At 60.4% G+C, this 55,969-nt stretch carries 57 protein-coding genes (2 of these 57 cut by a window edge); 35 read left to right on the top strand and 22 right to left on the bottom strand.

The genetic code is table 11. The features are described from left to right. Both ACR3FC_RS08240 and ACR3FC_RS08235 read left to right on the top strand, forming a co-directional pair. On the top strand, positions 1-1,391 hold the 3' portion of the coding sequence (locus ACR3FC_RS08240; protein ID WP_480474258.1) for an adenylate/guanylate cyclase domain-containing protein. Its footprint begins 322 nt before the window's first position; the window shows 1,391 of its 1,713 coding nt (coding positions 323-1,713); the start codon falls outside the window, past its left edge; its stop codon occupies positions 1,389-1,391. 176 nt (positions 1,392-1,567) lie between these two features. After that, complete coding sequence (locus ACR3FC_RS08235; protein WP_480474257.1) at positions 1,568-2,467, top strand: hypothetical protein; 900 nt, start codon at positions 1,568-1,570, stop codon at positions 2,465-2,467. Between the two features lie 69 nt (positions 2,468-2,536). On the opposite strand, the gene ACR3FC_RS08230 is transcribed toward ACR3FC_RS08235, so the two are convergent. From ACR3FC_RS08230 to rbfA, 7 genes are all read right to left on the bottom strand, one after another. Continuing rightward, positions 2,537-3,712 carry a S41 family peptidase gene (locus ACR3FC_RS08230; RefSeq protein ID WP_480474256.1) on the bottom strand — a complete coding sequence of 392 codons (1,176 nt, stop codon included), beginning with the start codon at positions 3,710-3,712 and terminating at the stop codon, positions 2,537-2,539. Positions 3,713-3,908: 196 nt separating this feature from the next. Then, complete coding sequence (rpsO, locus tag ACR3FC_RS08225; protein WP_480474255.1) at positions 3,909-4,178, bottom strand: 30S ribosomal protein S15; 270 nt, start codon at positions 4,176-4,178, stop codon at positions 3,909-3,911. A 143-nt stretch (positions 4,179-4,321) separates the two neighbouring features. Beyond that, positions 4,322-5,356 (bottom strand): calcium-binding protein, encoded by a 1,035-nt coding sequence (locus tag ACR3FC_RS08220; protein WP_480474253.1) that lies wholly within the window; start codon positions 5,354-5,356, stop codon positions 4,322-4,324. A gap of 95 nt (positions 5,357-5,451) precedes the next feature. Then, entirely contained in the window at positions 5,452-5,955 is a 504-nt protein-coding gene (locus tag ACR3FC_RS08215) for a DUF1643 domain-containing protein (RefSeq protein ID WP_480474251.1), read from the bottom strand. A gap of 21 nt (positions 5,956-5,976) precedes the next feature. Then, entirely contained in the window at positions 5,977-6,882 is a 906-nt protein-coding gene (gene truB, locus ACR3FC_RS08210; protein ID WP_480476846.1) for a tRNA pseudouridine(55) synthase TruB, read from the bottom strand. Between the two features lie 54 nt (positions 6,883-6,936). Continuing rightward, the gene (locus tag ACR3FC_RS08205; RefSeq protein WP_480474249.1) at positions 6,937-7,680 is read right to left on the bottom strand and encodes a phosphodiester glycosidase family protein; all 744 of its coding nucleotides are present in this window, start codon (positions 7,678-7,680) and stop codon (positions 6,937-6,939) included. Next, entirely contained in the window at positions 7,677-8,072 is a 396-nt protein-coding gene (gene rbfA, locus ACR3FC_RS08200; RefSeq protein ID WP_480474247.1) for a 30S ribosome-binding factor RbfA, read from the bottom strand. Before rbfA ends, ACR3FC_RS08205 begins: the two co-directional genes overlap by 4 nt. Before the next feature lie 101 nt (positions 8,073-8,173). On the opposite strand from rbfA, the gene dapB reads away from it, so the two are divergent. Next, positions 8,174-8,983: a 4-hydroxy-tetrahydrodipicolinate reductase gene (gene dapB / locus ACR3FC_RS08195; protein WP_480474245.1), complete on the top strand. Its 810-nt coding sequence runs from the start codon at positions 8,174-8,176 to the stop codon at positions 8,981-8,983. An 86-nt stretch (positions 8,984-9,069) separates the two neighbouring features. On the opposite strand, the gene ACR3FC_RS08190 is transcribed toward dapB, so the two are convergent. Genes ACR3FC_RS08190 through tmpA form a run of 3 tightly spaced genes read right to left on the bottom strand, consistent with a single transcriptional unit; the run spans position 9,070 to position 11,458 of the window. Further along, entirely contained in the window at positions 9,070-9,738 is a 669-nt protein-coding gene (locus ACR3FC_RS08190) for an ureidoglycolate lyase (protein ID WP_480474243.1), read from the bottom strand. Next, the gene (gene tmpB, locus ACR3FC_RS08185) at positions 9,735-10,325 is read right to left on the bottom strand and encodes a (R)-1-hydroxy-2-trimethylaminoethylphosphonate oxygenase (protein WP_267363507.1); all 591 of its coding nucleotides are present in this window, start codon (positions 10,323-10,325) and stop codon (positions 9,735-9,737) included. Before tmpB ends, ACR3FC_RS08190 begins: the two co-directional genes overlap by 4 nt. Then, positions 10,322-11,458 (bottom strand): 2-trimethylaminoethylphosphonate dioxygenase, encoded by a 1,137-nt coding sequence (gene tmpA, locus ACR3FC_RS08180; RefSeq protein ID WP_480474241.1) that lies wholly within the window; start codon positions 11,456-11,458, stop codon positions 10,322-10,324. The genes tmpB and tmpA overlap by 4 nt, the downstream gene beginning before the upstream one ends. A 99-nt stretch (positions 11,459-11,557) precedes the next feature. Here tmpA and ACR3FC_RS08175 point away from each other — a divergent pair, with 99 nt between their 5' ends. Beyond that, on the top strand, positions 11,558-12,412 hold the full coding sequence (locus tag ACR3FC_RS08175) for a LysR family transcriptional regulator (protein WP_480474239.1): 855 nt from the start codon (positions 11,558-11,560) through the stop codon (positions 12,410-12,412). A 4-nt stretch (positions 12,413-12,416) separates the two neighbouring features. On the opposite strand, the gene ACR3FC_RS08170 is transcribed toward ACR3FC_RS08175, so the two are convergent. Continuing rightward, complete coding sequence (locus tag ACR3FC_RS08170; protein ID WP_480474237.1) at positions 12,417-12,599, bottom strand: DUF1674 domain-containing protein; 183 nt, start codon at positions 12,597-12,599, stop codon at positions 12,417-12,419. A gap of 88 nt (positions 12,600-12,687) precedes the next feature. On the opposite strand from ACR3FC_RS08170, the gene ACR3FC_RS08165 reads away from it, so the two are divergent. From ACR3FC_RS08165 to ACR3FC_RS08135, 7 genes are all read left to right on the top strand, one after another. Further along, on the top strand, positions 12,688-13,947 hold the full coding sequence (locus tag ACR3FC_RS08165; protein ID WP_480474236.1) for an RsmB/NOP family class I SAM-dependent RNA methyltransferase: 1,260 nt from the start codon (positions 12,688-12,690) through the stop codon (positions 13,945-13,947). A gap of 89 nt (positions 13,948-14,036) precedes the next feature. Beyond that, positions 14,037-15,776, top strand: coding sequence for a heparinase II/III family protein (locus tag ACR3FC_RS08160; RefSeq protein ID WP_480474235.1), 1,740 nt, complete (start codon positions 14,037-14,039; stop codon positions 15,774-15,776). A gap of 22 nt (positions 15,777-15,798) precedes the next feature. Continuing rightward, a complete protein-coding gene (gene purH / locus ACR3FC_RS08155; protein ID WP_480474234.1) occupies positions 15,799-17,388 on the top strand; it encodes a bifunctional phosphoribosylaminoimidazolecarboxamide formyltransferase/IMP cyclohydrolase in 1,590 nt (529 codons plus the stop codon). Further along, on the top strand, positions 17,388-17,864 hold the full coding sequence (gene lspA / locus ACR3FC_RS08150; RefSeq protein WP_480474233.1) for a signal peptidase II: 477 nt from the start codon (positions 17,388-17,390) through the stop codon (positions 17,862-17,864). The genes purH and lspA overlap by 1 nt, the downstream gene beginning before the upstream one ends. A gap of 50 nt (positions 17,865-17,914) precedes the next feature. Then, complete coding sequence (locus ACR3FC_RS08145; protein WP_480474232.1) at positions 17,915-18,430, top strand: DUF3035 domain-containing protein; 516 nt, start codon at positions 17,915-17,917, stop codon at positions 18,428-18,430. An 81-nt stretch (positions 18,431-18,511) separates the two neighbouring features. Next, positions 18,512-19,852 (top strand): M16 family metallopeptidase, encoded by a 1,341-nt coding sequence (locus tag ACR3FC_RS08140; RefSeq protein ID WP_480474231.1) that lies wholly within the window; start codon positions 18,512-18,514, stop codon positions 19,850-19,852. Then, entirely contained in the window at positions 19,849-21,159 is a 1,311-nt protein-coding gene (locus tag ACR3FC_RS08135) for a M16 family metallopeptidase (RefSeq protein WP_480474230.1), read from the top strand. Before ACR3FC_RS08140 ends, ACR3FC_RS08135 begins: the two co-directional genes overlap by 4 nt. 22 nt (positions 21,160-21,181) lie before the next feature. Here ACR3FC_RS08135 and ACR3FC_RS08130 read toward each other — a convergent pair whose 3' ends face one another. From ACR3FC_RS08130 to deoC, 3 genes are all read right to left on the bottom strand, one after another. Next, entirely contained in the window at positions 21,182-21,991 is an 810-nt protein-coding gene (locus tag ACR3FC_RS08130) for an SDR family oxidoreductase (RefSeq protein ID WP_480474229.1), read from the bottom strand. A 224-nt stretch (positions 21,992-22,215) separates the two neighbouring features. Then, positions 22,216-24,549: an aldehyde dehydrogenase family protein gene (locus ACR3FC_RS08125; RefSeq protein WP_480474228.1), complete on the bottom strand. Its 2,334-nt coding sequence runs from the start codon at positions 24,547-24,549 to the stop codon at positions 22,216-22,218. Positions 24,550-24,596: 47 nt separating this feature from the next. After that, positions 24,597-25,595: a deoxyribose-phosphate aldolase gene (gene deoC, locus ACR3FC_RS08120; protein ID WP_480474226.1), complete on the bottom strand. Its 999-nt coding sequence runs from the start codon at positions 25,593-25,595 to the stop codon at positions 24,597-24,599. A 198-nt stretch (positions 25,596-25,793) separates the two neighbouring features. Between deoC and ACR3FC_RS08115 the strand changes: the two genes are divergently transcribed. The 6 genes from ACR3FC_RS08115 (at position 25,794) to ACR3FC_RS08090 (ending at position 33,095) form a co-directional block, all read left to right on the top strand. Then, on the top strand, positions 25,794-26,747 hold the full coding sequence (locus tag ACR3FC_RS08115; protein ID WP_480474225.1) for a metal ABC transporter solute-binding protein, Zn/Mn family: 954 nt from the start codon (positions 25,794-25,796) through the stop codon (positions 26,745-26,747). A gap of 3 nt (positions 26,748-26,750) precedes the next feature. Continuing rightward, positions 26,751-27,554 (top strand): metal ABC transporter ATP-binding protein, encoded by an 804-nt coding sequence (locus ACR3FC_RS08110; RefSeq protein ID WP_480474224.1) that lies wholly within the window; start codon positions 26,751-26,753, stop codon positions 27,552-27,554. Between the two features lie 3 nt (positions 27,555-27,557). Then, positions 27,558-28,763: a metal ABC transporter permease gene (locus ACR3FC_RS08105; protein ID WP_480474223.1), complete on the top strand. Its 1,206-nt coding sequence runs from the start codon at positions 27,558-27,560 to the stop codon at positions 28,761-28,763. Continuing rightward, the gene (locus ACR3FC_RS08100; protein ID WP_480474222.1) at positions 28,760-29,689 is read left to right on the top strand and encodes a metal ABC transporter permease; all 930 of its coding nucleotides are present in this window, start codon (positions 28,760-28,762) and stop codon (positions 29,687-29,689) included. Before ACR3FC_RS08105 ends, ACR3FC_RS08100 begins: the two co-directional genes overlap by 4 nt. A 261-nt stretch (positions 29,690-29,950) precedes the next feature. Then, positions 29,951-31,813 (top strand): DNA mismatch repair endonuclease MutL, encoded by a 1,863-nt coding sequence (mutL, locus tag ACR3FC_RS08095; RefSeq protein ID WP_480474221.1) that lies wholly within the window; start codon positions 29,951-29,953, stop codon positions 31,811-31,813. 52 nt (positions 31,814-31,865) lie between these two features. Continuing rightward, complete coding sequence (locus ACR3FC_RS08090; RefSeq protein ID WP_480474220.1) at positions 31,866-33,095, top strand: DNA recombination protein RmuC; 1,230 nt, start codon at positions 31,866-31,868, stop codon at positions 33,093-33,095. 63 nt (positions 33,096-33,158) lie between these two features. Here the strand turns inward: ACR3FC_RS08090 and ACR3FC_RS08085 are convergent, their stop codons facing one another. Then, the gene (locus ACR3FC_RS08085; protein ID WP_480474219.1) at positions 33,159-33,809 is read right to left on the bottom strand and encodes a ChrR family anti-sigma-E factor; all 651 of its coding nucleotides are present in this window, start codon (positions 33,807-33,809) and stop codon (positions 33,159-33,161) included. A 10-nt stretch (positions 33,810-33,819) separates the two neighbouring features. Next, complete coding sequence (locus tag ACR3FC_RS08080; protein WP_480474218.1) at positions 33,820-34,476, bottom strand: sigma-70 family RNA polymerase sigma factor; 657 nt, start codon at positions 34,474-34,476, stop codon at positions 33,820-33,822. Between the two features lie 151 nt (positions 34,477-34,627). Between ACR3FC_RS08080 and ACR3FC_RS08075 the strand changes: the two genes are divergently transcribed. The 3 genes from ACR3FC_RS08075 to ACR3FC_RS08065 all read left to right on the top strand — a co-directional run bounded on the left by ACR3FC_RS08075 (position 34,628) and on the right by ACR3FC_RS08065 (position 35,659). Further along, positions 34,628-34,945 (top strand): DUF3775 domain-containing protein, encoded by a 318-nt coding sequence (locus ACR3FC_RS08075; protein ID WP_209505065.1) that lies wholly within the window; start codon positions 34,628-34,630, stop codon positions 34,943-34,945. A 245-nt stretch (positions 34,946-35,190) separates the two neighbouring features. Beyond that, positions 35,191-35,418 carry a DUF1127 domain-containing protein gene (locus ACR3FC_RS08070; protein WP_480474217.1) on the top strand — a complete coding sequence of 76 codons (228 nt, stop codon included), beginning with the start codon at positions 35,191-35,193 and terminating at the stop codon, positions 35,416-35,418. 37 nt (positions 35,419-35,455) lie between these two features. Next, positions 35,456-35,659, top strand: coding sequence for a DUF1127 domain-containing protein (locus tag ACR3FC_RS08065; protein WP_480474216.1), 204 nt, complete (start codon positions 35,456-35,458; stop codon positions 35,657-35,659). A 94-nt stretch (positions 35,660-35,753) separates the two neighbouring features. Here ACR3FC_RS08065 and ACR3FC_RS08060 read toward each other — a convergent pair whose 3' ends face one another. Genes ACR3FC_RS08060 through ACR3FC_RS08045 form a run of 4 tightly spaced genes read right to left on the bottom strand, consistent with a single transcriptional unit; the run spans position 35,754 to position 39,256 of the window. Continuing rightward, on the bottom strand, positions 35,754-36,896 hold the full coding sequence (locus tag ACR3FC_RS08060; protein WP_480474215.1) for a saccharopine dehydrogenase family protein: 1,143 nt from the start codon (positions 36,894-36,896) through the stop codon (positions 35,754-35,756). 3 nt (positions 36,897-36,899) lie between these two features. After that, positions 36,900-37,955: a saccharopine dehydrogenase gene (locus tag ACR3FC_RS08055; RefSeq protein WP_480474214.1), complete on the bottom strand. Its 1,056-nt coding sequence runs from the start codon at positions 37,953-37,955 to the stop codon at positions 36,900-36,902. A gap of 14 nt (positions 37,956-37,969) precedes the next feature. Further along, positions 37,970-38,584 carry a glutathione S-transferase family protein gene (locus ACR3FC_RS08050; RefSeq protein ID WP_480474213.1) on the bottom strand — a complete coding sequence of 205 codons (615 nt, stop codon included), beginning with the start codon at positions 38,582-38,584 and terminating at the stop codon, positions 37,970-37,972. Positions 38,585-38,605: 21 nt separating this feature from the next. After that, a complete protein-coding gene (locus tag ACR3FC_RS08045; RefSeq protein WP_209505059.1) occupies positions 38,606-39,256 on the bottom strand; it encodes a histidine phosphatase family protein in 651 nt (216 codons plus the stop codon). Positions 39,257-39,395: 139 nt separating this feature from the next. On the opposite strand from ACR3FC_RS08045, the gene ACR3FC_RS08040 reads away from it, so the two are divergent. The 11 genes from ACR3FC_RS08040 to ACR3FC_RS07990 all read left to right on the top strand — a co-directional run bounded on the left by ACR3FC_RS08040 (position 39,396) and on the right by ACR3FC_RS07990 (position 51,264). Beyond that, complete coding sequence (locus tag ACR3FC_RS08040; protein WP_480474212.1) at positions 39,396-40,592, top strand: Zn-dependent hydrolase; 1,197 nt, start codon at positions 39,396-39,398, stop codon at positions 40,590-40,592. A 288-nt stretch (positions 40,593-40,880) separates the two neighbouring features. Continuing rightward, positions 40,881-41,975 carry a glycine cleavage system aminomethyltransferase GcvT gene (gene gcvT / locus ACR3FC_RS08035; RefSeq protein ID WP_480476844.1) on the top strand — a complete coding sequence of 365 codons (1,095 nt, stop codon included), beginning with the start codon at positions 40,881-40,883 and terminating at the stop codon, positions 41,973-41,975. An 18-nt stretch (positions 41,976-41,993) separates the two neighbouring features. Next, entirely contained in the window at positions 41,994-42,359 is a 366-nt protein-coding gene (gcvH, locus tag ACR3FC_RS08030; protein WP_480474211.1) for a glycine cleavage system protein GcvH, read from the top strand. Between the two features lie 113 nt (positions 42,360-42,472). Continuing rightward, on the top strand, positions 42,473-45,328 hold the full coding sequence (gene gcvP / locus ACR3FC_RS08025) for an aminomethyl-transferring glycine dehydrogenase (protein WP_480476842.1): 2,856 nt from the start codon (positions 42,473-42,475) through the stop codon (positions 45,326-45,328). Positions 45,329-45,524: 196 nt separating this feature from the next. Next, on the top strand, positions 45,525-46,679 hold the full coding sequence (locus ACR3FC_RS08020; RefSeq protein ID WP_480474210.1) for a phosphoserine transaminase: 1,155 nt from the start codon (positions 45,525-45,527) through the stop codon (positions 46,677-46,679). A 96-nt stretch (positions 46,680-46,775) separates the two neighbouring features. Continuing rightward, entirely contained in the window at positions 46,776-48,371 is a 1,596-nt protein-coding gene (serA, locus tag ACR3FC_RS08015) for a phosphoglycerate dehydrogenase (RefSeq protein ID WP_480474209.1), read from the top strand. A 120-nt stretch (positions 48,372-48,491) separates the two neighbouring features. Next, positions 48,492-49,220, top strand: a complete 729-nt coding sequence (locus ACR3FC_RS08010) for a metallophosphoesterase family protein (protein WP_480474208.1) — start codon at positions 48,492-48,494, stop codon at positions 49,218-49,220. 35 nt (positions 49,221-49,255) lie between these two features. Continuing rightward, positions 49,256-50,134: a phosphoserine phosphatase SerB gene (gene serB, locus ACR3FC_RS08005; RefSeq protein WP_480476839.1), complete on the top strand. Its 879-nt coding sequence runs from the start codon at positions 49,256-49,258 to the stop codon at positions 50,132-50,134. 41 nt (positions 50,135-50,175) lie between these two features. Beyond that, a complete protein-coding gene (locus tag ACR3FC_RS08000) occupies positions 50,176-50,505 on the top strand; it encodes an ArsR/SmtB family transcription factor (protein ID WP_171638620.1) in 330 nt (109 codons plus the stop codon). Continuing rightward, positions 50,493-50,921: an SRPBCC family protein gene (locus ACR3FC_RS07995; protein WP_480474207.1), complete on the top strand. Its 429-nt coding sequence runs from the start codon at positions 50,493-50,495 to the stop codon at positions 50,919-50,921. The genes ACR3FC_RS08000 and ACR3FC_RS07995 overlap by 13 nt, the downstream gene beginning before the upstream one ends. Positions 50,922-50,943: 22 nt before the next feature. After that, positions 50,944-51,264 carry a YciI family protein gene (locus ACR3FC_RS07990; protein ID WP_267364302.1) on the top strand — a complete coding sequence of 107 codons (321 nt, stop codon included), beginning with the start codon at positions 50,944-50,946 and terminating at the stop codon, positions 51,262-51,264. Positions 51,265-51,269: 5 nt separating this feature from the next. Here ACR3FC_RS07990 and ACR3FC_RS07985 read toward each other — a convergent pair whose 3' ends face one another. Next, on the bottom strand, positions 51,270-52,268 hold the full coding sequence (locus tag ACR3FC_RS07985; RefSeq protein WP_480474206.1) for an asparaginase: 999 nt from the start codon (positions 52,266-52,268) through the stop codon (positions 51,270-51,272). A 179-nt stretch (positions 52,269-52,447) separates the two neighbouring features. Between ACR3FC_RS07985 and ACR3FC_RS07980 the strand changes: the two genes are divergently transcribed. Further along, on the top strand, positions 52,448-52,984 hold the full coding sequence (locus tag ACR3FC_RS07980) for an invasion associated locus B family protein (protein ID WP_480474205.1): 537 nt from the start codon (positions 52,448-52,450) through the stop codon (positions 52,982-52,984). A 179-nt stretch (positions 52,985-53,163) separates the two neighbouring features. Here the strand turns inward: ACR3FC_RS07980 and ACR3FC_RS07975 are convergent, their stop codons facing one another. Beyond that, positions 53,164-53,967, bottom strand: coding sequence for a methyltransferase domain-containing protein (locus ACR3FC_RS07975; RefSeq protein ID WP_480474204.1), 804 nt, complete (start codon positions 53,965-53,967; stop codon positions 53,164-53,166). Between the two features lie 499 nt (positions 53,968-54,466). On the opposite strand from ACR3FC_RS07975, the gene ACR3FC_RS07970 reads away from it, so the two are divergent. The 3 genes from ACR3FC_RS07970 to rlmN all read left to right on the top strand — a co-directional run. After that, entirely contained in the window at positions 54,467-54,634 is a 168-nt protein-coding gene (locus tag ACR3FC_RS07970) for a hypothetical protein (protein WP_209598391.1), read from the top strand. 108 nt (positions 54,635-54,742) lie between these two features. Further along, positions 54,743-55,120, top strand: coding sequence for a lysozyme inhibitor LprI family protein (locus ACR3FC_RS07965; RefSeq protein ID WP_480474203.1), 378 nt, complete (start codon positions 54,743-54,745; stop codon positions 55,118-55,120). A gap of 93 nt (positions 55,121-55,213) precedes the next feature. After that, on the top strand, positions 55,214-55,969 hold the 5' portion of the coding sequence (gene rlmN, locus ACR3FC_RS07960; RefSeq protein ID WP_480474202.1) for a dual-specificity RNA methyltransferase RlmN. The gene runs 432 nt beyond the window's last position; only the first 756 of its 1,188 coding nucleotides appear in the window; it begins with the start codon at positions 55,214-55,216; its stop codon lies beyond the right edge, outside the window.

The following is a 55,969-nucleotide window of genomic DNA, read 5'->3' as shown; positions in this document are numbered from 1 at the left end:
ATGTCGCTGCCCGGCTCGAAGCATTGGCCAAACCCGACCAGATCCTGATCTCGGACACGGCGCATCACAGCCTTGACCGGGGCGATGCGGCCCTGTTCGACGGCGGCGGGCAGGCCGAGCTGAAGAACATCACGCGCCGCGTTGGTGTCTGGTGCTGGCCAAAGGGTTCAACCGCCCATCTTGCTACACCCGCCGACACCCGTCCGGGGATCGCCGTTCTGCCCTTCGACAACATGTCCGGCGACCCCGAGCAAGAGTTCTTTGCCGACGGCATAACCGAAGACATCATCACGGAACTGTCGCGCTTTCGCTGGCTGATGGTCGTGGCCCGCAACTCGTCCTTCATCTTCAAGGGAAAAACGACGGATATCCGCCAGGTCGGCCTGACGCTCGGGGTTCGGTATGTGCTGGAAGGGTCCGTCCGCCGTGCGGGACAGCGTGTCCGGATCACCGGGCAGTTGATCGATGCGGAAAATGGCAGCCACCTGTGGGCCGATCGCTTTGACGGAGTGCTGGACGATATCTTCGACCTTCAGGACAAGGTCACGCAAGAGGTCGTCACAGCGATCGAGCCATCGCTGCGCCACGCCGAAACGAACCGGTCCCGCGCCAAGCCGACAGAAAATCTCGAAGCCTATGAACTCTACCTTCAGGCGCTGTCGCATTTTCATCTGCTGACAGATGACGCCAATCGCGAAGCCATCCGGCTGACAACGCTGGCGCTGGACCGCGACCCGGATTACGCCGCTGCCGCAGGGCTGCTGGCCTGGCTGCATATTCAGCGGCTTGTGCAGGGGCTTGATCCCATCGGCGAAGGGCCCAAGGCCGCCATCAGCGCGGCTGAACGCGTTCTCATGAGCGACCGCTCCGACGGCATTGCCATGGCTTATGCGGCGCATTCAATCTCGATGCTGGCCCGCGACCTGCCGCGTGCGCGTGCGGCGTTCAAACAGGCGCTGGCCGAAAACCCCAATGCTGCAAGCGTCCACATGCTCGCCTCCATCAACCTGTGCATGTTGAACCGATCGGACGAGGCTTTGGACCACGCAACACATGCCATTGAACTCAGCCCGAAAGACCCGATGCGTCATGCGGCACATATCGCCCGGGCAAGTGCGCTGTTTCAGCTGCGCCGGTATGACGAGGCCGCCGCCGCAGCGCGTGACGCTCTGGCCGTTCGGTCAGGATTTGTCATGAGCCACCTGATGCTTATTGCCGCCTTGGGTCAGATGTCCGATGCCGCAGCGGCGCAGGCGGCGATAAGCGACCTGAAAGCGCTGCGCCCGGATATCACCGCTTCCTCGGATCAGACCAGGCTGCCGATCTTTACCGTTCCGGCCTGTTCCGAAAGCTGGCGCGAAGGGTGGAAAAAGGCCGGTCTTCCCGAATAACGGCTGATCTACAGACACGCGTCCTGCTGCTGCCACGAAACGCCGCGCGCGCCCCGGCTGGCGGCGTCCGGGGGGGGCGACTGGCTGTTCAAGTGTGATGTTCACCACAGAGAGAATTCAAAACTCGTCTATTGTGCAGGCTTATTGTGTCAAAGTTAAAGAAAGTAGGTTTACCCATGAAGCTCCATTCCGCCTCTGGCATTTCATTCAACCCTGATGTGTTCGACGAGTCATTCATCGAGATGCTCGACAAGCTCCCCGAGGACGCGGTGGAGGACATCGACCTTGATGCAGGCCCCAAGATGCCGCTGATGACAGCTCCTGCCGCCGAACCAAGCGCGGCGGACGTGGCCGCGATCATGGAAAGCGCATGGGAAGAGCTTTATGCCTCAGACGAAGGGGCCGATATCCGCGCGCTACCGGCCGACCAGCAGGCGCAGATCAAGGCGCGGTTCCTGTCTCCCGACCCGATACCCGAGGCCGAAGCCGCCACGGTTCCCGTCGATGCCGCGCCGTTCTCGGTGCAGGAAACTGCGGACAGCCTGATCCTGATGCAGGGGGACACACCGCTTTTGGGGGCACCGCTGGGCACCAGCAGGAAAAAGCGCAAGAAGGCCGCGCTGAACACCTTTATCGGGGCCGCCGCCAAGGCGTTTGCCGATATCATCACGATGGCCATGGCCGCGCTGGGGGTTTATCAGGCGCTCGGAACCAAGACGGTGACTCGGGCCGGGGCCGGGATTGCCGTCAAATGCAGCGGCCCGATCAGCCGCCACGCCGGTGCAATCGCCAAGGCCGGAACGGCGGGCAGCGATCTGGCCATGATGAAGGCAATGCTGGGCGTCGCCAAGGCGTCCGTCGGGTTCACCAAACTTGCGGGCATCGTCCTGACCGACATGAGCGGCCTGGAAAAAGCCGCTGCGATTGCCACCTGCGTCGGCGGCATGACACTGGCCGTCGCCTCGGCAAGCGGGTCGTTCTGGCTGTCGATGCTGGCGATGGTAACCGCGGTTGCGATGTTCGTGATCGACACCGCCTTGGCGGTCGATACCTACAAAAAGTGGCAGGCAATCTGACCAGAGACATCAAAAGCCATACCGAGCGGCGTCGCGGATGGGCACCGCGGTGCCGTCGCGGCTGTTTGCCTAAGTGCTCATGCTTCTGAGAACTCGTTGATAGAAGGCGCCGTCCGCATCCTCATCTGCACGACTTGCGACCCATTCCAAATCCAAATTCAGTGCCCCTACGGGAACGATCTTCCGCGCGATTTCGGGCGGAGTGGTTTTGTCAGTCCTTCCATTCTTCCAATCGTGAAAGGCTGATGAGTATCGAACAACCGCCCCGCTGGTCGGCAAATCGAGCAACCCGCCCTCGGCAAAGAACATCAACCCGTCACCCATTTCTTCCCCGATGAGTTTGAGCCTGTTTCCCAAACGATGTTTGAGGATGGCCACAAACACTATCGCCGCGGAAAACGTGAATTTATCAACAAGCACAACAACCTGCTTGCTTGCGATTTGCGAGATCGCGTCTATCAAAGGCATAGTCAGAAGAAAATCGCCGCCGGTGTTTCCGCGAACGTCAATCAAAAGCGTTCCGTTCGGACGGGCGCGCACGCGTTCCACCGCGGCTGAGACGGCTTTGTGCAGCGTTGTTTCGTTCGGAGCAAAAAAGCTCGGCAACGCTATTGATAGCCCAAGATCTTGCCAGTCCTTTATTTCCGCAAAAGTCTCAGGCACCCAGGTTGGATCATCCTTGCCGTGCTCATTTCTCGGGTAGAGCATCGATCCAGGAACAGTGTTTCCATTTGCCACTTTCAGATTGGTTATCTGCCCATTTTCGTCCTGCACACGGTACTCGGTCGTTCCACCGTTTGACGAAAAACCCAAACGTGCCAAGGCGTACGGCCAAGCCAAAAGAATCGGTCCGATGACTCGCTTCCTTTGGCATGTTCCCGCAAGAAACTGTTCCGCCTTTGCTTCAATCTGGCTCAAAGCTGCGCCATTGACTGCAATCAGTTCTCCTCGCGGTGCGGTTATCTCTGGAAACGCGCCGACGAGTTGCACAGAACGCCCTACGCTCACGAACCTCAGCGGAAGCACTTTGATCGCATCGTTCGGGATCAGCCGTGTGTGCCCATTGTCGGGAAGTGCCAGTAGACGCATCGCGGACATCAAGAAGGCTTCGGTGGAGCCTTCCAAGGCGTATCGCCGGGTTTCACTAATGCAATTGTCTATCACCGCATATTCGATCTGCTGAAAGCTGGGATCGGTCGGCAAGACAGTTTCTAAAATTTGGTTTAGGTCTTCCGTGAGCGACATGCCTCACGATGCGCATGGCCGTTCGTCAATGTCCAGATTGGGCTCACCTTGCCAACCAAGATTGAGTTTACCACTGCAGCTTTGGTCGGTTGGAATACTTGACATTCGTCCACATAAGAAAACGCCCGCCAATTGGGCGGGCGTACAAATCTTACAAACCGGGGTTCAGAACCGGTACAAAACGTAACAATTACGTTTAGCGGCGGATGCCCAGCTTTTTGATCAGGTCCTGGTAGCGCGCCTCTTCCTTGCCCTTCAGGTAGTCCAGCAGCTTACGGCGCTGAGCAACCATTTTCAGCAGACCACGACGACCGTGGTTGTCTTTCTTGTGGGTCTTGAAGTGCTCGGTCAGGGTGTTGATGCGCGAGGTCAGGATAGCAACCTGAACTTCAGGCGAACCGGTGTCGCCTTCTTTGGTTGCGAATTCTTGCATGACGCGTGTTTTTTCAGCGGCAGTGATCGACATCGGGGTCTCCTTTTAAGGTTAGGGTTGATGGCGCAGGCCGGGATGTCGTCCAGCACAGGCCCATGGAGAAGACCGCACCGATTCCGATGCGGATGGGCGCGTATAAGCGCATTTGACCCAAATGGCAAAGGGTTTCTACGGGCTCAGGCCATCTGCCCGTATTGCGCCAACTGGGCTTCGGTGATCAGCTGAATGTCGGCCGCTGTCATCCCTTCGGCACCATATACCTGCGCAACTTCCTGGCCATCTATGAAAACCCTTGTCAGGTTGGCGTTTTCGGCGTCGACCTCAACCTCGATTGCCGGGTCGGTCTCATCCTCCCACGTCACCAGCAGCTTGTCTTCGCCGGGTTGAAAACCCATCACGGTCACCTGATCGTCGCCGGGGTTCAGCACGATATCATCGGCCCCGGCTCCGCCCGTCACCACGTCTTTGCCGCCTGCCAGAATGGTATCGTCACCCGCACCGCCGTTCAGGAAATCCCTTTCGGCGGCACCTTCTTCGATCCCGAAAACAAAGTCGTTTCCGTCCCCGCCAAAGACAGTATCCTCACCTTCGCCACCGTTCAGAACATCATCCCCGAACCCGCCCTGCAACGCATCATCCCCTGCGCCGCCGTCCAGCCTGTCGTCGCCCTGACCGCCAAACAGTTCGTCCTCACCCGCACCGCCATCCAGAGTGTCGTCACCAAAGTGACCGTAAAGGGCGTCATCCCCGTCATCTCCGAACAAAAGGTCGCCATCCGCCTCACCGTGCAGGATGTCATTTCCCTGCCCGCCCGATATTTCATCCGCGCCGTCGCCCCCGTGCAGAACGTCGTTGCCCTTGGCACCGTTTATCGTGTCGTCCCCGCCGTAGCCGTTGATCTGATCGACACCGTCCTGCCCGGTAATCACGTCCGAACCATCGCCACCGGCAATCACGAGATCGCCTTCACATTCCGAGATCACAGTCCCGGTGGAGGGTGCCTCGCCACTGTCCGGCGAAGGTTCGGTGTTAGCGTTTTCCGGGTCTTCGACACCTTCACCGATGACCAGAAACTCACCGGTATCAACCTCAGCCGATGGCTCACCTTCCGGGTTTTCATCCGGCGTGTCGTCCTCTTCGATCAGAAAATCGCTCATCGCGTAAGCAGCGCCGCCGATGGCGGCCAGTCCAAGCAATCCGGCCAGAAACATTGAACCCCTCCGAAAGCATGATGCTCCGAGGGTGGAATATCCCATGTCGCCCGTCACCAGGTCAAAGGTAAACCTTTGAAATGGTTAATCCTTTGTCACCAGACCTCAGGCTGACGCGTGTATGCGATATAAAGCGGATGTTTGGGATGACCGTCTTTGGTCAGGCCCAGATGGAACAGCGATTGGCCGGTGCCTCGCAACAGGGTTTCCACCGCAGGGCCGCGTCCCAGATGCGCGCCGTGCGTACCCCAGGCCGCGATGACCTGATCGGCCCATCGCACACCGTCAAGAATGGCCGCGTCGTTCCCGGGCCCGACCGGATCGGCGGCAGCCCGCATCTTGCGCGGGTCGGTATCGCGCCAGGCAAAGATGTTCGCGACCTGAAACGCGCCGAACCCAAGCGCGCGTGCGCGCCGTTCACAGCGTTCCACCGTCGGGTCGTTCTGCACCTCGGTCGCGGTTGACGGGTTCAGCATCACAAACAGCGCCTTGCGCCCTTCAGGGTCCCAGATGCGGGTCAGGCTATAGCGGTATTTCTCGCAATCGGAATAGATGGCGGTCGAGGGCGCGTCGCCCTTGGTGTGGGAACGGGTGATCATGCCCTTCGCCTAACACGGCTCTCAGTCGACGAACACCCGGCTAGGGTGCAATTCACCGGATTTATAGATGCCCACGGCCACGGCCTTGCCGTCGAACGATGCCCAGGCCTCGTCGCCGTATTCAATGTCTGAGGCCAGCACCATGCCCGGATTGCCATTGCGCAGACGGGTTGCCCCCTCGGCGGTGCATTTCAGCTCGGGCAGGTCGGACAGGCCGGTTTCCAGTGGGTGCAGATATTCGTCCAGCGCGGTTGTTTTCGCCATTTCGTCAATCTGCTCGATGCTTAACCCGTCCTCGGCCTCGAAGGGGCCGGACCAGATGCGGCGCAGTTCCTTGACGTGGGCGTGACAACCCAGCGCCTCGCCCAGATCGCGGGCAATCGAGCGCACATAGCCGCCTTTGCCGCAGGTCATCTCCAGCACCACATGGTCTTCGTCGGGGCGGTCGACAAGGATCAGTTCCTCGACCCAGAGGGGGCGGGCGGTCAGCTCCACGTCCTCACCATCGCGGGCCAGTTTATAGGCGCGCTGGCCGTCGATCTTCACCGCCGAAAATTTGGGCGGCACCTGCATGATGTCACCCAGAAACCGGGTCAGCGCCTGCTTGATATCGTCATCCGAGGGGCGCGTATCGCTTTGCGCGATCACTTCGCCCTCGGCATCGTCCGTGTTGGTGGCCTGCCCCAGGCGCAAAGTGAAGGTATAGGCTTTCAACGCATCGGTGATATAGGGAACGGTCTTGGTTGCCTCACCCAAGGCAATTGCCAGAACGCCGGTCGCCTCGGGATCCAGCGTGCCCGCATGGCCCGCCTTTTTGGCATCCATCGCCCAACGCACCTTGTTGACCACGGCGGTCGAGGTCATGCCCGCGGGCTTGTCCACCACCAGCCAGCCGGAAATGTCGCGACCCTTGCGTTTACGTCCCATCATGCACCTTGAATCTTGCTAAGGCGCGCGAGTTAACGGATCACTCTGCCGCTGTCAATTTGCGGGCATTTCTTCGACTACGCCGACAATCGGCCCCAGCGAGAATCCCAGATCCGAGCGGTTGCTGGCCCGCTCATACATCCGCGAGATATTGCCGTCGAAAAACAGCGCGTTTGGTGTGCCAAGCACATCGCGGAACAGACGCCCGAATTCGTGGAAGGTGACATAATCTTCCGAGATCGCAAACACCGCTCGCGTACCGTCGGAACTGGTGCCGACCCCATTGCGAACATAAAGCGAGGTCGAATCGGGCAGGAAGCGCGGGTGCAGTTCTCCGTCGATCACCAGCATTGGACCGGATTGGGTAGCAAAGCGGCAGGTGGGGGCCTGATCCACGTAATCAAGCGTTTCAAACACATCCGCCCGACCCTTGCGGATGCAGAACACGCCATTGGGCAGCAACCCGAAATTGCCGGGGCCGGGGTTGGCGATCACACGCATCTGTTCCTGCCCGTCCTCGACATAGTGGCCAACGGGTGAACGGTCGTCGTGATACATGCCCGCGTTCATTGCAAAAGCCAGCCGTTTGCCTTCCGGGGCCAGCACTTCGTTGACCGCCGAAAAATGCCCCAATACCTGACCGTCTTCGCCGTTCAGAAACAGCCGCAGGTCTTCGTTGGCGGCATCAACGTTGCAAACCGTATAACGTTTGTCCTCATGGGTCAGCTTTTCACAAGTGACCGCGCCTGCCTGCGCGGCCCAGAGAAGCGTCGCCAATGTGACAAACGTGCGGATCACTCGTCCAGATCGCGGCGCACCGCGTCCTGTTCGAACATACGGCGGGTGTCGTCCAGACGGTCAAACGTGTCATCCAGCCGAAAGCGCAAATCGGGCGCGAATTTCAGGCCGACTTTCTTGCCGACCATGCGCCGCAGCTCACCCTTGTTGCGGGCCAGCAGCTCGATTACGTCCTCCTGCCCTCGGCCGCCCAAGGGCAGCACATACGCGGTCGCGATCTTCAGATCGGGCGAAGTGCGCACCTCGCCTACGGTGATCGACAAGCGGTTCAGGTCGGGGTCGTGGACATCTCCGCGCGCCAGAACTTCGGACAGAGTGCGACGGATCAGTTCGCCGACACGCAGTTGCCGTTGGGACGGGCCGGGGCCATCGTGGAATTTATTCTTTGCCATGTCTTCGATCTAAGCCGAAAGCAGGGCTTTGCCAAGCGGGCGCGAACGGGGTAGGAGGCTTTGAGCCGACATTGCCGACCTGAACAAAAAGGACCAGCGCTATGACCCATATTCCGGGGATCGTCATTACAGGGGCTTCGGGCCGTATGGGGCAGATGCTGATCAAGACCGTCACCGACAGCGATCAGGCGCGCCTGGTGGGTGTGGTCGAGCGGAAAGGCCATGACTGGATCGGTCAGGACGTGGGCAAAGCGATGGGCGGCCCCGCGCTGGGCGTGACCGTGACCGACGACCCGTTGGAGGCGTTTGCACAGGCGCAGGCCGTAATCGACTTTACCGCGCCCGAAGCGACTCTGGAATTTGCCGCGCTGGCCGCGCAGGCGCGCTGTGTGCATGTGATCGGCACCACCGGCATGTCCGACGAACAGATCGCAGCTTTGGAACCCGCGTCGCGCCATGCGGTGATCGTTCGGGCCGGAAACATGAGCCTTGGCGTCAACCTTCTGGTGCAATTGACCAAAAAGGTCGCGGCCGCATTGGATGAGGATTTCGATATCGAGATCATCGAAGGTCACCACCATCACAAGGTCGATGCACCTTCGGGCACGGCGCTGATGCTGGGTGAGGCCGCAGCCGAAGGGCGCGGCGTCAAGTTGTCGGATGTGTCCGACCGGGGCCGGGACGGCATCACCGGCGCGCGCAAGCGCGGAGATATCGGCTTTCACGCTATTCGCGGCGGCGACATCGTGGGGGAACATGATGTTCTGTTCGCCGCCCCCGGAGAACGCATCGTCCTGCGCCATCTGGCCACGGACCGCGCCATCTTTGCCCGCGGCGCGCTGAAGGCGGCCCTGTGGGGGCAGGGCAAGGCGCCGGGTCAGTATGACATGGTGGATGTGTTGGGGTTGTAGGCGCTGCTAAACATACGCGGTCAAATCAACTAATCGAATGAATGCGGTGCTCCAAAAAAGCACCGCAGCAACAAGCGGTGCTTTTCTTACAAGTCCCTGATCTTGTCGGCGCGCAGCGGGCAGGCGAGGTAGACGCCAAATTCCTGACCGATATCAGCGCTGACCCGAGCGTGCACCGCACCCTGCCGGTCGAGGAACCGCTGGTTGTTTTCAACCGGGAATATCCCCTCGTGCCAGATACCGGGATGGATATACAGCCCGCGCGAACCGTCGCACCAGAACGCCACCACCTTTTCCGGCGTCAGGTTGTCGCCGGGCAACGCGGCAGGAATGATGAAGGGCTTGTTGTCGAGCGGCCAGAACATCTGCCCGCCATCCGGGTGATAGTTCATGTGCCACAGCAGCACCTGATCGCGGGGCGCTGTTTGGCGGCTTGTCTGCGCCTGCTGCGGATCGGTTGACCATCCCAGGACATAGTGGCCATTGACCGCTTCGTTCTCGCCGTAAAGCACGTCTCCCTTCCACTCACCGCGAAAGGTGCCTTCGACCCAGCCGCCTTCATCGCCTGTGCCTTCGTCGATCGGCCGCCACCCCTGCTGTGGCCAGCGGGTGATCTCGATCTCGAACTCTTCGGGATCATCGACCAGACATCCATAACCTTTGACCGAGGCGTCCGTTGCGCGGATCAGGGGAACCTCGTGCCAGGGCAACGAGGGTTTGGTGCTGGCTTCAAAGATATATTCCGGGGCGTTCATGCGGCCTCCATGTGCTTGTCGACCATACGCTGCACCATCGGCGCAAAATGTGCAAAGTCAGGGGTTTCCATATCCGCGCGTTTTCCGGCCTCATCCAGATAGCGGACCTGAATGATCTCTTTCAGGTTCGGGTTGGCTTCGAACGCGGCAACTTCTTCGGCGCTCATCGGACCACCTTGCAGTTCCAACGTGTGAACCGACGCCGCGGACAGGCGATTGAAATACTCGGGTTTGGTGGCACACAGATACCGCTTGGCTGCCACGTGATAGCGGCAGCAATCGGTGATGACCGAGGGGAAGAACTGCTCCAGCACCTCGGCGCCCGCGTCCTCATGATGACGGTCTTCGGTGTCATCCGGGTGGTAGGTGCCGAACTCGGATGTGAAATGGCCGATGTCGTGCAGCAAGGCGCCCACGATGATTTCCTCGGGCATCCCGTTCTGCTCGGCAATGGTGGCGCCTTGCAGCATGTGCTGGGCCATGGTGACAGGCTCGCCCAGATATTCTTCACCGCCGCGGCGCGCAAAGATGTCACCGATGAAGGCAACGATATTGTCCCGGTTCAGGGTCGAGAAATCGGGTTTCATTCCGCTGCCTCCGGCTGCGCCAAGTCCATCGCCGCCAGTGTGGACAGCAACCCGTCCTTGTCGGCGTAACATCCCTGCAACCAGCGCGATCCGGCTCCGGAATAGCCAAGCCGCGCGTGCAGGACGCGGGTGTTGTCGACGATAAAACTTTCCCCCGGTTCCAGTTTGAAGGAAACGCCCATCGCCGGATCGTCGATGATATTCCCCAATTGGCGATAGGCGGCGTAATAAGCCTCCATCTTGTCAAACGGCACGTCTACGAAGGGGGCAGAAGAGCGGTTGTTGAAGCGGATGCCGATCAGCTCGCCATCCGGCGACAACTCGATCATCGGACGGCGTGACCGCAGGCAGACCCCGTCCGAGCCCTTGTATTCGAACCGCGCCGGATATCCTGCCAGCAGGGCAAAGCCTTCGGGGTTTGCGTCACGCAGTTTTTCGATAGCGCGGAAGCCATCAACAACGATGGAATCCCCGCCTTCAGCCGAGTTTTCCAGACAATAGAGGATTTGCAAGGTCGGCACCGGGTCGCGATAGGGGTTGTCGGTATGCGCCTGAAGGCCAAGCCCGGTATAGGCAAGGTTTGTCGGGTTCACCTCGGTCCGCACCTCGAAATAGGGGCCATAATTGGTTTCGCGGACATAGCCGAATAGGTCAGCGACCTTCAGCAGCGATTCAGGCTCGGTCGGGCCGCCAGTCAGCTTGGCAAAGCCGAACTCGGCCACAGCGGCCAGCCAATTGCGCTTGGCAGCCGGGTTGGCATGGACCTCGTTCCAATCGCCGCTGGGCGCGGCGATGCCACTCTCCCAGGTCGTGATGCCGGCGGCGATGCGACCCAGCGCAATGTCATGATCGCGGTCATAGCCGTTTTCGGCCAACCAGTCCGCCGGGAAGGTAACGGTTTTGCCCTCAGGCTGGAACGTGACTTGCAGGTCGCCCGCGACCACCTCGGCTGAACTGACCGAGATGTCGGCAGGAATATCGCCGATGGTGATCAGGCGCTGACCGTTGCCCGGTGCGCGGGTATCAGCGTCCAGCGCGTTGTCGCGCAGCCAGATGGCGTGGAAACGGGCCTTGGTCCCGGTATCAAACGCGACTGTAACAATCGAGGTGTCGTGGGTGGCGGTGCGCAGCATTGGGGGTCTCCTGTTCGGCGCGGGCTTTGGTTGAGCAGATACGCCGTTCGTGGCATTACGACAATTAATCCTTATTTCGGCTGAGGCTTGGAAAAACTAATGGCTAAGAATAAGACCGGATTACCGCCGCTGGATTGGTTGCGCGTGTTCGAAGCCGCCGGGCGGCTTGGCGGGTTCTCGGCCGCGGCGAAAGAGTTCGGGTTGACGCAGGCCGCTGTCAGCCAAAGGATCGGCAATCTTGAGGCGTGGCTGGGCCGGTCCCTGTTTGTGCGCGAGGCGCGCGGCGTGTCGCTGACGGTCGAAGGTGAAAGCTATCTGCCGCTCGTGCAGGACAGCCTGCTGGCGTTGGAACGCAACACCGAGGATCTGTTTGGAAAATCGCCACGCGAACTCAGGGTCGCCGGGTTGTCGTCAAACATTCACGCCCTTGTTGTACCAGCCCTGCCTGTGTTCCGAAATCTGCGCCCCGAGGTGCGGGTGATGACCGACTCGGTTGCGCGCCGGTCGTCGCTGGACGAGGAACGCACCTGGCTGCAAATCCGCTATGGCAGGGGGGTGTGGGCCGGGCGCGACGCGGTATTGATCGCGCGCGAGGTGCTGGTGCCGATGGCCGCGCCGGGTGTTGAATGGGGTGCCCCCCTGATCGATCTGCGCGGTGAACGTCCGGGCTGGCGCGAGTGGGTCCGGAAATGCGGGCATGGAGAAGTCGCGCCATCACATGTCAGTTTCGATTCGATGGAACACGCCGTTTCGGCGGCAAGGCGCGGAATGGGGATCGTTCTGGGCTCGGTTCCGCTGGCGTCCGGTGACCTAAAGGATGGCCGGTTGCGCAGGTTGGAGCTGCCAGAGCTGCAAACCAAGGACGGGTATTGGCTGACATGGCCTGAAGATCGGGCGCAGTCCAGGAAACAGCGCGCCCTGATCGATGATTTTCTGAAGGCCCTGCGCGGTTGAGGGCCTAGAAATCGATGGCGATGCCTTTCTTTTCCCAATCGCCGTAACGGGCGGGGTCCAACCCATCGCGTCCGCCCAGTTCCTTGGGCATTTCCCTGGCCTCGGCCCGGGCTTTTTGGCGGCGTTCTTCCGCTTCAGCCAGCGCGCGTTGGGCGGCGGGGGGCAGGTCTTTGCGGTCGTCACTCATGACATCGGGTTCCTTTCCGTGCATAGCCTTGATATACGCCCGCGTCCGCCAATGGCAATGCGGGCACAGGTCACATGAAGGCAGTACCATGACAAACAGCGCGACAGCAGCACGGCGCAGCGCAATCTATCTATTGGATCAGGTTCTGGGCGAAGGCCGCCTGTTGTCTGAATGCCTCGCTGCGGGCGCTTTGGATCGGTTGGGGCCAGAGGATCGCGCGCGTGCCCAGCGGCTGGCGTCGGAAACCCTGCGCGGGCTGGAGCGCGCCGACCGTCTGCTGGACAACCACCTGAACCGAACACCCGCCCTGACCGTACACAACGCGCTGAGGCTGGGTGCGGTCGAACTGTGCAACGGGGAAGCCGCGCATGGGGTGGTGAACTCCATGGTTGAAATCATCAGCCGCTCGCGCAAGCACGGGCGTCTGAAAGGGCTGGTGAATGCTGTTTTGCGCAAGGTCGCGTCCGAGGGTCCAGAGGCATGGCCGAAAATGCGTGTCCCGCGCCTGCCGGAGTGGTTGCGAGAACCTCTGATCGCGGCCTGGGGTGCCGAAGCGGTTGCCGGTATGGAACAGGCGCATTTCGCGGGCGCACCACTGGACCTTACACTGAAGCCGGGGGCAGAAGGCCCCCCGGGCGAAAAGCTGCCCACCGGGTCTGTGCGTATTCAGGATGCCGGTCAGGTCTCGGCCTTGCCGGGATACAAGGCTGGGGATTGGTGGGTGCAGGACGCGGCAGCCGCGCTGCCGGTGCGTGTTCTGGCACCGAAGGCGGGCGAGAAGGTGTTGGACCTTTGCGCGGCTCCGGGCGGCAAAACGATGCAACTGGCTGCGGCGGGGGCGGATGTGAAGGCGCTGGATGTATCCGCGGCGCGCACCGAACGCGTGCGCGAAAACCTCGCCCGGACCAGGTTGCAGGCAGAAGTCATCGTGGGTGACGCGCAGGACCATCAGGGTCAGTACGACGCGATACTGTTGGACGCACCCTGCTCGGCCACGGGTACGATCCGCAGGCATCCTGACTTGCCTTTTGCCAAGGATGGCTCGGAATTTGGCGGACTGATCGAGTTGCAGGCGCAGATGCTGGCCCATGCGTGGACGCTGCTGAAACCCGGCGGGCGGCTGGTCTATTGCACCTGCTCGCTCTTGCCGGATGAGGGCGAGGTTCAGATCGAAGACGCGCTGGGCATGTATCCGGACATGCGTGTTGATCGCGAGGCACTGAAGCTCTCCGGCATCGAAGACAATTGGATCACCGAGGAAGGCGGCCTGCGTCTGCGGCCCGACTACTGGCCCGATCGCGGGGGTATGGACGGGTTCTATATCGCCTGCCTGAACAAATCCGCCTGAGCGCACGCTTTTCGATGACTTGACGATCGGCGCGGTCTATCGTTGGGTCTCAAGCGCCAGCAGAGCGCAAGGGGCAGAGTAACACGCGCATGTCAAATTCGGACACCATGGCCAGTCGGTGGATGCGGTTTCAGAACCGTTTCTATGCGCGTCTCAGTCAACGGCAAAAGGCCGCCACGGGGTTTGTTGCGCAGCCTCAGCCGCGCACCGTTGGTTCGTTTGCGCGCGGGCGGCAGCTGGTTGCGGGGAATCTCTTGTTCGCCGGCTATCTGGTCGAGGCAGACGATACCGCGTTGTGGGATGTCGTTGCCCCCAGCGCCGGCTTTGATGAGGAACGCCATGGTTTTGCATGGCTGGATGATCTGGCCGCTGTCGGTGATATGCGCGCACGGGAAAAAGCGCAGCGCTGGGTCTGGGGCTGGATCGAGGCGCATGGCCGCGGGCAGGGCCCGGGCTGGGTGCCTGACCTGACCGGGCGGCGGGTGATGCGCTGGATCAACCATGCACTCTTTCTGCTGCGCGGGGCAGATGAGAAGCAAAGCAAACTGTTCTTTCGGTCTTTGGCGCAGCAAACATGGTTCCTGTCCAAACGCTGGCAGGCCGCGACGCCCGGGTTGCCGCGTTTCGAGGCGCTGGCCGGTCTTGTGCAAGCCGGATTGGCGCTGGAGGGGTTGGAGCAGATGGCCGATCCGGCCCTGCGGGCTTTGGCTGGCGAGTGTGACCGGCAGGTGGACGCACAGGGCGGTATTCCAACACGCAACCCGGAAGAGCTGCTTGAAGTGCTCATGCTGCTCAGCTGGACGTCGGCGGCGCTCAGCGACCTTGGACGCGGCACACCCGTTGCGCAGGCCAATGCGATCAAGCGGATCGCACCGACCTTGCGCAGTCTGCGCCATGCGGATGGCGCGCTGGCGCGGTTTCACGGTGGCGGGCGCGGGGTCGAAGGGCGGCTGGAACAGGCGCTTGCGCAAAGTGGCGTCAAGCACAAGGCGGCGACCGAATTGCCAATGGGCTATTCCTGCCTGTCCGCAGCGCGCACCACAGTGATCGTGGATGCCAGCGCGCCGCCGTCCGGAGCGGCTTCATTCAACGCGCACGCATCCACGCTGGCGTTCGAGCTGACCTCGGGGCGCCGCCCTTTGATCGTGAATTGTGGATCGGGGGCTAGTTTTGGGCTGGATTGGCGCCGCGCCGGGCGTGCGACCCCATCTCACTCAACCCTGTGTCTGGACGGGTTCTCGAGCGCGCGGTTGGCCAACCCGTTGCCGGGCCGCGAAAGTCAGGCGCTGGTCGATGCGCCGCGGGACGTTCCGGTCGATTTTGAAGATGCGTTCGAAGGCATCCGTTTCATGGCCGGGCATGACGGATATGTCAAAGTCTTCGGGCTGACCCACGCGCGCACATTCGAATTGCGCTTTGACGGGCGTGAGCTGACGGTCGAGGATATTCTGCTGACCGCAACCGACAAGGCCAAGCGTCAGTTCGACAGGGCGTTGGACGCCTCGGGCCTCAAGGGCGTTGGCTATGACATCCGTTTTCATCTGCATCCTGACGTTGATGCGGCGCTGGATCTGGGCGGGGCGGCAGTGTCGATGGCGCTCAAAAGCGGCGAGATCTGGGTTTTCCGCCATGATGGCGTGGGAAAATTATCTGTCGAACCAAGTGTTTACCTTGAAAAGGGCCGTTTAAAGCCACGCGCGACAAAACAGATCGTTCTATCTGGCCGCGCAATGGAGTATGCGACGCGCATCCGGTGGACGCTGAGCAAGGCGCAGGATACAGCCTATGCCGTGCGCGATACGCACCGGGACGAGCCCAAGTTTGACTGACGCCAAAAGGACCTTTGGACCCATGACCGACCTTCATCCCGTGCGCCGCGCGTTGCTTTCCGTTTCCGACAAGACCGGGCTGATCGAGCTGGGCAAGGAGCTGTCCGAACGCGGGATCGAACTGTTGTCGACAGGCGGCACCGCCAAGGCGCTGCGCGATGCAGGGCTTGAGGTTCGCGATGTCAGCGAAATCACCGGGTTCCCCGAGATGATGGATGGCCGGGTCAAGACGCTGCACCCGATGGTGCATGGCGGGTTGCTGGCGCTGCGCGACAATGACACCCATGTTGCGGCGATGGAGGAACATGGCATCGGCGCCATCGACCTGCTGGTCGTAAACCTCTACCCGTTCGAGGCAACAGTCGCCAAGGGCGCGGGCTATGACGAATGTATCGAGAATATCGACATCGGCGGCCCGGCGATGATCCGCGCGGCCTCAAAAAACCATGCCTTCGTGAACGTGGTGGTGGATGTCGAGGATTATTCGTCCCTGCTGGATCAGCTGGAAGAAAACTATGGCAAGACATCCTATGGCTTCCGCCAGTGGCTGGCGCAAAAGGCCTATGCACGAACAGCGGCCTATGACGCCGCTGTTTCGAACTGGATGGCGGATGCGCTGCAACTGGACGCTCCCAAGCGCCGCGCGTTTGCCGGTGAGTTGAAGCAGACCCTGCGGTATGGCGAAAACAGCCACCAGCAGGCAGCGTTCTACACGGACGGCACCAACCGCCCCGGCGTCGCCACCGCCGTACAGCATCAGGGCAAGGAACTGAGCTATAACAACATCAACGACACGGACGCGGCCTTTGAGCTGGTGGCCGAGTTTGATCCGGCGAAAGGCGCGGCTTGCGCCATCATCAAACACGCCAATCCTTGCGGTGTAGCCACAGGTGCCACCCTTCTCGAGGCGTACAAGGCGGCATTTGACTGCGACCGCACCTCGGCCTTTGGTGGCATTGTTGCGCTGAACCAGCCGTTGGATGCAGAAACAGCGCAAGAGATCACGGGCATCTTCACCGAGGTTGTGATTGCCCCCGGTGCCTCGGACGAGGCCAAGGCGATCTTTGCCGCCAAGAAAAACCTGCGCCTGCTGACGACCGAGGCGCTGCCGGATGTAACCGAAGGTGGCAAAACCGTCCGTCAGGTGGCTGGCGGGCTGTTGGTGCAGGATAAGGATAACGGCTTTATCGGCATGGACGACCTCAAGGTCGTGACCAAGAAAGCCCCGACTGACGCGCAGATGCGAGACCTGTTGTTCGCGTGGAAAGTGGCCAAACACGTCAAATCCAACGCCATCGTCTACGTCAAGGATGGCGCGACCGTGGGTGTTGGCGCGGGGCAGATGAGCCGAGTGGATTCGGCCCTGATCGCGGCCAAGAAAGCCGAACGCATGGCTGAAACGCTGGGCTTGCCGCAGCCGCTGACCATCGGTTCGGCCGTGGCATCGGATGCGTTTTTCCCCTTCCCCGACGGGTTGATGGAAGCCGCCGAAGCGGGCGCGACCTGCGTCATTCAGCCGGGCGGGTCCATGCGCGACGATGAAGTGATCGCCGCAGCCGATGAGGCCGGACTGGCGATGGTCTTCACCGGTATGCGTCATTTCCGTCACTGATGCGGTCACGCCTGCTTCTCTGGGCAGCCTTGGCCGCCTTTGCGATCGACCAGATCAGCAAATATCTGGTCGTTCACGTCCTGCGCGTGGCTGAACGGCCCGACGGTATCGATGTTCTGCCACCGCTGCTGGTGTTCAAATACGGCGAGAATCGAGGCATTAATTTCGGCCTGTTTCAGGGCGACTCTGAGGCCGCACGCTGGTTTCTGATCAGTGTGTCCGTTGTGATCTGCATCGGTGTTCTTGTCTGGCTTGGTCGTTCGACGCGTTCGAAATTCATGTTGCTCTGTGGCGGCCTTCTGATCGGCGGAGCGCTTGCGAATGTGATCGACCGGCTCCTCTATGGGTTTGTTCTGGATTTCCTGAACATGTCCTGCTGTGGCATCAACAACCCGTTTGTGTTCAACTTGGCGGATGTGTTCATATTCGCCGGAGCGCTGGGGCTGGTTTTGTTTGACGGCAAAAAGCCCTCGTGACGCGCGGAATGATTTGCGATAAAAGCGCCTGAAACAGGCTGGAGACACCAATGCGGATGCCGCGCGCCATATTTGTTCTGACAGTTGCCGCTGCGGTCGCGGCATGTTCGAATCCCGGACTGCGGGATCTGGCGCCTCCGGGACAGGGTCCGGATGAATTTTCGGTATTGCCAGTCAAGCCGCTGACCCAGCCTCAGGATTACGCGTTTCTGCCGGCACCCACGCCGGGTGGTGGGAATCTGACAGACCCGACCCCCAAAGCCGATTTGGTGGTCGCGCTGGGTGGTAATGCCGCCGCCCTGAACCCCAACGCTGGTGTGCCGTCGTCGGATGCGGCGCTTGTGACGGCGTCCAGCCGTTATGGCGTGTCACCTGATACGCGGCAGGTGGTCGAAGCCGAGGACGCCGCATTCCGCAAACGCCGGGGCCGCTGGACCGGTCTGCGCCTGTTCCCTGTCGACCGCTATAATCAGGTCTACGAACGCCAGTCGATCGATCCGTATTCGGAAACCGAAGCCGCCCGCCGGGCCGGGGTCGAGACTCCAACCTCGCCGCCGAATGAATAATTCTTAACTTTCCGTCATCGGGCTTGAACCCGGGCCGCACCACCGTAGTTTGAATGACAGAAACGAAACGGAGGATGCCCCATGGTTCGGGCCCTTGCCTTGTCGGCTGCCCTGATCGCCACCACACCGGCTTTTGCCGAGGGTGGGAAAGAAGCGGTCACCACATTCACTTTGGACAACGGTATGGATGTCGTCGTGGTCGAAGACCACCGCGCGCCTGTTGTGCAGCACATGGTCTGGTACCGCGCCGGATCGGCGGATGAGCCGATCGGGTCGTCGGGTGTCGCGCATTTTCTTGAACACCTGCTGTTCAAGGGCACAGATACTTTGGCACCAGGCGAATTCTCGGCCACCGTCGCGGCCAATGGCGGCAACGACAACGCGTTCACCTCGTATGATTACACTGCCTATTTCCAGCGCGTCGCCGCCGACCGGCTTGAGCTGATGATGCGCATGGAATCGGACCGGATGCGGAACATTCGCCTGAGCGAAGAAGATATCGTGACCGAGCGCGATGTGATCCTTGAGGAACGCAACCAGCGCACCGAGAACAACCCGCGCGCCCTGTTCGGCGAACAGATGAGCGCAGCACAATACCTCAATCACCGTTATGGCGTGCCGATCATCGGCTGGAAGCACGAGATGGAAGAACTGGAACTGGAAGACGCGCTGTCATTCTACCAGACCCACTACGCGCCCAATAACGCCATTCTGGTTGTCACCGGAGACGTTGATCCCGCCGAGGTTCGCACTCTGGCCGATCAGTATTACGGTGTGATTCCCGCCAATGCGGATTTGCCGGAACGGGTCCGGTCGCAGGAACCCCCGCAAACCGCCGAACGTCGTCTGACATTCAAGGACCCTCGCGTGGCGCAACCCTATGTCCAGCGCAGTTATCTGGCGCCGGAACGCGATCCGGGCGATCAGGAAAAGGCGGCAGCACTGTTTCTGTTGGCGGAACTTCTAGGGGGCAGCACGACCTCGTATCTGAACGAAAAGCTGCAATTCGATCAGAAAATGGCTGTTTATACCGGGGCGTTCTATCGTGACGTCTCGCTGGATGACACAACATTCGACCTGCTGGTCGTTCCCGCCGAAGGGGTTTCCCTGCAAGAGGCCGAGGATGCCATGGATCAGGCCGTGGCCGATTTCATTGCCGAAGGTGTCGATGAGGACGATCTGAACCGTATCAAGATGCAGTTGCGGGCTGCGCAGACCTATGCGCGCGACAATGTGGACGGGATCGGCAACCGCTATGGGCGCGCCCTGACCAGCGGCCTGACAATACAGGACGTGCAGGCATGGCCTAATATTCTTCAGGCCGTGACCGGAGACGAAATCATCGCCGCCGCCCGCGACGTTCTGCAACCCAAGGCGTCGGTCACCGGCTGGCTGATGCGCGATGATGAGGTGACGCAATGAAACGGTTTCTCGCAACGCTGATTACCTGTCTGGTTGCTCTGCCCGCTTTGGCCGAGATCGAGATCGAGGAAGTAACCTCGCCCGGCGGGATCACCGCATGGCTTGTCGAGGATCACTCGATCCCGTTTACCGCGCTTGAGCTGCGCTTCCGTGGCGGTACGTCGCTGGACGACCCGGACAAGCGTGGCGCGGTCTATCTGATGAGTGGGTTGATCGAGGAAGGGTCCGGCGAAATGGACGCGCGGACCTATGCGCGCGAGCTTGAGGCGCTGGCCGCATCGTTCCGCTATAACGCCGGTGACGACACGGTTTCGATTTCCGCACGTTTTCTGACCGAAAACCGGGATGAAGTTTCCGACCTGCTGCGTGAGACGATTCACGAACCGCGCTTTGATCAGGACGCGGTTGACCGTGTGCGCGCGCAAATCCTGTCCGGGCTGCGATCAGATCAGACCGACCCGAACGAGATTGCAGGCCGCAACTTTGCCCGGATGGCCTATGGCGATCACCCTTACGGTTCCGAAGGCAAGGGCACGATCGAAAGTGTCTCGGCGCTGACACGGGATGATGTGGTAACGGCGTATGAAAGCGTTTTTGCCAAGGATCGCCTTTATGTGGGGGCCGTCGGCGATATAACGGCCGAAGAACTGGGCGCATTGCTTGACATGTTGCTCGCCGACCTGCCGGAAACGGGCAAGCCCATCCCGGGCAAGGCCAACGTGACCATCCCCGGCGGGATCAGTGTTGTCGAGTTTGACACCCCGCAATCCGTGGCGCTGTTTGGCCATGCCGGAATAGATCGGGACGATCCGGATTTCTTTGCCGCCTATATCCTGAACCACATCCTTGGCGGTGGCGGGTTCGAAAGCCGTCTGATGCAGGAGGTGCGCGAAAAGCGTGGCCTGACCTATGGGGTTGGAACCTATCTTGTGCCCAAGGATCTGGCCTCGGTTTACCTGGGGTCGGTGTCATCGGCCAATGACCGCATTGCCGAGGCGATAGAGGTTATTCGAAACGAATGGGCGCGCGCCGCCACCGAAGGGGTGACGCAGAAGGAACTGGACGATGCCAAAACCTATCTGACCGGCGCTTATCCGTTGCGATTTGACGGCAACGGGCAGATTGCCGGGATCATGGTGGGGATGCAGATGGAAGGGTTGCCCATCGACTATATCGCCACCCGCAATGACAAGGTGAACGCGGTCACACTGGAAGACGTGAACCGCGTTGCATCCGAACTGTTGGACCCGGACGGCCTGCATTTCACTGTTGTTGGAAAGCCGGTTGGTCTGGAAACAACCAACTGAACTGCAAGGGGTGAGTTGCGGCTCACCTCTTTTTCATACTCCGCAGCATATCGCCCATCATCTGCCCGAACTTGCCCGATCCGCGCTGATAGAGTGCCCCGTCCACGGCCAGAACCGTGCCGCTGATATAACTGGCCAGATCCGAGCTGAGGAACAGGCAGGCATTGGCCACGTCCTGCGGCTGACCCCAGCGGCCCAACGGCACGTCCCGGCGAAGTTCTTCGTGGGCGTTTTGGGTGGGCGCAAGGCGTCTCGCACCTTCGGTGCCTTCGATGAACCCCGGCACAACCGAATTCACCCTTATCCCCTCGACACCCCATTCCATTGACAAGGTGCGGGTGATCTGGTCGACTCCCGCCTTGGCGGCGCAGACATGGGACTGGCCCTCATACGGCAGATAGGATTGCGGGGCCGAGATATTGATGATGCTGGCACCGGGGCGTTTGAGGAACGGATAGGCCCCCTTCATCACGTGGATCGTGCCCATCAAGTCGATATCGATCACGGTCTTGAACGCGTTGACTGACATTTCGGATGCCAGCGCCGGGAAATTGCCCGCCGCGCCCGAGATCAGCACATCGAAATCCCCGAAGGCGTCATGGAACTGCTTCAGTCCCGCCGCCACAGCGTCGGCATCGCGCACATCAAACGCAGCCCCAATCGCATCCTGTGCGCCTGCGGCTTTCAGCGCGGCGATGGTGTCATCGACCTTTTCCTGCGACCGGCTGGCCACGGCCAGTTTGGCGCCCGAGGCCGCAAAAGCCTCGGCAATGCCGCGATTGATACCGCTGGTTCCGCCAATCACGATGACGGTTTTTCCCGAAAAATCCATGTTACGCCCTTTATCTTTGATCTACTGGGTGAGCGCCATTCTCTTGACTGAGTTCGTTGCGCATCTCCTCAATCATCGGAAGCACATGAGTTTCGCGATTTGCGAGTAAGAATACCAAGCACGCAAATGCGCCGACCAAAGAAAAAATCACCAAACGAGCGATAGAAGTCCGATTGGTTTTCTCAGTCGGTAGTACCAAAGTAAACGCTCCCTTGGCGGGAGCCCTACTCGCCGTAGGGCACCCAGATGTTTTTCACTTCGGTTGCAGCCTGAAGGAAGCGGCGGGAATGGTCCATGCTCCAATCAAATGCCGTCGCGTTATTGACCCAGGTCCGTTTCAGGTTCCCGGCTGAAACGACCTCGATCTCTTTCGACAGGTCGGTGGACGAAAACGACCAGACCGCGTCGACATTCAGATGCGAGGCCAGCGGTTTCGCCAGCTCGGCATGGCTGCCCGTCAGGATGTTGACCACGCCAGCGGGCACGTCCGAAGTCTCAAGGATCTGGTAGAAATCCGTCGCTGCAAGCGGGTAGGGCTCGCTCGCCACCAGAACCGTCCGGTTGCCCATCGCAATCGCAGGCGCCATAGCCGAGACCAGACCCAGCAGCGGTGCCTCATCCGCGCAAAGCGCACCGATCACGCCAACGGGTTCCTTCATGGCGATGGCCACGCCCCGGATCGGAACGCCATGCACCTGACCGTCATATTTGTCGGCCCATGCCGCGGCAGTGAACAGGCGCTGGATCGAGGCCTCAACTTCTTTCGCGCCGTCTTTCCTGCTGGTCATGGCGTCGATCCGCGCCGCGAATTCATCAGCCCGGGCCGAGAGGTTTTCGCCGATGTAATACAGGATCTGTGCTCGCAGATGGCCGGTGGTCCTGGACCAGCCTTTCGCATCTGCCGCAGCCTCGACCGCGTTGCGGACGTCCTTGCGGTTGGCAAGACCCACATGGCCCAGCAGGCCGGACTTGCCCCAAATCGGTTTCGAATAACCACCATCGGGCCGCGCCTGCTTGCCGCCGACATACATCTTGGCGGTGCGGTCGATGGGGTCGACCGGGGCCCCTTCGCCCATGGCTGCCTCGACCTTTGCCAGCGGCTTGGCCTTGCCCTTGGGTCTGGTATAGACGGCCAGCCCTTCCCAGCCGCCTTCGCGGCCAAAGCCGCTTTCGCGGACCCCACCGAACCCGGCAGCAGCGTCAAACAGATTGGTGGCGTTCACCCAAACCACGCCCGCAACCAGCTTGGGCGCAATATCCAGCGCAAGGTTCACATTCTCGGTCCAGACGGTCGCCGCCAGACCATACCGGGTGTTGTTGGCCAGCTCGACCGCCTCTTCCGGTGTGCGGAAGGTCGAAGACACCAGAACCGGGCCAAAGATCTCTTCCTGCATCAACGGGTCCGAGGTCTCGAGCCCCGAGATCAGTGTTGGCGGGTAGTAGCAGCCGTTTGCGGGAAGATCGCAGGCGGCTTGGTGCACACGGCCCGCAGTGTTGCTTTCGACCATTCCTTTGATGGTCTGCAACTGAACCGGGTCTACAACCGCGCCCACGTCGATGCATTTATCCAGCGGATTGCCGACGCGCAGCGTGTCCATCCGGGCGCGCAGCTTGTCGTGGAAACGGTCGGCGATGCCTTCCTGCACCAGCAGGCGCGAGCCCGCACAACAGACCTGACCCTGATTGAACCAGATCGCATCCACCAGCCCTTCGATGGCAGAGTCGATATCGGCGTCATCAAAGACGATGTAAGCGGATTTGCCACCCAGTTCCAATGTCAGTTCCTTGCCTGACCCGGCGGTGGCCTCACGGATGCGACGGCCCACAACGGTCGAGCCGGTAAAGGCAATCTTGTCCACGTCCGAGGCCACGATCATCTCACCCACGGCACCATCTCCGGTCACGATGTTGACGACACCTTTCGGCAGACCGGCCTGTGTGCAGATATCGGCAAACAACAGCGCCGTCAGCGAGGTATATTCAGCCGGTTTCAGAACCACCGTATTCCCCATCGCCAGCGCAGGCGCGATCTTCCACGCCAACATCAGCAAGGGGAAGTTCCACGGAATGATCTGACCGCACACACCCAGCGCTTCGGCGTCGGGCAGCTCGCTTTCCATCAGCTGCGCCATGCCGGCGTGATAATAGAAATGCCGCTGCGCGAGCGGAATATCGATGTCACGCGATTCCCGGATCGGTTTGCCGTTGTCGAGGCTTTCCAGTACCGCAAACAAACGCGAATGCTTTTGCAGCAGGCGCGCAATTGCATAGAGATACCGCGCACGGCCCGCGCCGCCCAGTTTCTCCCAATTCGGCTGAGCCTTGCGCGCGGCGGCTACAGCGGCGTCCACGTCGGCCTGCTTGGCCTGCGTCAGTTTCGCCAGAACCTCCCCGGTCGCAGGGTTGCGGCTGTCAAACCCTTTGCCAGGCTTGGTGAACGCACCATCGATATAGTGTCCGAACTTGTCGCCTTGATCGACCAGCCAGGCCAGCGCCTCGGCGGCGCTTTCGGGGGCGGGGCCGTATTCCATGGTCTCAAAAATCTCTTTGACTGTCATGACTTCATCTTTTCCCAAATACTCACTGTCCAGACATATCCACGGGCTCAGCCCATCGAATGCCTGTAACCAGCCGAATAGGCTCCGGTCACATAGTGTTCCAACTGCCGCTCGATATCGCCCAGCAATGACGAGGCGCCAAAGCGGAACAGATCCGGTTCCAGCCAGCGGTCGCCCAGTTCGTCCTTGATCAGCGACAGATAAACCAGCGCGTCCTTAGCTTTCGAAATACCACCCGCAGGTTTATACCCGACCCGATATCCAGTGCGGTCATAGTAATCGCGGATCGCGCGGATCATCACCAGCGACACGGGCAGGGTGGCGTTGACGCTTTCCTTGCCGGTCGAGGTCTTGATGAAATCCGCCCCGGCCATCATGCATACCAGCGAGGCGCGCGCGACATTGCGCAAGCTGCCCAATTCTCCGGTCGCAAGAATGGCTTTGACATGGGCATCGCCACAAGCCACGCGGAACGCCTTCATCTCATCATACAGGGCCTGCCAGTCACCTGACAGCACATGACGGCGCGAGATCACGATGTCAATTTCCTCGGCCCCGGCTTTCACGCTTTCCTCGATCTCGGCCACGCGCAGATGGAACGGGGACAGGCCGGCGGGAAAGCCGGTGGACACGGCAGCGACTGGAATGCCAGTGCCTTTCAAGGCGTCCACAGCGGTTTCGATCATATCGTGATAGACGCAAACCGCCCCTGTCGTGATCGGCGGCATGTCCAGAGCCTGAAGAACCGAAGGCGCAACCGGCTGACGGGCCTTCGCACACAGGCGGCGCACACGGCCCACCGTATCATCGCCCGACAGCGTGGTCAGGTCGATCATCGTGATGGCTTTCAGCAGCCACGCAGCCTGATATTCCTTCTTGACCGAACGGCGGCCCGGCAATGTGGCCGCACGGCGTTCAATCGCGGAAGTATTGGCCTGAACGGCGCGCACCCAGTCCAGATCCAGTTCCATTCCGGGGTTCCGGGGTTCGGTTACTTGCGGCAGATGCGCGGTGCGCACGGGGCTTTCTGAGCTCTGCGTATCCATGGTTACGTCCTTTGGGAGGTTTGCGACAAAATCGCACGGGTGGCTCGGGAATGGAAGGTGTTCCGGCGCAATGATCGAATTTTTTTGACCATTTGGACAAATAATAGAGGTTTTCTTGCGAATAATTCTCATTAGCGTTGACTTAGTTGCGAATGGTTCTCATATTTGATCCAACGCGCATCCAAATCGAGGTTGGAAATGATTCGTCGGCATTACCTTGCACTATTGGCTCTGGCCCTTTCGGTGCCAGCCATGGCGTTTGCCGGGGCACCGCTGAAAGTGGTGGCCACAACGGGCATGATTGCAGATGCGGCGCGTCAGGTCGGTGGTGATCTGGTTGAGGTCAGAGGGCTTATGGGCCCCGGCGTTGATCCCCATGCCTATCGCCAGACGCGCAGCGATATTGTGGCGATGACACGAGCAGACCTGGTTCTGTGGCACGGCCTGTATCTCGAAGCGCAAATGGAAGACTTCTTTCATGATCTTGAGCGGAAAAGGACCGTTATTGCGGTTTCAGAAGGCGTAGACAAGTCCAGGCTGCGCGCGCACGACAATTATGCCGACAAGTATGATCCGCATCTATGGATGACGCCCGTGCTGTGGCGCGAGGTTGTTGTAGAGGTGCAGCGCGCCCTGACCGAGGCACGCCCCGAAGCAGCCGAGGTTTTTGCTGCGAATGCACAAGCCCATCTGGCCGACATAGACCGTCTGACGGCCTATGCCGAGAAAACCCTGTCCACCGTACCGGATCACAACAAGGTTCTGGTCACCGCCCACGACGCCTTTGGTTATTTCGGTGAAAGTTTCGGGTTCGAGGTTCTGGGCATTCAGGGCATCTCGACCCAATCCGAGGCGGGCCTGAACCGGATCGGAGAGCTGGTTGACCTGTTGGTTGATCGCAGGATCACGGCGGTCTTCGTCGAAAGCTCGGTTTCTGACCGGTCGATCCGCGCGCTGATCGAAGGGGCCGCAGCCAAAGGGCACGAGGTGAAGGTCGGGGGCGAGTTGTTCTCGGATGCCATGGGCGAGGATGGCACCTATGAAGGCACTTATATCGGGATGCTGGACCACAATATCACCGTTATCGCAGGCGCATTGGGCGGAGAAGTTCCCGATCGCGGCATGAACGGCAAACTGTCAGCGGGGTTCTGAGAGATGCTGGGGCTGATCAGCAACGAAGGTGTGACGGTCCAGGAACAAAACCTGGATAACAGCCCTCTGGCTGTGCGGGGGCTGACGGTTTCCTACGGACAGAAACCTGCGGTCTTTTCGGTTGATATGACGGTTACGCCCGGCGCGATGACTGCCATTATCGGGCCAAACGGCGCTGGAAAATCAACGCTGCTCAAGGCGGCGCTGGGCATCGTTACGCCATTGTCGGGGCAGGTGACAGTATTTGGTCAGCCGCTGAATTCGCAACGCGCACGTGTCGCCTATGTTCCCCAACGTGCCAGTGTGGACTGGGATTTCCCGACACGGGTGATCGACGTGGTTCTGATGGGTCTGTCGCGTGAACTGGGCCTGTTGGGCCGCTTGCGCGCGCGCCACAAGGCCCGTGCGATGGATTGCCTGAACCGTGTCGGAATGCGCGATTTCGCGGATCGCCAGATTGGCCAGCTGTCCGGTGGCCAGCAACAGCGTGTGTTTCTGGCGCGTGCTCTGGCTCAGGATGCTGATCTGTATCTGCTGGACGAGCCGTTTGCCGGTGTCGACGCTGCTACTGAAAAAGCCATCATCGCGGTGCTGAAATCACTGAAAGAGGCCAGTAAGACAGTCGTTGTCGTGCATCACGATCTGGCCACCGTGACCGACTATTTCGACCACGTTTTCCTGATCAACACCCGCAAGGTGGCCGAGGGTTCAGTGGCCGAGGCTTTCACTGCGGAAACGCTGCAATCGGCCTATGGTGGCAGGTTGGCAACGGCACAGATCGATCAGATTTCACGCGCGCTGGGATAGTTCATGCTTTGGGATGCTCTGACCCTTCAGCTTGGCTATAACGCCACGCTGGTTGCCATCGGTGCGACATTGCTGGGCGTGTCGGCGGGCGTAACGGGGACATTCCTGTTTCTGCGCAAGCGCGCCCTTGTCAGCGACGCAATCAGCCATGCGACCCTGCCGGGCGTCTGTATCGCTTTCATGGTGCTGGTCGCTCTGGGCGGGGACGGGCGCTACCTGCCGGGCCTGCTGGTTGGGTCCGCAATTTCAGCCTGGGTTGGTCTGTTGTGCATGAACTGGCTGACACGGCGTACCCGCCTGGCTGAGGACGCCGCGATCGGTGCGATCCTGTCTGTGTTCTTCGGCTTTGGGATCGTGCTGCTGACGGTCATCCAAACCATGGGGGTTGGCCGTCAGGCCGGGCTGGAAGGTTTCCTGTTGGGTTCGACCGCCGGAATGCTGTGGGCCGATGCGGTGATCATCGCATTTGGTGGCGCCTTGACCTTGGCTCTGGTGCTGATCATCCGCCGTCCGATGACCCTTGTCGCATTCGACCCCGAATATGCAGCGGCGCGCGGGTTGCCGGTGCATCGTATCGATCTGGCCATGATGGGGCTGGTCATGGCCGTGACCGTGGTCGGCCTGAAAATCGTCGGCCTGATCCTGATCGTGGCTTTGCTGATCATTCCGGCAGTGACCGCCCGGTTTTGGTCTGACCGCTCGGAACGCGTTGTTCTGTTGGCCGGGCTGGCCGGTGGTCTGGCCGGATATATCGGCGCTGCCATATCCGCATCTGCGCCCAATCTTCCAACCGGCCCGATTATCGTGCTGGTCAGCTTTGCCTTTTTCCTCGCCTCCCTCTTCTTCGCCCCGATGCGCGGCGTTCTGGCGGCAGTGCTGCGGCATCTGCGGTTTCAGCGCCGAGTGCATATTCGTCAGGGGCTTCTGGCGATGGCGCAAGGGCAGAAGATCTATGAGCCCCTGACCTTGCGTTTGCTGCGGCGTGCCGGGCTGGTCCGGGCGGATGGCGTGGCGACGGACACCGGCAAGGCCCGCGCGGCCAAAGCCCTGCGGGATGAAAAGCGATGGGAAATCGTGCGTGCCGATCAGGCGCACGAGGCGACAGCTGCGCTCTATGACGGGTTGCGCGATATCGAAACCGTTCTGACACGGGACCAGATTGATGAGATCGACCGCCAGATTGGCGGACCGCAAGGGATACCGGCATGAGTGGTGAAGAATTCGTCCCGCTGTCTCTGACGCCGCTGCTGATCGGAACATTTGCGGCCATCGCCTGTGCCTTGCCCGGCAACTTTCTTGTGTTGCGAAAACAGGCGCTGATCGGCGATGCGATCAGCCATGTAGTGCTGCCGGGTATCGTTGTCGCGTTCCTGCTGACAGGGGCCATATCCACCTGGCCGATGATGTTGGGCGCGGCCGGGGCCGCGGTTCTGGCCGTGGTCCTGATCGAGGCGATTCGCCGACTGGGGCAGATCGAACCCGGGGCCGCCATGGGCGTGGTTTTTACCACCATGTTCGCGGCAGGCGTCCTGCTGCTTGAGCAGACGGATACGTCAACCGTGCATCTGGATGTGGAACATGCGCTTTACGGCAATCTCGAAAGCCTGATCTGGCTGGACGCGACCGGGTGGTCCTCGCTGCTGGACGCTCAGGCCCTTGCCGGATTGCCCCCGGAACTGCCCCGTATTGCGCTGACACTGGTGGGTGTGATGCTGTTTACATGGCTGTTCTGGCGACCGCTGAAAATATCCACCTTTGACGAAGGTTTCGCCCGCACGATTGGTATTCGCACGGGACTTCTGGGCATGGCGCTCGTCATCACTGCGGCTATCGCGGCGGTTGCCGCTTTTGACGCGGTAGGCTCGATCATCGTGATCGCGATGTTTATCTGCCCTCCGGCAGCCGCGCGGATGCTGACCAACCGGCTTGAGGCGCAGATTGGCTGGAGCGTCGTGATCGCTATAACCTCTGCCGTGACAGGGTATGTGCTGGCAGGATACGGGCCCCTGTGGCTGGGCGCAGCGGATGCGGTCAGTGCGGCAGGGATGATCGCAACGATGTCCGGGCTGATCCTGGCGCTGGCGGCCATGTTTGGCCCATGCCGCACACGTGTTGGTGTTCAGACATCAGCCTGAGACGGCATTTTCCTGCCGCAGATGCCCGAGCGTCATCGGCCAAACTCTGCCCAGATGCCGTTAAGGTTAATCTTAAGCAGATTTTTGGGAAGTCTCATGCTAGAGGGCTGCCCATTGACTAGCTGAACACACCACTCACTTTGGTACGCCCGGATGGTACGGAATGGGATTCATTCACAGCTATCCGGGTGCCCCTTTCCGAACAGAAGACATGCTCAAACCGGTGGTAGAATCGTGCGCGGTTGTGCTAGGTCTAGGGGTATGGCGCAGACAAACCCCAATATCAGCGAAAATCGCCCCGTGATCAGACAGCTTGACGATGCTGCGATCAACCGTATTGCGGCGGGTGAAGTGGTGGAACGCCCGGCCTCGGCCGTCAAGGAACTGGTCGAGAATGCACTGGATGCCGGGGCCACGCGTGTAGCCGTCGAAATCGCCGACGGGGGAAAGACGCTGATCCGCGTGACCGACGATGGGTGCGGTATCCCGGCTGAAGATTTGCCGCTTGCCCTGTCGCGCCATGCCACATCAAAGATCGACGGATCGGATCTGCTGAATATCCACACCTTCGGGTTTCGAGGCGAAGCCTTGCCTTCGTTGGGGGCTGTCGGACGCCTGACCATAACCAGCCGTGCGCCGGGTCTGGATGCGGCGCAGATCCATGTCGCGGGTGGCAAGATGGGTTCGGTCAAGCCTGCCGCCCTGCGCGCGGGCACGGTGGTCGAGCTGCGCGATCTGTTCTTCGCCACCCCCGCCCGGCTGAAATTCATGCGCACCGATCGGGCCGAGGCGCAGGCGATCACGGACATGGTGAAGCGGCTGGCGATGGCTGAGCCATCCGTCACATTTACCCTGCGCGATGTCTCGGGCGGTGGCGTAGGCCGCGTGATCTTCCGCGCGGATCGCGAGAATGGCGACCTGTTTGACGCCTTGCACGCCCGTCTTGCCCGTGTGATCGGGCGCGAGTTTGCTGAGAATGCGCTGCGGGTCGATGCCTCGCGCGACGGCCTCAGGCTTTTTGGCTATGCGGCCCTGCCGACCTATTCCCGTGGCGCTGCGGTGGCGCAGTACCTTTTCGTCAACGGGCGTCCCGTGCGCGACAAGATGCTGACCGGCGCTTTACGGGCGGCCTATTTCGATTTCCTCAGCCGGGACCGTCACCCGGCCGCGGCATTGTTCATCGACTGCGACCCGACATTGGTTGACGTGAACGTTCACCCTGCCAAGTCCGAGGTCCGGTTCCGCGATCCGGGCGTTGCGCGCGGGCTTATCGTGTCCAGCCTGCGCCACGCATTGGCAGAGGCCGGACATCGCGCGTCCTCGACCGTGGCCAATGCGACCCTGGGTGCAATGCGACCGGAACCCGCGCAGTCCGCACCGGCGCGGGTCTATCAGATGGATCGCCCGTCGCCCGCAGCGCGCCAGGCCGCGTACCGCGCGCAGGCTCCGGGTTTTGCGGAACTGGCGCATGATTACAGCGGCAGCATTGTCGATCCGATCCCGGTCGCACCCGCTTCGCAGGGTCAGGAGCCCGATGCGCAGAATCTTCCGCTGGGTGCTGCGCGCGGGCAGGTGCATGAAAACTACATCATCGCCCAGACTGCCGATGGAATGGTGATCGTTGATCAGCACGCCGCGCATGAACGGCTGGTCTATGAAAAGCTGAAAACACAAATGGCCGAGACGGGAGTCGCGGCACAGGCGCTTTTGATCCCCGAGATTGTTGAGTTGTCCGAAGGTGACTGCGCCCGCCTGATGGCTGTCTGTGATGATCTGTCCCGTTTGGGGCTGACCATCGAACCCTTTGGCGGAGGCGCCATTGCCGTGCGCGAAACCCCGGCCATTCTGGGCGAGGTCGATGCGCGTGCGATGATCCTGGATATCCTCGACGAACTGGCCGATCAGGGCGAAAGCCAGATGGTTCAGGCAAGGATCGAGGCGATCCTCAGTCGGGTTGCCTGCCACGGCTCGGTTCGGTCCGGTCGTCGGATGCGGGCCGAGGAAATGAATGCCCTGCTGCGCGAGATGGAGGCGACGCCGCATTCCGGCCAGTGCAATCACGGGCGACCCACATATGTGGAACTGAAGCTAAGCGACATCGAACGCCTGTTCGGGCGCAGTTGATCCATTGGCCACTGCAGGTTAGTAAGAATAAAACAAGAACATCCGAGGCGACATGATCAAGATTGCAGGAACAGAATATGCATTGGATGACCCGGTTGTTCTTATCGTGGGCGGAACAGTCGCGCTGATCCTGTTGCTGCTGTTCCTGTCTTTGCGCGCCGCCAATCGCTCGGCCCGGATGGCGGAACCGCTGGTGCGGCAGATGGCGCTTCTGGGTCAGCATGTGCAGCAGCTGGGGCAGGGGCAGGAACAGTTGCGCGGCGGCATGCAGCATGTTTCGGACACACAGGCCAACGCGCAGGTGCAGGTGATCCAGACGGTCGAGGCACGCTTGTCCTCGGTTCAGCAGCAGATGAATGACCGGCTAGCGGATAACGCGATGAAATCGGCTCGCGCGCTGGCCGAGATGCAGGAACGGATGAAGGAAACCCTGCACGGTTCGTCAAAACAGACGGCGACATCACTGACGCAGCTGCAGGAACGTCTGGCCGCCATCGACAAGGCGCAGGACAATATCACGAAACTGTCGGGCGATGTTCTCAGCCTTCAGGATATCCTGTCGAACAAGCAGCGGCGCGGGATGTTTGGTGAGATTCAGCTGAACGATATCGTGTCCAAGGCGCTGCCCGCGGACAGCTATTCGCTGCAAGCCACCTTGTCGAACGGCAGGCGCGCGGATTGCCTGGTGCATCTGCCGATCCCGCCCGGCCCGATCGTGATTGACGCGAAATTCCCGCTTGAGGATTTCGAGGCACTTGCCGCCGCGCAGACCAAGGCGGATGTTGAAAGATGCCTGCGGGCTTTTGGCGCTGCCGTGAAAGTGCATATCAAGGCGATTTCCGAGAAATACATCCTCGACGGGGAAACCGCTGACGGTGCCCTGATGTTCGTCCCGTCCGAAGCGATCTATGCCGAGCTACACGCCCGCCTGCCCGATGTGGTGCGCGAAGGGTTTGCCGCAAGAGTCTGGATCGTCTCGCCCACCACCTGTATGGCCACGCTGAACACGATGCGGGCGATCCTGAAAGATGCGCGCATGCGTGAACAGGCCGGTGCGATCCGCAAAGAACTGGGATTGCTGCACAAGGACGTGGACCGTCTGGGCGACCGCGTTTCAAACCTCGACCGTCACTTCGGGCAGGCGGCCAAGGATATCTCGGAAATCAAGATCAGTGCCGAAAAGGCCGGCCGCCGGGCGCAGCGGCTGGATAATTTCGACTTCGAAGAAATCGCGCCCGATACTGAAACAGAGGTTGTGCCACTGGCACGTCACGAAGGCTGAACATCCTGTTGAAAAAGTGAACCGGCGCCGGGCCGGTTCTGATGGGCCTGCGCCAGCAAGCGTTTAGATGCGCAGGAAGGGTTGAAACAGGCGCGGCATCAGCTTGTTGAACTTCAGCGGCGCATCCGTAACCGCCAGGCATATGCAGTCTTCCGAGATATCCGCGACAGGTGTGTGTTCCAGATCCTCGTCGGCGATTTCAACATCGCCACGGGCAAAATGGTCAACCTCGTCCGAGAAAGCCCCTTGCAGAACCATTGTCAGCTCCATGCCGTTGTGGCCATGATCCGGCACGGCAGCACCGGCCGGAATGAACAGCAAGCGGGCGGTGGCGTCTTTAGTGGTCGGCAGGATCGCCTGTTTGACGCCCATGCCAATCGGCCTCCAGCGGATGTCCTTGACTGTTCCGCCCACGTAATCCTGCAACGGGGCCGGCAGAACTGCACATCCCGGGCGAACGGGCTTGGGCGCCGGAGCACCTTGGGAGATCAAAGCCATCGTGGCCGCCAGGGAAGTTTCACTCATGCTGGCACCCTCACTCTGCTCGTCCAGAACTTGTCCGCCAACGGCGTCATAACTTTCAGCGCGCGCGCGGCAGTGGTCGCACAGGGACAGATGCGTGGCGACCATCAGATCGAAGGCTTCGGGCAGACCGCCTGCGGCATAGGCCATCAGCAGGTCATCCGTCAGGTGATGTTTGATCAACTTGTTCATCTTACTCATCTCAATTCATCGCGTGGCGCAAGCGATCCAGCGCCAGCCGTATCCGTGACTTGATTGTTCCCAGTGGCAATCCGGTTTGTGACGCTATTTCCCGGTGACTCAGGTCGCCGAAATACGCCTTCTCGATCAGGTCCCGCTGCGCATCCGGTAACGCCTGCAAGGCGGTGCGCAGTTGCGCGGTTTCCTGTTGCAGCGCGATGACGTCATCCTGATCGGGCTCTGCCTCGGGACCCCAACCCAGATCCTCGGGTTCAGGGCGGCGTTGCTTGCGCAGCACGTCAATGCGCTTGTTCCGTGCGATGGTGAACACCCACGTGGCCACAGTGGCCCGCGTCGGATCGAACAGGTGGGCCTTGTGCCACAAGGTCGCCATCACCTCTTGCGCGCACTCTTCTGCCATGGCGGCATCAGCCCCTGACTTCATCAGAAAGGCCTTGATACGCGGCGCGAAGTGCTGGAACAGATCGGCAAATGCCGCCTGATCCTGCGCATCCCGGATGCGTCTGACGTGGTCCACCCATTCGGCCCTGTTCTCGCGCTTGCCGTTGATGTCGTTCACCCGCCTACCCTTGATGTGTTTGTTGATGCGCCAAGGTTGAGGGGCGGGTGTTTCAACCGCTGGTCCGTCCAAGGTCGCTGTATTGGTCTGGGTAAACATAACCACATTACGGCGCACGCCCCAAGCCGGATCACTTTATCGGGACATTTTGATCGCGGCGCTGATCCGCCTGTTTGTTCAAGATCAAAGACGCAGGCCGCTGTCGGTGGTTGTGATGGCGTAACAACCGCGAACACGAGGAGTGGAAGAGATGTTGGAAATCTCGGCAAGAAAAGTCGCCCAGGTCGCCATGATGGGCCGCGAACTGAACCGGGCCGAGGGCGAATTGCGGGCGTTCATCGACCGCATGAGCGAAGACGAGCAGGCCGAACTGGTTGCCATCATGTGGATCGGGCGCGAGAGCTTTTTCGCGGAAGATCTGGCCGAGGCCATCGCCACCGCCAAGTCCGAGGCATCGACCCCCTGCGCAGATTACCTGATCGGGACGCCGCACATGTCTGACCACCTTGAGAATGGTCTGGACGCACTGGGAATATCTGCGGAAGACGTGGAAAACGATCTGATGTAGGCCCTTCGGCGGCATCACCCAAAAACAGACTTGTGCGTTGGTCGCCGGCGTCGGATACCAAGGCCAACGCGCCTTCCGCTGCGCGGGCACTCCTGTAAGTGAGGAACAGGTAGGGCAGACCGGCCGCGAATAGCTGCACGCGTCATCTCAACAAACTTTAATGATTCCGACTGGCGGCCTTAACGGTGGCCTCCCTTATTTGAAGCTATCACAAGCAAGCAACTCAAATTTCGGAGGAACCAGCAATGACCCATGCACAGACGATTGACACTCATAAGGGCCTCTTGGACGGCCTCTTTGCCAAATATGCCGACGCAAAAGTTGAACATTTCCGACGCCAGATTTTCTCAAAAACCGTTCGGAAGCTGGAAAAGCTCAGCGACAAGCAGCTGAACGATATCGGCATTCCCCGCGACCAGATCCGTCGGCGCGCTTATCACAGCGTGTATCACAACGCACCCTACCAGCAGTGACCCGAAAGTTTCGCAACCCTTGCGTGAGGTAATCAGTATGTTTGACTTTATCCCCTCGACCAATCAACCGACCCCGGCCGCCAGCGCCTTGTTGCTGTTTGATCGCGCCATGCGCATTCGAGCCATCAGCCCGGATATCGTTCGGGCCGCCCAGCATCTGAACGGCCTGACCGACCATCAGCTGGCAGAGCTTGGCATCAACCGCAGCGATGTCGAAGACACCATCGAGCGCTATATCTGAAGATACCTTCAGAGAAATCCAGACGAGTTTACCATGCCTGAAGAAGAACAATGAAAGCCATTCCAGAAACTCTGGAATGGCTTTTTTCGTGCGATCAGGCCGTATGATCCACGATCTGCAAGTGCTGGGCCAACCTGTCGATCTCGGCCATCCAGCCCTGTACCAGTTTTGGGTCGCTCGGGGCTGCGTGAACGCCTGCCGGGATGGCGCGGTTCAAAACGGCCTCGACGGCAAGTGAAACCGGGATCGATACCAGACGCGCCATTGCTGTGCCGCGCTCATCGCCCCAGGCGTCCATGACATAGGTCTTGTGCCAGACAGGAACGCCGTCTTTCTCGGCTTTCAGTCCAACACACAGCACAACGCGGTCGGGCTCACCTTCGTCATAGGCGTTTTCGCTCCAGAACTGGTCAGACATCTCTTTCAGACGCGCATCCCCTTCCGGGCCCGACAGGGTTTCGATTTCACGGAACACGTCCGACCACGTATCCGCCCAGCCGTTCAGGCGCAGGGTGCCGCGGACGAATTCCCTGACGGGCCAGTGATCCTCGAACTGGTACTGCGCCTTGAACGGGATCGAGTCGCGGTTGGGATAGACCTCGAAACTTTCCGGCGTTGGCAGTGGCGCGATATAGCTGCTGATCGCATCCCACGGGCGGGCAACGTCCAGCGGGGCATAGTCGCGGATCGACTTCGACGGCGACCGCAGCGCCTTGAGCACACCCAAGGGCGACCAGCTGAACTTGTAGCGGAACGGGTTCGGGATCTTGGGAATGCCACCGCAATACGAAATAAAGCTCAGGTGGTTTTGCGGATCGAACGCATCCGAGGCGCGATAGTCATCGACCAGTGCATGGGCCATCAGGTGGTCGATGCCCGGATCCAGACCAACTTCGTTGACCAGCGCCACACCGGCCTCGCGCGCCTTGTCGTCCAGTGCGCGCATTTCGGGCGCGATATACGATGACGACACGAAATTGGCCTGTTTCGCAATCGCCAGTTCTGCCAGTGGTACGTGCCAGTCGCCCGGCAGCATGGACACGATCACGTCGCCCTTCTCAAGCACACCACCCAGAGCGTCGATGTCGAAGGCGCGAATATCGTTGGTCAGGTCCCCAACCTCGGCCCTGGCTTTTTCGACCGTCCGGTTCCAGACAGTGACCTTGTGACCGCCCTCGATCAGACGGCGCAGGCCGGGGATGGCCGACAGGCCGGTGCCACACCAGTGAATCGTCATCGCTCAGATCCCTTCGATATGTGTTTTGTAAGTTGCTTCTGCCCGACCCCAGACGCCGCTGTCCAGATCGGTCAGGGTCAGAAGCGACGGCAAAAGCTGTGCCGCATAATCTTCCGAACTTTCGACCGGCAGCATCGACGGCAGGTTATCGATGGCCATCACGTCCATCACCGGATCGGTTGCCACGCGCAAAGCGGGCGCGTCCCATGTGGTTGCACGGTCATAGACCGGCACCGGGTTGTAATCACTGTCCGGGTCGCAGGCGACATCGCCGATAGCAGTCAGGTTGCGCGGGGCAGTCAACGCCTCACGCGGAACAAAGACCGGGGTTCCGGGGCGCGCGAAGATGCAGTTCAGGAACAGGTCGTGGTCCAGAATTTCCGGAAACGGTCCGCCGCTGGCGGTTTCCGCCATGTCCCATTTGGTGACGTCGACGCCCATCGCGTCGCACAGGTCTGCGGCCCCCGTACCCACGCGACCCAGTGCACCGATCACGATGGCGCGGGGGCGTGGGGCTCCGGTGGCGTCCAACTCGGCCAGCAATTCAGCGTTCAGAACGTCTTTGCCTGCATACACCCCAACCGGCGGGCATGCCTCGCCCCGTTGCTGTGCCGCCCACGTCTTGAGCGTTACCGCAGCACCGGCATACCCGGCCCAGTAACCAAAGGCGGCAACGCGTCGGCCATCTTCGCTCACCAGATATTCCAGATCATAAAGCGTGCCGCCCCCGGCCTTGAACCGCTCCAGCAGCGCACGACCCGAATGCTGGCCCTTATAGGCATGGCCGAACATGATGTGGCGATGGGGCAGGGGGGTGCCATCTTCGGGCAGTTCCTTGAGGCCAAAGATGATCGCGTCCAGCGGGGCTTCGGGCCACGAATTCTCAGCCGCGATTGCACAGCCAGCGTCCTTGTAGCCATCAATCGGAATGGCGCGGACATGGCTTTCTTCGACCGTCACGCGGAGACCTGCGGCGATCAGTGCCGCGGCCCCTTCGGGTGTCAGCCCCACCCGTTCCTCGTTCGGGCGCTGTTCCGCCCTGACCCAGAGATGTGTCATCTTACTTCCTTTTGTCAGAGCATCCCGGCAGCGCGCACCGCCTGAACCGAAGGCCGTGCCTCCATCGCCTCGCGGAACGCGATGATCCTGGGAAAGGCCGAGACATCGACGCCGTCGCCTTCCAGCCAGCTGCAAACCACATAAAGATAGGCATCGGCCAGAGAGAACGCGTCCCCCAGAACAAACGGCCCGCGCAGCCCGTTTGACGAGATATAGTCGCAAGATGCAGTCATCGTCTGCGCGACCTTGTCCGTCATGTCTTTCCAGCTGGATTTCTTGTCGGCCCAGCGATGCCCGCGCAGCTTGTGGGCGTGGTTCACATGCATGGTCGAGGCCAGATAGAACATCACCTCGCGCATGCGGGCGGCCATGACCGGATCAGCTGGCACCAACCCGGCCTCGGGTGCCTTGGCCGCAATATATTCCAGCAACGCGCCGGTCTCGGTCAGGATGCCGCCATCGACCACCAGCGCCGGAACGCGCCCCTTGGGATTGATCTGCTTGTAGGCCGGTTTGGTCTGTTCCCCATCGGCAAAGTCCAGCTTGATTGCTTCATAGTCCAGTCCGGCCTCTTCCAGAGCAATCGCAACAGCGACCGAGATGGTTCGGGGTGCGTAATAGAGCTGCATCGGGGATCTCCAATCTGCTTCCTACAGGTGGGTCTGCGCAAACTGCCGGTCGGGTGCTTCCAGATGCGGCACCGCATTGAACAGGACCGGGCTCAGCTGTGCGCCAATCGGGTGCAGACGATGCATCGACGTGTTCATGATGGCAAGGGCCACCCGTGCCATTGACGGGATGTCCAGCCCCATCGCCTGACGCACCACCATCGAGATCAACCCGCCCGAGGTCACGACGATGGCCGGTCCGCCCTCGGTCCCGATCTCGTGCAATGCATCGCGGACGCGGGCTTCAAACGCGTCGAAGGATTCCGGCGCGTTCTCGATCTTTCCGCTGGCCCAGGCCGCGAAGGTTTTGGGCAGGTGTTCGACAAATCCCTCGCGATCGGTCGGGATTTCGACGCCGTGCTGTTCTTCGAACAGCTGTGCAAGGGTGAAATACTCGATCTCGTTCAGCCGTGCGTCGCAGACAGGATCGGTTAATCCCATGCTGGTGACCGTCTCGGTATGGCGGGTCAGGGTGCCACAATAGACGCGTGTATAGTGGCTGCGGGTGTCACGCAGATGCGCGCCCAGCCAGCGGGCCTGTTGATGGCCCAGATCGCTCAGCTTGTCATAGCTTGCTTCGTCGCGCGCCGTCGTGTTTGCCTGCCCGTGCCGCACCAATGTGATATGTGACATGTCGCTCCCTCTTGCGCCGAAGTCTTAGGGCAGGTTCCCTGCCGGGACCAGAGGGGTTTCTTGATCTCACCGGAAAAACATTCGCAGCTGTCCGGTTTCTGGCTATGGTCGCCCTGACCAACCACGCCCGGAGGGATTCATGGCCGTCGACCACACGCGTTTTCTGGAGGATCTGCACAAGCTGCGTGAATTCGGTGCCTCAGGTGTGGGCAAAGGGGTCATCCGCCCGGCCTATTCCAAAGCGGATATCGCGGCGCGCCAATGGCTGGCGGACCGTATAACCGACGCGGGTCTGACACCGCATTTCGACCCGGTCGGCAACCTGTTCGGGTTGGCGCCCGGCCGCTCTCTGCTCATGGGGTCGCATTCCGACAGCCAGCCCGAAGGCGGCTGGCTGGATGGCGCGCTCGGCGTGATCGCCGCGCTCGAGATCGCGCGGTCCAGCGACCAGCCGATCTCGGTCGTCAGTTTTCAGGACGAAGAAGGCCGGTTCGGTGTGACCACAGGTTCGGCGGTCTGGTCCGGCGGTCTGCCGCTGGACAAGGCCGATGCGTTGACCGACGGTGCCGGCGTCAGCTTTGGCGAGGCCCGATCTTCCATGGCGAACCTGTCACAGGGTTTTGTCGATCCCGCGCGGTTCAGTGGCTTTGTCGAGATGCATATCGAACAGGGCCCCTCTCTGGACGCTGCGAACGAGCAGATCGGCGTCGTTACCGATATCGTTGGCATCCGGGACATGTCGGTCACTTTCGAAGGGCAGCAGAATCACGCGGGCACCATGCCGATGCATTTGCGCCGCGATGCGTTTCAGGCGTTGTCACTGTTCAACACGCGCCTCAACGAACGGTTTCGCAATGTGGTGACACCGCAAACCGTCTGGACCATCGGGCGGGTCGATCTTCACCCTAATGCGTCGTCCATCGTGCCAGGTCGGGCGCGGTTCTCGATGCAGTGGCGCGATGGCGATCCGGATCGGCTGTCGCGGATGGAGGAAATCATCCGTACCTCAGCCCAGGAAGTAGCCAGGGAACGGGACATGGTACTGACCTACGGCCCTTTGCTTGGGTTGGAACCTGTCACGATGGATCAGACCCTGCGCGTGGCGCTGGAACACGGTGCCGAACAGGTGGCCCCCGGCAGGTGGCGCAGGATGCCGTCGGGCGCGCTGCACGATGCCACAAACGTGTCGCGCCTGATGCCTGTTGCAATGCTGTTTGTGCCCTCAATCAACGGTATAAGCCACGATTTTGCCGAAGATACCGCCGAAAGCGATCTTGTGGCCGGGCTGAGGGTGCTGGATCTCGCAGTGCAGTCACTTATGGGGCAGGCGCGATAAGGTGCGGGCAAAATACTGTTTTTACAGGCCATTGCGGTTGGTTTGTCTGGTGTTATCGTCGCGCTCGAAACTGTGATCGGCAAACCCATGCAAAAGTCAAAAGACCAATGTTGCCTAACGGAAAAAAGTTTCCTATAGGAACGCAAAGGATGCATACGCCCGTATACAGACTTGTCCCACAGGCGGTACTCTGGTTCGCAAGTTGACCGGAATCCTTGCAAAATTGATAGCGTGGGGCAGACTGACGGGAATGCGTTCGAAACCGAAAGATACGAAAAGGTATCCAAGATGACCGAGATTAGACGCACGCCGTTGTATGCCTTGCATGTTGAGTTGGGCGGCAAGATGGTTGATTTTGCCGGGTGGGAGATGCCAGTTCAGTATCCGCTGGGGATCATGGGCGAGCATAAGCAGTGCCGCGAGAAGGCGGCGTTGTTTGATGTGTCGCATATGGGTCAGGTGATATTGCGGGGCGAGAATGTGGGCGAGAAGCTGGAAGCACTGTGTCCGCAGGCTTATGCGACGCTGAAGGAAGGCAAGGCGCGGTACGGGTTCTTCACCAATGCCGAAGGCGGGATCATGGATGACCTGATCGTGTCGAATGCGGGGGATCATTACTTTGTGGTGGTGAACGCGGCGCTGCGCCATCAGGACATTCCGCATATGCGCGACAATCTCGAAGGTGTCGAAGTGACCGAGATCTTCGACCGCGCGCTGGTGGCCGTGCAAGGTCCCAAGGCCGAGGACGTGGTGGGCGCGCTCTGCCCTGCGGCGCGCGACCTCAAGTTCATGGAAACCACGATTGCTGACATCCTGGGTGTCGAATGCCGCATCTCGCGGCTGGGCTACACGGGTGAGGACGGGTACGAGATCTCGATCCCCGAAGACAAGGCGATCGAGATTACCCGGGCGTTCCTGGCGCATGAGGATTGCGAACCGGCGGGTCTGGGCGCGCGCGACAGCCTGCGGCTTGAAGCCGGTCTGTGCCTTTATGGCAATGACATCGATCAGAGCACCTCGCCGGTCGAGGCCAGCCTTGGCTGGGCGATGCAGAAGCGCCGCAAGGAAGAAGGCGGCTTTCCGGGTGCGGAACGTGTGCAGCGCGAACTGGCCGAGGGGCCTGCGCGCAAGCTGGTGGGCATCAAGCCCGACGGCCGCGCGCCCGCGCGTCAGGGGGTCGAGGTGCAATGCCTTGAGGGCAACACCATCGGTCAGATCACCTCGGGCAGCTTTGGCCCCACGGTCGGCGGCCCGGTTGCGATGGGCTATGTGTCCGCGGGCCATGGCGAGCCGGGCGAGAAGGTCAACCTGATCATCCGGGGCAAGGCGCAACCGGCGCAGATCGTGGCGCTGCCCTTCGTCAAACAGAATTACAAGCGTTGAAGTCAGGAGAGAGACACCATGGCAACCTATTATTCCGAAGAGCATGAATGGCTGGCGGTCGAAGGCGACACGGCCACGCTGGGCATCACCAAACACGCGGCCGAGCAGCTGGGTGAGGTGGTCTTTGTCGAGCAGCAGGAAGTGGGCGACGAGTTCGACAAGGACAGCGAGATCGGCGTGATCGAATCCGTCAAGGCCGCCTCCGAGCTTTACGCGCCGGTTGATGGTGAGATTATCGAGGTGAACGAGGCGCTGGCCGACAATCCCGGCGCGCTGAACGACGACCCCGAAGGCGAGGCCTGGATCTACAAGATCAAGATCGCCGATGCCGCGCAGCTGGAAGATCTGATGGACGAAGCCGGCTACAAGGCCTTCATCGGCTAAATCCGGCCCGGAGCCCCAGAGACCGGGGCTCCCCGCTTCATCTTTTTCCAAATACTCCCGCCGGAGGCATCTGCCAGAGCGGCCGGGCGAGACATTCTTTGAGGAGCGCTGCAATGGCCTTCAAACTGACCGACTACGAAGCCTATGACTTCGCCAATCGCCGCCACATCGGGCCCAGCCCGACCGAGATGCGCGACATGCTGCAGGTGATCGGCTTCAAGACGCTGGACCAGCTGATCGACGCCACCGTCCCGCCCGCGATCCGGCAGAAGGAGCCGCTGGACTGGGGCCCGGCGATGACGGAACGCGATGCGCTCTTTCACATGAAGCAGGTGGCGGGCAAGAACAAGGTTCTGACCTCGCTGATCGGTCAGGGCTATTACGGCACCACCACCCCGGCGCCGATCCTGCGCAACATTCTGGAAAACCCGGCCTGGTACACGGCCTACACGCCCTATCAGCCCGAGATCAGCCAGGGCCGGCTCGAAGCGCTGCTGAACTTCCAGACCATGGTCAGCGACCTGACCGGGCTCGATGTGGCCAACGCCTCGCTGCTGGACGAAGCCACTGCCGCAGCAGAAGCCATGGCAATGGCCAAGCGCGGCGGCCGGTCCAAGGCCAATAACGCGGCCTTCTTCGTCGACCGCAACTGCCATCCGCAGACCATCGCGGTCATCAAAACCCGCGCCGAGCCGCTGGGCATCGACGTGCAGGTGGGCGATCCCGATCAGCTGGATGCAGGTGCCGTCTTTGGTGCAATCTTTCAGTATCCGGGCACCCATGGCCATGTGCGCGACTTCACGAACGAGATCGCGGCGCTGCATGACCATAACGCCATCGCCGTTGTCGCCGCCGACATCCTGTCGCTGGCGCTGCTGAAATCCCCCGGCGAGATGGGCGCGGATATCGCCATCGGCTCGACCCAGCGCTTTGGCGTGCCGATGGGTTATGGCGGCCCGCACGCCGCGTATATGGCGACCACCGACAAGCTGAAGCGCTCGATGCCGGGCCGGATCATCGGGGTCAGCATCGACAGCCGCGGCAACAAGGCCTACCGCCTGGCGCTGCAGACCCGCGAGCAGCACATCCGCCGCGAAAAGGCGAACTCGAACGTCTGCACCGCGCAGGCGCTGCTGGCGGTCATTGCTTCGATGTATGCGGTCTATCACGGACCCGACGGCATCAAGGCGATCGCGCAATCGGTGCACCGCAAGACCTCGCGTCTGGCCGCCGGTCTGGAAGAGGCGGGCTTTGCGGTGGAACCCGAAGTGTTCTTCGACACCATCACGGTCGAGGTCGGCCACCTGCAGAACGTGGTGATGGAGGCCGCCGTGGCCCGTGGCGTCAACCTGCGCAAGGTCGGCGAGACCCGCGTGGGCATCAGCCTGGACGAACAGACCCGCCCCGAAACCATCGAGGCGGTCTGGGGTGCCTTCGGCATCGACCGCAAGGATGACAGCTCGAACAAGCAATACCGCCTGCCGGATTACGCGCTGCGCGAAAGCGAGTACCTGACCCACCCGATCTTCCACAAGAACCGGGCCGAGGCCGAGATCACCCGCTATATGCGCCGTCTGGCCGACCGCGATCTGGCGCTGGACCGGGCGATGATCCCGCTGGGCTCGTGCACCATGAAGCTGAACGCCACGATCGAGATGATCCCGGTCACCTGGCCCGAGTTCGGCAACCTGCATCCCTTCGTGCCCGAAGATCAGGCGCGGGGCTATCACGAGATGATTGCGGACCTGAACGACAAGCTGTGCCAGATCACCGGCTATGACGCAATCAGCCAGCAGCCCAACTCGGGCGCGCAGGGCGAATATGCGGGCCTTCTGACCATCCGCAACTATCACTTCGCCCGTGGCGAAGGGCAGCGCAATGTTTGCCTGATCCCGACCTCGGCCCATGGCACCAACCCGGCTTCGGCGCAGATGGTGGGCTGGCAGGTTGTGCCGGTGAAATCGGATGACAAGGGCAACATCGATCTGAATGACTTCCGCGAAAAGGCGGAAAAGCATTCGGACCATCTGGCCGCCTGCATGATCACCTACCCCTCGACCCATGGCGTGTTCGAGACCACCGTGCAGGAGGTCTGCCAGATCACCCATGATCACGGCGGTCAGGTCTATATCGACGGCGCCAACATGAACGCCATGGTCGGCCTGTCGCGCCCCGGTGACATTGGCGGCGATGTCAGCCACCTGAACCTGCACAAGACCTTCTGCATCCCGCATGGCGGTGGCGGCCCCGGCATGGGTCCGATCGGCGTCAAGGCGCATCTGGCCGAGCATCTGCCGGGCCACCCGGAATATGGCACCGCCGTGGGTCCGGTCTCGGCGGCCCCCTTCGGCTCGCCCTCGATCCTTCCCGTCTCATGGGCCTATGTGCTGCTGATGGGCGGTGCGGGGCTGACGCAGGCCACCAAGGTGGCGATCCTGAACGCCAACTACATCGCGGCGCGGCTCAAGGACGCCTATCCGATCCTCTACACATCGGAAACGGGCCGGGTGGCGCATGAATGCATCCTCGACACAAGGCCGCTGGACGAGGCGGCGCATGTCACCGTCGACGATGTGGCCAAGCGTCTGGTCGATTCAGGCTTCCACGCCCCCACGATGAGCTGGCCGGTGGCCGGAACCCTGATGGTCGAGCCCACCGAATCCGAACCCAAGGACGAGCTGGATCGTTTCTGCGACGCCATGCTCTCGATCCGCTCGGAAGCGCAGGACATCATCGACGGCAAGATCGACGCGGAAAACAACCCGCTGAAAAACGCCCCTCACACGGTGCGTGATCTGGTCGGCGACTGGGACCGCCCCTACACCCGCGAACAGGCCTGCTTCCCTCCGGGCTCCATGGGCGTCGACAAATACTGGTCCCCCGTCAACCGCGTCGACAACGCATACGGCGACCGAAACCTCGTCTGCACATGCCCACCCATGGACGCATACGAAGACGCCGCAGAGTAACACAACCCTACCCCGCCGAAACATCGGCGGGGTTTTTCGCCAATCGGAAACGCGTGTTCTGATTTGTGCCCGTTTCAGATGTCGTTTTTACCCGGTAAAGCGTCTTTTCTGCTTGCTGCAGGTGCGAAGGCCCCCTAGGTCTGTCCGTGGGACACCCCTCCCCAACGAGGGGCGTGTATCTGGAAGGGTAATACACATGACGATCGAACAACCGGCGACGCGGCCGGCAAATCCGCGCTTTTCTTCGGGCCCCTGTGCCAAACCCCCCACATTTGACCTGACAAAACTGGCTGATGCCGCATTGGGCCGGTCGCACCGCGCCGCTGTTGGCAAGGATAAGCTGAAGGCGGCCATCGAAGGCACGCGCGAGATTCTGGGCATTCCGGCGGATTATCGCATTGGCATCGTTCCCGCTTCGGACACCGGCGCGGTTGAAATGGCGCTGTGGTCTTTGCTGGGTGCGCGCAAGGTCGAGATGCTGGCCTGGGAAAGCTTTGGGTCCGGCTGGGTGACCGATGTGGTCAAGCAGTTGAAAATCGACGCCGAGGTGAAGACGGCGGATTACGGGCAGATCGTTGATCTGGCCTCGGTCGATTTCGCGAATGACGTGGTCTTTACGTGGAACGGCACCACCTCGGGTGTACGGGTACCCAATGGCGACTGGATTGCCGATGACCGCCAGGGCCTGACGATCTGCGATGCAACCTCGGCGGCCTTTGCGATGGATCTGCCCTGGGACAAGCTGGATGTAACAACCTTCAGCTGGCAGAAGGTACTGGGGGGCGAAGCGGCCCACGGGATGCTGATCCTCAGCCCGCGTGCTGTTGAACGGTTGGAAAGCTATACCCCCGCATGGCCGCTGCCCAAGATTTTCCGCCTGACCAAGGGCGGCAAACTGATCGAAGGCATCTTTACCGGGGCAACGATCAACACGCCGTCAATGCTGGCGGTCGAAGATTATCTGTTTGCGCTGGACTGGGCCCGCTCGGTGGGCGGATTGCAGGGGCTGATCGCGCGTGCGGATGCCAATGCGGGTGCGGTACACGCGTTCTGCGACCAGAACGGCTGGATCGCAAACCTGGCAGAGGATGAGGCGACACGGTCGAACACTTCGGTCTGCCTGAAGTTCACCGACGCGCGTATTCAGGACGGTGCAGCCTTTGCCAAGGCGGTCGCCAAGCGACTTGAGGCCGAGAATATCGCACTTGATATCGGCGCTTATCGCGACGCGCCTGCGGGCCTGCGCATCTGGTGCGGCGGTACGGTTGAAACCTCGGATATTCAGGCGATGCTGCCTTGGCTGGCATGGGCCTTTGCGACCGAGATCAAAGCGCAGGCGCAGGCTGCCTGAGTTTCATGTGCCGGGCTGAAGCCCGGCCTACCCCATCACTGATGTAAGGCGGGCGTCAGCCCGCTACCCCCTGAAGAATTCAAAGGACCAACCAAAATGGCTCCCAAAGTACTCGTATCCGACAATCTCAGCGAAACCGCAGTGCAGATTTTCCGCGACCGTGGCATTGACGTGGATTTCATGCCCGAGCTGGGCAAAGACAAAGACAAGCTGGCCGAGGTGATCGGTCAATACGATGGCCTCGCCATCCGTTCGGCAACCAAGGTTACACCGACCCTTCTGGAAAAAGCCGACAGGCTGAAGGTCATCGGCCGCGCCGGGATCGGCACCGACAATGTCGACAAAGAGGCGGCCTCGAAAAAAGGGGTGATCGTGATGAACACACCCTTCGGCAACATGATCACCACCGCCGAACACGCCATCGCGATGATGTTCGCCGTGGCGCGGCAAATCCCCGAGGCCAGCACCTCGACCCATGCGGGCAAGTGGGAAAAGTCCAAGTTCATGGGGATCGAGCTGACCAACAAGACACTGGGCGTGATCGGTGCCGGTAACATTGGTGGCATCGTGTGCGAACGCGCGTTGGGCCTGAAAATGAAAGTCATAGCTTATGACCCTTATCTGGGCGAAGAGAAAGCGGCCAAGATGGGCGTCGAAAAGGTCGAGCTGGACGAACTGCTGGCGCGCGCCGATTTCATTACCCTGCATGTGCCGCTGACGGATCAGACCCGCAACATCCTGAGCCGCGAGAATCTGGCCAAAACCAAAAAAGGCGTACGGATCATCAACTGTGCCCGCGGCGGTCTGGTCGATGAAGTGGCTCTGGCCGAAATGCTGCAATCCGGTCATGTTGCCGGAGCGGCCTTTGACGTGTTCAGCGAGGAACCCGCCAAGGACAACGCATTGTTCAACCTGCCCAACGTGGTCTGCACGCCCCATCTGGGTGCGGCGACCACCGAGGCGCAGGAGAACGTGGCCTTGCAGGTGGCTGAACAGATTTCGAACTACCTGCTGACGGGCGCGGTCGAGAACGCGCTGAACATGCCCAGCGTGACAGCGGAAGAAGCCAAGCTGATGGGGCCGTGGATCAAGCTGGCAGGTCATCTGGGCAGCTTCATCGGCCAGATGACGGATGAACCGGTCAAGGCGATCAACATCCTCTATGACGGTGTGGCCGCTGAAATGAACCTGGCTGCGCTGAACTGTTCGGTGGTCGCGGGGATCATGAAAAAGTTCAACCCCGAGGTGAACATGGTCTCGGCCCCTGTGGTCGCGAAAGAACGCGGGATCAAAATCTCGACCACCAATCAGGATAAGTCGGGTGTTTTTGATGGCTATATCAAGGTCACGGTCGTAACGGACAAGCGTGAACGGTCGATCGCGGGTACGGTGTTCAGCGATGGCAAGCCGCGCTTTATCCAGATCAAAGGCATCAATATCGATGCCGAGGTCGGCGCTCATATGCTGTACACCACCAACGAAGACGTGCCCGGCATCATCGGCACGCTGGGTCAGACCATGGGTGAAAACAACGTTAACATCGCCAATTTTACCCTCGGCCGTACAGAGGCTGGCGGCGAAGCGATTGCGTTGCTTTATGTCGACGAACCGGTCCCGGCCGAAGCACGGGCAAAGCTTGCCGAAACAGGCCTGTTCACGCAGATCAAACCGCTGGAATTCGACGTCGCCTGATCGCGGCTGTTGAGTTTAAGAAACAGTTCAGGACCCGGTTATACGAATACCCGGGTCCTTTCTTCTATGATTTCGCAATCTGAGTCACAAGCGAGCTGACTCATACCGCCGGAGGATTCTATGACATTGCCAGTCTATGCCATTGGTGATCTGCACGGGCAGGTGGCTGAGCTGGAGCGCGCGCTGTCTCTGATCCAAAGCGATGGCGGCCTCGATGCGCAGATCGTGTTCCTTGGTGATTACGTGGATCGCGGCCCTGACAGTCGCGGGCTGATCGACCGCCTGATTGCCGGGCGTGATGCGGGTCGGAACTGGATTACTCTTCTGGGCAATCACGACCGCATGTTTGCCTGGTTCATGGAGGACACTCCGCGCCACGATCCGCATTTGTTGGTGGGATACCACTGGCTGCATGACAGGTTGGGCGGGGTCGACACCCTGCGCAGCTATGGGGTGGAATTCGAAGGTCAGATCCGCCTTGAAAACCTGCACCGTATGGCTCAGACAGCCGTGCCGAAGTCGCACCTGACCTTCCTGCGCGATCTGGTGGTGATGCATCAGACGCCCGAGATTGTCTTTGTTCATGCGGGTATCCGTCCGGGTGTGCCGCTGAATGAACAGCAGGCAAGTGATCTGATCTGGATCAGACAGGACTTCCACGACTACCACGGCCCGCACCCCAAACTGATCGTTCATGGTCACACGCCTGTGGATCAGGCGACGCATTATGGCAACCGGATCAATCTGGACACGGGGGCCGGGTACGGACGCCCGACGGGCGTCGCTGTATTCGAGGGACAGAAATGCTGGGAACTGACCGAACAAGGTCGAACACCGTTGACGCCCTGACCGTCCCGCATGGGTATGACACTGGAGATTGGAATATGTACGTCGCCACTTTGCTGACCAACCCGGTTGCACCCTCGCTGGACCGTGCCTTGCCTGAATCGCTGCGCAACGCGTGGGGCGGTGGAGATGTCCTGTGGCTCAGCCCTGACGAGGCGGTCGAGTTTGAGCTGAGTGACATGCCCGCCAATCGCTGGGATGTTTGGGCTGATCTGCAAGGCATGGGCGTGGACCTGATTGTGCAGCCCGCACAGGGGAGGCGCAAAAAGATGCTGTTGGCCGATATGGACAGCACCATGATCCAGCAGGAATGCATTGACGAACTGGCGGATGAGGCTGGCGTCGGCGAAAGGGTCAAGGACATCACCGCCCGCGCCATGAACGGAGAGCTGGATTTCGAAGGTGCTCTGATCGAACGGGTTGGTCTGCTGAAGGATCTGGATGAAAGCGTCATTGGCAAAGTCCTGCACGAACGGATCACCCTGATGCCCGGCGGACAGGCGTTGCTGGCAACAATGCGAGCCAACGGTGCCTATGCTGCACTGGTGTCCGGTGGCTTTACCGCCTTCACCGCGCGGGTGGCAGAGCTGCTGGGGTTCGATGAAAACCGCGCCAACACTCTGCTGGCCGCAGATGGCAAACTGACGGGCGATGTGGCGCGTCCCATATTGGGGCGGCAAGCCAAGATCGAGGCGCTTGAGCAGATTTCCACGCGTCTTGGGTTGTCTGAAAATGACGTGATCGCCGTCGGCGACGGGGCAAATGATCTGGGCATGCTGGGGCGGGCCGGAACCGGGGTTGCCCTTCATGCCAAGCCGTCGGTGGCCGCGAAATGCGACGTGCGGGTGAATCACGGCGACCTGACGGCACTGCTTTACCTGCAAGGGTACAGTCGCGCGGATTTTGTCGAATCCTGACAGGGCTTTTCATTATTTAACATTTGTGTTAAATAGGGGTCATGAGCACGCTTCTGACCACCTTTTCCGCTTTGTCCGATGCCACCCGGTTCTCGATTGTCGAGCAGCTGATGGAGCAGGGCGAACTGCCCGCCGGTGACCTGATCGAAGGGCGCGGAATGTCCGGTGCTGCGATTTCGCGCCATCTGAAAGTGTTGCGCGAGGCAGGGTTGGTGCAGCAGCGCGTGCGGGGCACCCAACGGATGTACTCCATCCGGTCCGACGGGCTGCGGATGATTGCCGACTGGACGATCTCCAAACGGCAATTCTGGGAAAGCAGCCTCGATCGCCTCAGTGATATCATCGAAAGGGAGAATTCATGGCCGACCTGAAACTGGAACGGGACTTCCCCGTCAGCCCAGAGGATCTGTTTGCATGGATCAGCGACGGCAGCCGGTTGTTGCAATGGTGGGGGCCCGAAGGGATGCATGTCCCCGAGCATAATCTGGATTTCTCGCGCACCGGCCCGTGGTATTCGGTCATGGAAAACAGCGAGGGCCAGCAATACAAGGTCTCGGGCCACGTCACGCATGTCGACCCGCCAAACTCGGTGGGGTTTACCTGGGGCTGGCATGACGATCAGGATCAGCGCGGGGCCGAAAGCCACGTTTCCTTCACAGTCACAGCGACGGGCACAGGGTCACGCTTGGTTTTGGACCACCGCGAACTGGCCGATGCCGAAGCAGCCGCGAACCACAATCAGGGCTGGACGTCTTCGCTGCGCAAACTCGAAGCGAAGTGCAAATAAGGTTTCATCAGGGAGGAGCGATATGCCCCAGTATTTGTTTGTTTATCACGGGGGACACACCCCGACCGACCCCGCCGAGATTGAGGCGACCATGGCCGCTTGGGGCGCATGGTTTCAGGGTATGGCCGAAGCGTTAGAGATCCCCGGCAACCCGGTCGGACAGTCCTATACGGTCAGCAGCAGCGGGGTTGTCGACAATGGCGGCGCAAACCCGGCCTCGGGCTTTACCGTGATCAAGGCCGACAGTATCGAAGCCGCGACCGAGATGGCCAAGGGCTGTCCGATGGTCGTCAATGGCTCGGGCTCGGTCGAGGTGGCCGAGGTGCACGAGATCGAGATGTAGGGGCCTTAGCCGGGGAAACCCGGCGCAGGTTTGATCACGCCGCATTCCAGCCCCCGGCGGCTGTATTGCGTGGCGTTCATGAACTTGCGGGTGGCCGGGTGATCGGCCTCCAGCACACCAAGGCTCACCAGAATAGCGGCGATGGCGCATTCGCTGGCCCGCGTGGTGCCATCGGTGATCTTCAGCGCAACGCCCATGCGTTTTTCCGGGATGATGGCCACAAACACCGCCTCGGCTCCGGTCTTGATGGCAACACGCCCGTTCATGGCGCGCATCAGTTCGGTGCAGGCACGGGTCTCACCGGCTACCAGTTGCGGGTGTTTTACCATTGCCGCCACCAATTGCACCGCCGCCTCGCTGGAACGGTCGGACCGATCCGAGGCGCTGGCGAACCATGCCATCGACCGGGCCAGCCCGGTCAGCGACACGGCGAAATTCGGGGCGGAACAGCCGTCAATACCGTAACCGGGGCTGGTTTCGCCTGACGTCTCTTCGATGGCAGACAAGCAGGCCTGCTGCACCGGGTGATCGATTTCCAGATATTCCGGCCCTGCGCCCATATGCTGACCCAGTGTCAGGAAACCACAATGCTTGCCGGAACAGTTGTTGTGGATCTGGCACGGGGTGTCATCCGCCAGGATCAGCCGATCCCGCGCGGCAGTGTCCGCTGGCTCCTGTGGCCCGCAGCGCAAGTCGTGCTCGCTCAGCCCCAGATGATCAAGCCACGCTGTCACGCGGTCGGTATGGATCGCGGCCCCATTGTGGGACGCGCAGGCCAGCGCAAGATGTTCGCTGTTCAATCCGTATTTTGCCGCGGCTCCCGACGTGACCAGCGGAAGCGCCTGAATCATCTTGGCGGATGAGCGCGGATAGATAACCGCCTGCGGGTCGCCCCAGCTGCGCACGATCTGGCCGGTGTCGTCGCAGATGACCGCGTGGCCCAGATGCAGGCTTTCCAGCAAGTTGCCACGCCACAGTTCTGTCATTGCTACGGGCTGCGTCATCTGGACCTCCGAAATTAATGCGCAAAATTCTGCCAATCGCCCTTTCGCCTGTGGCGAAACCTGCGTTAGTGTGTGTATGTCGGCAATCATCGGAATGCGCAACGGAATAGACGGGCCGGAAGGGTTCGCAGCCATGTCCGATGGATTTGAGGTATCGGTCGAGCTAGGAGGCTGGACAAATGGGATCAATGCTCGTTCGTACGATTGCGGGCCTGTGTGTGGCAGGCATCGCCGCGACTTCTGCAATCGCCCAGCAGGCGACAAGCACAAACCGGGTTGCTGCAAAAACGGACTGGAGCGTTTTTGTCGAAGATGATCCCACCGAATGCTGGAGCGTTTCGGCCCCCAAGGAAACGGTGAACACCCGGGGCGGGCGCGTCGTATCCGTGCGGCGCAGCGACATCCTGTTGTTTGTGTTCTATCGCCCCAATGCCGAGGTCAAAGGACAAGTGACCTTTACCGGCGGCTACCCGTTTGCTCCGGGATCGACGGTGAACCTGAATGTCGACGGGTCCGAGTTTGAACTGTTCACCGAAGGTGAGTGGGCCTGGCCTGCGTCAGATGCAGATGACGCCAAGATCGTCACCGCGCTGAAACGCGGAACCGAGGCTGTTCTGACTGCCCGGTCCGAACGCGGCACGCAAACCAAGGACACCTTCTCGCTGCTGGGCTTTACCGCAGCAATCGAAGACGCCGAAAAGCGCTGCACCAAGTAAGCACCCCGACCTAAGCAAATGGTCGCGTCATTGGCGGCGCTTTTCTTATGTGGACTTCCGTCAAGTGGGTCAGCCCATGCTGCGATTGCTCAATCCGCCCTCAAATGGCAGGATTGAGCCCAAAGTGCCTGATGCTGCGCGGCGAACGAAAGTCCGGTCTACCAGAGTGCTTAGTTGCCCTAAGGCTTTGTCGCAATCTGGCTTACGTAAGACATGAAACCGAAGAAGGTCTTCTCAGCCACCCGGCGTCTTGCCTCCGCCTTCAACGCCTCCGCTGTTTCGGGAAACAGTACACGCTCTTCGATCATGCGGTCAGCACCTCGGTCTATGACAGTCAGGAAGTATGTCGCTTCTGCTTCGGCGACGTATCCATGCCCTCTTCTTGCCCCAAGTTGAAAGCCGGTCTTGGCGAGCATTCCGGAGACCTGACGCATTATCCAAAGGTTGGTGACATTTTGATTGATCATAAACCGAATGAGTTGATCCAGCGGATCGAAATCTGCAATCTGCGCCGTCGCTGTGTCGTAGTCGCCATCACAAATCGCCAATACACCACCCGGCTTCAGTATGCGGAATGCTTCCTGAACAACAACTTCGGGGTCAGGCACGTGACACAACAGGGTATGCATTAGGACAACGTCGAATGATGTGTCCTCAAACCCCGTGTCCTTTGCATCGCCGATATCGAAGCTGAGCCGCGCATCATCTCCAAAGCTCTTTTTCGCCCGTTCAACCATCACCGGCGAAGGTTCGAGCCCATGCGCTGTTTTCGCGCCTGCAAGGTCCAGTAGGTCCTTAGTTACGTGGCCTGTACCGGACCCGAGTTCCAACGCACGTGCATTGCTCGGGAGCTTTAACTCACTCAAGTAGGCCTTGCGAATTGCGACCTGTGCAGGCTCAAGGCAACGGGCTTCCATCGCTGCTGCAATACGTTCCTGAAGCGCGGTGTCTTGTGCGCCAAGATCAGAATATGGATCAGACATGGCTTAGCTCTCAAAATACATCCTGCAGAAATGCTAAACACACTTAGCCACGAAATCAAAAGAAGCGGACCTGTGGGCAACCCGATCAAACGGCAGCAAAGTCCCGCGTTGCGGTCACTGATCGTTCGCATATCAACCCAATCCGCTCGCGTTGTGCGCGGCGAGTTGAAGGCCAAGACTGCGATGTTGACCGGTCTGCGTAAGCCTTTTCTTATTCGTGCCTGTCAGGATGCAGTATCACCAAGCGCCGCTTTCGGTACGCTCCACATTCAAACAGTATGCCACACAAGCGCTTCCGTCGCGGCTATGTTGAAACCTTCTGAGGTGGGAACTCTTCGACACCGCAGAACTCAATCACAACGTGGACCAGTACTGTAATTCCCTCCAGAGCGTGGGTTGTAACTTTACGCAGGATCAACGCGTTTACTTGATCCGTGTCAAAGTGAGCCTTGACGTTTTCTGAACTAATCAGTTCAAGAGAAACAAAGGAGTTACCGCCATGCTGAACAAATCTCTTGCCGCGCTGATGATGATATCAGCCATGCTGCTGAGCGCCTGTGAAAACAAGGGCGAGACTTATCCCGTAACCGGCGAACAATGCGGACCGAACGATCCTGTCAAGACCCTGGATGCCGAAGATTGCTATGTCCCACCCGCGGGTGTCTGACGCGGAACCGCATTTCCGTTGATTCAGGGGGCCAACCTGCATCTAAACCTTTCTGGCAAAACATGTTACTCTGGCCTGACCCCTGCTGAATAGATGAATGAGGCGGCCATGCGTCTGATCTTGATTGCACTGCTTTTGCCAGCCACTGCAACCGCCGACCCGGCGTTGGAATGTTCCGACGCCGGATCACAAGTCGAAATCGGATCCTGCGTCGGAGAGATGGAAACACGGGTGTCGCGTGCGCTGCAGGTGAGTTTTGATTTGGCGGTACAATCTGCCAAGGAGCTGGATGAGGTCACCGGGCGGATAGTGGCTGAACCTGCCCTCATAGCGGCGCAACAAGCCTGGGAAACCTATCGCGATACGCATTGCACCGCCGTCGGCGCGTCGTTTGGTGGCGGATCGGGTACAGGTATCGCAATCACATCATGCCGGGTGAATTTGGGGCGGGCACGCGTTGAAGAACTGTTGAGTTTTGCAGACTGACTGAAACGATTCCTTTTGATCTTTGCACAGGTTCCTATATAGAGGCGCATCCCAAGCCAGAATCCTTGAAGATACGCCCCAGCAGGTACCACAATGTCGCCCAAAGCGCCGATCACGCAAGACGTCATGACTCTCCCTCGTAAATTGCCCGAGGGGAAGGTGAACCTTGTCGGTCTCACCCGCGACCGTTTGCGCGAGGTTCTGATCGAACATGGCACGCCGGAAAAGCAGGCCAAGATGCGCACCGGTCAGATCTGGCAGTGGATCTATCAATGGGGCGTGCGCGATTTTTCCCAGATGACGAATCTCGCCAAAGCCTACCGTGCGCAACTGGCCGACAACTTTGTGGTGGAGATTCCTGAGGTGGTGACCCGACAGGTGTCCGAGGACGGCACCCGCAAATATCTGTGCCGGATCGCGGGTGGGCACGAGGTCGAGGTGGTCTACATCCCCGAGGAAGATCGCGGAACGCTGTGCATATCGTCTCAGGTCGGATGTACGTTGACATGTTCGTTTTGTCATACCGGCACCCAGAAACTTGTACGTAATTTAACATCTGCAGAAATTGTCGGGCAGATCATGATGGCGCGCGACGATCTTGACGAATGGCCGACCCCCGGTGCGCCAAAGGATGAAACGCGCCTTCTGTCGAACATCGTTCTGATGGGAATGGGTGAGCCGCTTTACAATTTCGAAAACGTCCGCGACGCGATGAAGATCGCGATGGACCCCGAGGGGATATCCCTGTCGCGCCGCCGCATCACGCTGTCGACCAGCGGAGTGGTACCCGAAATTGCACGCACCGCCGAGGAAATCGGCTGTCTGCTGGCGATCTCGTTCCATGCAACC

Source organism: Ruegeria sp. AF3 (genome assembly GCF_056536285.1).
The sequence above is the reverse complement of the archived record's forward strand: the minus strand, read 5'-3'. Positions and strand labels throughout refer to the sequence as shown.

Bases quoted from the DNA above. Each gene is read 5' to 3' on its own strand.
- ACR3FC_RS08235 (WP_480474257.1), top strand. From the start codon at position 1,568: ATGAAGCTCCATTCCGCCTCTGGCATTTCATTCAACCCTGATGTGTTC.
- ACR3FC_RS08230 (WP_480474256.1), bottom strand. From the start codon at position 3,712: ATGTCGCTCACGGAAGACCTAAACCAAATTTTAGAAACTGTCTTGCCG.
- rpsO (WP_480474255.1), bottom strand. From the start codon at position 4,178: ATGTCGATCACTGCCGCTGAAAAAACACGCGTCATGCAAGAATTCGCA.
- ACR3FC_RS08220 (WP_480474253.1), bottom strand. From the start codon at position 5,356: ATGTTTCTGGCCGGATTGCTTGGACTGGCCGCCATCGGCGGCGCTGCT.
- ACR3FC_RS08215 (WP_480474251.1), bottom strand. From the start codon at position 5,955: ATGATCACCCGTTCCCACACCAAGGGCGACGCGCCCTCGACCGCCATC.
- truB (WP_480476846.1), bottom strand. From the start codon at position 6,882: ATGGGACGTAAACGCAAGGGTCGCGACATTTCCGGCTGGCTGGTGGTG.
- rbfA (WP_480474247.1), bottom strand. From the start codon at position 8,072: ATGGCAAAGAATAAATTCCACGATGGCCCCGGCCCGTCCCAACGGCAA.
- dapB (WP_480474245.1), top strand. From the start codon at position 8,174: ATGACCCATATTCCGGGGATCGTCATTACAGGGGCTTCGGGCCGTATG.
- ACR3FC_RS08190 (WP_480474243.1), bottom strand. From the start codon at position 9,738: ATGAACGCCCCGGAATATATCTTTGAAGCCAGCACCAAACCCTCGTTG.
- tmpB (WP_267363507.1), bottom strand. From the start codon at position 10,325: ATGAAACCCGATTTCTCGACCCTGAACCGGGACAATATCGTTGCCTTC.
- tmpA (WP_480474241.1), bottom strand. From the start codon at position 11,458: ATGCTGCGCACCGCCACCCACGACACCTCGATTGTTACAGTCGCGTTT.
- ACR3FC_RS08175 (WP_480474239.1), top strand. From the start codon at position 11,558: ATGGCTAAGAATAAGACCGGATTACCGCCGCTGGATTGGTTGCGCGTG.
- ACR3FC_RS08170 (WP_480474237.1), bottom strand. From the start codon at position 12,599: ATGAGTGACGACCGCAAAGACCTGCCCCCCGCCGCCCAACGCGCGCTG.
- ACR3FC_RS08165 (WP_480474236.1), top strand. From the start codon at position 12,688: ATGACAAACAGCGCGACAGCAGCACGGCGCAGCGCAATCTATCTATTG.
- ACR3FC_RS08160 (WP_480474235.1), top strand. From the start codon at position 14,037: ATGTCAAATTCGGACACCATGGCCAGTCGGTGGATGCGGTTTCAGAAC.
- purH (WP_480474234.1), top strand. From the start codon at position 15,799: ATGACCGACCTTCATCCCGTGCGCCGCGCGTTGCTTTCCGTTTCCGAC.
- lspA (WP_480474233.1), top strand. From the start codon at position 17,388: ATGCGGTCACGCCTGCTTCTCTGGGCAGCCTTGGCCGCCTTTGCGATC.
- ACR3FC_RS08145 (WP_480474232.1), top strand. From the start codon at position 17,915: ATGCGGATGCCGCGCGCCATATTTGTTCTGACAGTTGCCGCTGCGGTC.
- ACR3FC_RS08140 (WP_480474231.1), top strand. From the start codon at position 18,512: ATGGTTCGGGCCCTTGCCTTGTCGGCTGCCCTGATCGCCACCACACCG.
- ACR3FC_RS08135 (WP_480474230.1), top strand. From the start codon at position 19,849: ATGAAACGGTTTCTCGCAACGCTGATTACCTGTCTGGTTGCTCTGCCC.
- ACR3FC_RS08130 (WP_480474229.1), bottom strand. From the start codon at position 21,991: ATGGATTTTTCGGGAAAAACCGTCATCGTGATTGGCGGAACCAGCGGT.
- ACR3FC_RS08125 (WP_480474228.1), bottom strand. From the start codon at position 24,549: ATGACAGTCAAAGAGATTTTTGAGACCATGGAATACGGCCCCGCCCCC.
- deoC (WP_480474226.1), bottom strand. From the start codon at position 25,595: ATGGATACGCAGAGCTCAGAAAGCCCCGTGCGCACCGCGCATCTGCCG.
- ACR3FC_RS08115 (WP_480474225.1), top strand. From the start codon at position 25,794: ATGATTCGTCGGCATTACCTTGCACTATTGGCTCTGGCCCTTTCGGTG.
- ACR3FC_RS08110 (WP_480474224.1), top strand. From the start codon at position 26,751: ATGCTGGGGCTGATCAGCAACGAAGGTGTGACGGTCCAGGAACAAAAC.
- ACR3FC_RS08105 (WP_480474223.1), top strand. From the start codon at position 27,558: ATGCTTTGGGATGCTCTGACCCTTCAGCTTGGCTATAACGCCACGCTG.
- ACR3FC_RS08100 (WP_480474222.1), top strand. From the start codon at position 28,760: ATGAGTGGTGAAGAATTCGTCCCGCTGTCTCTGACGCCGCTGCTGATC.
- mutL (WP_480474221.1), top strand. From the start codon at position 29,951: ATGGCGCAGACAAACCCCAATATCAGCGAAAATCGCCCCGTGATCAGA.
- ACR3FC_RS08090 (WP_480474220.1), top strand. From the start codon at position 31,866: ATGATCAAGATTGCAGGAACAGAATATGCATTGGATGACCCGGTTGTT.
- ACR3FC_RS08085 (WP_480474219.1), bottom strand. From the start codon at position 33,809: ATGAACAAGTTGATCAAACATCACCTGACGGATGACCTGCTGATGGCC.
- ACR3FC_RS08080 (WP_480474218.1), bottom strand. From the start codon at position 34,476: ATGTTTACCCAGACCAATACAGCGACCTTGGACGGACCAGCGGTTGAA.
- ACR3FC_RS08075 (WP_209505065.1), top strand. From the start codon at position 34,628: ATGTTGGAAATCTCGGCAAGAAAAGTCGCCCAGGTCGCCATGATGGGC.
- ACR3FC_RS08070 (WP_480474217.1), top strand. From the start codon at position 35,191: ATGACCCATGCACAGACGATTGACACTCATAAGGGCCTCTTGGACGGC.
- ACR3FC_RS08065 (WP_480474216.1), top strand. From the start codon at position 35,456: ATGTTTGACTTTATCCCCTCGACCAATCAACCGACCCCGGCCGCCAGC.
- ACR3FC_RS08060 (WP_480474215.1), bottom strand. From the start codon at position 36,896: ATGACGATTCACTGGTGTGGCACCGGCCTGTCGGCCATCCCCGGCCTG.
- ACR3FC_RS08055 (WP_480474214.1), bottom strand. From the start codon at position 37,955: ATGACACATCTCTGGGTCAGGGCGGAACAGCGCCCGAACGAGGAACGG.
- ACR3FC_RS08050 (WP_480474213.1), bottom strand. From the start codon at position 38,584: ATGCAGCTCTATTACGCACCCCGAACCATCTCGGTCGCTGTTGCGATT.
- ACR3FC_RS08045 (WP_209505059.1), bottom strand. From the start codon at position 39,256: ATGTCACATATCACATTGGTGCGGCACGGGCAGGCAAACACGACGGCG.
- ACR3FC_RS08040 (WP_480474212.1), top strand. From the start codon at position 39,396: ATGGCCGTCGACCACACGCGTTTTCTGGAGGATCTGCACAAGCTGCGT.
- gcvT (WP_480476844.1), top strand. From the start codon at position 40,881: ATGACCGAGATTAGACGCACGCCGTTGTATGCCTTGCATGTTGAGTTG.
- gcvH (WP_480474211.1), top strand. From the start codon at position 41,994: ATGGCAACCTATTATTCCGAAGAGCATGAATGGCTGGCGGTCGAAGGC.
- gcvP (WP_480476842.1), top strand. From the start codon at position 42,473: ATGGCCTTCAAACTGACCGACTACGAAGCCTATGACTTCGCCAATCGC.
- ACR3FC_RS08020 (WP_480474210.1), top strand. From the start codon at position 45,525: ATGACGATCGAACAACCGGCGACGCGGCCGGCAAATCCGCGCTTTTCT.
- serA (WP_480474209.1), top strand. From the start codon at position 46,776: ATGGCTCCCAAAGTACTCGTATCCGACAATCTCAGCGAAACCGCAGTG.
- ACR3FC_RS08010 (WP_480474208.1), top strand. From the start codon at position 48,492: ATGACATTGCCAGTCTATGCCATTGGTGATCTGCACGGGCAGGTGGCT.
- serB (WP_480476839.1), top strand. From the start codon at position 49,256: ATGTACGTCGCCACTTTGCTGACCAACCCGGTTGCACCCTCGCTGGAC.
- ACR3FC_RS08000 (WP_171638620.1), top strand. From the start codon at position 50,176: ATGAGCACGCTTCTGACCACCTTTTCCGCTTTGTCCGATGCCACCCGG.
- ACR3FC_RS07995 (WP_480474207.1), top strand. From the start codon at position 50,493: ATGGCCGACCTGAAACTGGAACGGGACTTCCCCGTCAGCCCAGAGGAT.
- ACR3FC_RS07990 (WP_267364302.1), top strand. From the start codon at position 50,944: ATGCCCCAGTATTTGTTTGTTTATCACGGGGGACACACCCCGACCGAC.
- ACR3FC_RS07985 (WP_480474206.1), bottom strand. From the start codon at position 52,268: ATGACGCAGCCCGTAGCAATGACAGAACTGTGGCGTGGCAACTTGCTG.
- ACR3FC_RS07980 (WP_480474205.1), top strand. From the start codon at position 52,448: ATGGGATCAATGCTCGTTCGTACGATTGCGGGCCTGTGTGTGGCAGGC.
- ACR3FC_RS07975 (WP_480474204.1), bottom strand. From the start codon at position 53,967: ATGTCTGATCCATATTCTGATCTTGGCGCACAAGACACCGCGCTTCAG.
- ACR3FC_RS07970 (WP_209598391.1), top strand. From the start codon at position 54,467: ATGCTGAACAAATCTCTTGCCGCGCTGATGATGATATCAGCCATGCTG.
- ACR3FC_RS07965 (WP_480474203.1), top strand. From the start codon at position 54,743: ATGCGTCTGATCTTGATTGCACTGCTTTTGCCAGCCACTGCAACCGCC.